This window comes from Streptomyces sp. XD-27 (assembly GCF_030553055.1).
Lineage (GTDB): Bacteria > Actinomycetota > Actinomycetes > Streptomycetales > Streptomycetaceae > Streptomyces.
Genome location: NZ_CP130713.1, coordinates 1,780,663 through 1,838,333, shown reverse-complemented (window position 1 = coordinate 1,838,333; position 57,671 = coordinate 1,780,663). Strand labels below are relative to the sequence as shown.

The 57,671-nt window shown below is 71.9% G+C and carries 48 protein-coding genes and 5 pseudogenes (1 of these 53 running past the window's edge); 39 read left to right on the top strand and 14 right to left on the bottom strand.

Annotated elements, in window-relative coordinates; genetic code table 11:
* The 8 genes from murG to Q3Y56_RS07785 all read left to right on the top strand — a co-directional run.
* Window positions 1-535, top strand: the end of a protein-coding gene (gene murG / locus Q3Y56_RS07820; protein ID WP_304461224.1) for an undecaprenyldiphospho-muramoylpentapeptide beta-N-acetylglucosaminyltransferase. Its footprint begins 560 nt before the window's first position; 535 of the gene's 1,095 nt are visible here — the last part of the coding sequence; the start codon falls outside the window, past its left edge; the stop codon is at window positions 533-535.
* Between the two features lie 111 nt (window positions 536-646).
* Entirely contained in the window at window positions 647-1,444 is a 798-nt protein-coding gene (locus Q3Y56_RS07815; RefSeq protein WP_304461223.1) for a cell division protein FtsQ/DivIB, read from the top strand.
* A gap of 284 nt (window positions 1,445-1,728) precedes the next feature.
* Window positions 1,729-2,961: a cell division protein FtsZ gene (gene ftsZ, locus Q3Y56_RS07810; RefSeq protein ID WP_304461222.1), complete on the top strand. Its 1,233-nt coding sequence runs from the start codon at window positions 1,729-1,731 to the stop codon at window positions 2,959-2,961.
* 10 nt (window positions 2,962-2,971) lie between these two features.
* Window positions 2,972-3,709, top strand: a complete 738-nt coding sequence (gene pgeF, locus Q3Y56_RS07805) for a peptidoglycan editing factor PgeF (protein WP_304461221.1) — start codon at window positions 2,972-2,974, stop codon at window positions 3,707-3,709.
* Complete coding sequence (locus Q3Y56_RS07800; RefSeq protein ID WP_304461220.1) at window positions 3,706-4,425, top strand: YggS family pyridoxal phosphate-dependent enzyme; 720 nt, start codon at window positions 3,706-3,708, stop codon at window positions 4,423-4,425. Before pgeF ends, Q3Y56_RS07800 begins: the two co-directional genes overlap by 4 nt.
* A gap of 122 nt (window positions 4,426-4,547) precedes the next feature.
* Entirely contained in the window at window positions 4,548-5,159 is a 612-nt protein-coding gene (locus Q3Y56_RS07795) for a cell division protein SepF (protein ID WP_304461219.1), read from the top strand.
* A gap of 74 nt (window positions 5,160-5,233) precedes the next feature.
* A complete protein-coding gene (locus Q3Y56_RS07790; protein WP_304461218.1) occupies window positions 5,234-5,521 on the top strand; it encodes a YggT family protein in 288 nt (95 codons plus the stop codon).
* A gap of 55 nt (window positions 5,522-5,576) precedes the next feature.
* The gene (locus tag Q3Y56_RS07785; protein WP_304461217.1) at window positions 5,577-6,731 is read left to right on the top strand and encodes a DivIVA domain-containing protein; all 1,155 of its coding nucleotides are present in this window, start codon (window positions 5,577-5,579) and stop codon (window positions 6,729-6,731) included.
* 174 nt (window positions 6,732-6,905) lie between these two features.
* Here Q3Y56_RS07785 and ileS read toward each other — a convergent pair whose 3' ends face one another.
* Window positions 6,906-10,049 (bottom strand): isoleucine--tRNA ligase, encoded by a 3,144-nt coding sequence (gene ileS / locus Q3Y56_RS07780; protein ID WP_304461216.1) that lies wholly within the window; start codon window positions 10,047-10,049, stop codon window positions 6,906-6,908.
* Window positions 10,050-10,570: 521 nt separating this feature from the next.
* Between ileS and Q3Y56_RS07775 the strand changes: the two genes are divergently transcribed.
* The 4 genes from Q3Y56_RS07775 (at window position 10,571) to Q3Y56_RS07760 (ending at window position 13,789) form a co-directional block, all read left to right on the top strand.
* Window positions 10,571-11,350, top strand: coding sequence for a TraR/DksA C4-type zinc finger protein (locus Q3Y56_RS07775; protein WP_304461215.1), 780 nt, complete (start codon window positions 10,571-10,573; stop codon window positions 11,348-11,350).
* A 78-nt stretch (window positions 11,351-11,428) separates the two neighbouring features.
* Window positions 11,429-12,085, top strand: a complete 657-nt coding sequence (lspA, locus tag Q3Y56_RS07770; protein WP_304461214.1) for a signal peptidase II — start codon at window positions 11,429-11,431, stop codon at window positions 12,083-12,085.
* Between the two features lie 87 nt (window positions 12,086-12,172).
* Complete coding sequence (locus Q3Y56_RS07765) at window positions 12,173-13,114, top strand: RluA family pseudouridine synthase (RefSeq protein ID WP_304461213.1); 942 nt, start codon at window positions 12,173-12,175, stop codon at window positions 13,112-13,114.
* Window positions 13,115-13,198: 84 nt separating this feature from the next.
* Window positions 13,199-13,789 carry a dienelactone hydrolase family protein gene (locus Q3Y56_RS07760; RefSeq protein ID WP_304465509.1) on the top strand — a complete coding sequence of 197 codons (591 nt, stop codon included), beginning with the start codon at window positions 13,199-13,201 and terminating at the stop codon, window positions 13,787-13,789.
* A gap of 81 nt (window positions 13,790-13,870) precedes the next feature.
* Here the strand turns inward: Q3Y56_RS07760 and Q3Y56_RS07755 are convergent, their stop codons facing one another.
* From Q3Y56_RS07755 to Q3Y56_RS07735, 5 genes are all read right to left on the bottom strand, one after another.
* Window positions 13,871-15,520, bottom strand: a complete 1,650-nt coding sequence (locus Q3Y56_RS07755) for an alkaline phosphatase (RefSeq protein ID WP_304461212.1) — start codon at window positions 15,518-15,520, stop codon at window positions 13,871-13,873.
* 166 nt (window positions 15,521-15,686) lie between these two features.
* Window positions 15,687-16,520 (bottom strand): thioredoxin domain-containing protein, encoded by an 834-nt coding sequence (locus Q3Y56_RS07750; RefSeq protein ID WP_304461211.1) that lies wholly within the window; start codon window positions 16,518-16,520, stop codon window positions 15,687-15,689.
* Between the two features lie 66 nt (window positions 16,521-16,586).
* Window positions 16,587-17,261, bottom strand: a complete 675-nt coding sequence (locus Q3Y56_RS07745) for a hypothetical protein (RefSeq protein WP_304461210.1) — start codon at window positions 17,259-17,261, stop codon at window positions 16,587-16,589.
* A gap of 82 nt (window positions 17,262-17,343) precedes the next feature.
* Window positions 17,344-18,438, bottom strand: a complete 1,095-nt coding sequence (locus tag Q3Y56_RS07740) for a thioredoxin domain-containing protein (RefSeq protein ID WP_304461209.1) — start codon at window positions 18,436-18,438, stop codon at window positions 17,344-17,346.
* Window positions 18,439-18,526: 88 nt separating this feature from the next.
* Window positions 18,527-19,867 (bottom strand): DUF2252 domain-containing protein, encoded by a 1,341-nt coding sequence (locus Q3Y56_RS07735; protein WP_369696720.1) that lies wholly within the window; start codon window positions 19,865-19,867, stop codon window positions 18,527-18,529.
* A gap of 159 nt (window positions 19,868-20,026) precedes the next feature.
* Here Q3Y56_RS07735 and dnaE point away from each other — a divergent pair, with 159 nt between their 5' ends.
* Entirely contained in the window at window positions 20,027-23,572 is a 3,546-nt protein-coding gene (dnaE, locus tag Q3Y56_RS07730) for a DNA polymerase III subunit alpha (protein WP_304461207.1), read from the top strand.
* Between the two features lie 56 nt (window positions 23,573-23,628).
* Here the strand turns inward: dnaE and Q3Y56_RS07725 are convergent, their stop codons facing one another.
* Window positions 23,629-23,802, bottom strand: coding sequence for a hypothetical protein (locus tag Q3Y56_RS07725; protein ID WP_304461206.1), 174 nt, complete (start codon window positions 23,800-23,802; stop codon window positions 23,629-23,631).
* 248 nt (window positions 23,803-24,050) lie between these two features.
* On the opposite strand from Q3Y56_RS07725, the gene Q3Y56_RS07720 reads away from it, so the two are divergent.
* The 4 genes from Q3Y56_RS07720 to Q3Y56_RS07705 all read left to right on the top strand — a co-directional run bounded on the left by Q3Y56_RS07720 (window position 24,051) and on the right by Q3Y56_RS07705 (window position 28,207).
* A complete protein-coding gene (locus tag Q3Y56_RS07720) occupies window positions 24,051-25,340 on the top strand; it encodes an NYN domain-containing protein (protein WP_304461205.1) in 1,290 nt (429 codons plus the stop codon).
* Window positions 25,341-25,516: 176 nt separating this feature from the next.
* Window positions 25,517-26,497 (top strand): ABC transporter ATP-binding protein, encoded by a 981-nt coding sequence (locus Q3Y56_RS07715; protein WP_304465508.1) that lies wholly within the window; start codon window positions 25,517-25,519, stop codon window positions 26,495-26,497.
* A 166-nt stretch (window positions 26,498-26,663) separates the two neighbouring features.
* Window positions 26,664-27,476 (top strand): ABC transporter permease, encoded by an 813-nt coding sequence (locus Q3Y56_RS07710; RefSeq protein WP_304465507.1) that lies wholly within the window; start codon window positions 26,664-26,666, stop codon window positions 27,474-27,476.
* 59 nt (window positions 27,477-27,535) lie between these two features.
* On the top strand, window positions 27,536-28,207 hold the full coding sequence (locus Q3Y56_RS07705; RefSeq protein WP_304461204.1) for a hypothetical protein: 672 nt from the start codon (window positions 27,536-27,538) through the stop codon (window positions 28,205-28,207).
* A gap of 48 nt (window positions 28,208-28,255) precedes the next feature.
* Here Q3Y56_RS07705 and ybaK read toward each other — a convergent pair whose 3' ends face one another.
* The 3 genes from ybaK to Q3Y56_RS07690 all read right to left on the bottom strand — a co-directional run bounded on the left by ybaK (window position 28,256) and on the right by Q3Y56_RS07690 (window position 31,289).
* Complete coding sequence (gene ybaK, locus Q3Y56_RS07700) at window positions 28,256-28,756, bottom strand: Cys-tRNA(Pro) deacylase (protein ID WP_304461203.1); 501 nt, start codon at window positions 28,754-28,756, stop codon at window positions 28,256-28,258.
* Window positions 28,757-28,798: 42 nt separating this feature from the next.
* The gene (locus Q3Y56_RS07695; RefSeq protein ID WP_304461202.1) at window positions 28,799-29,539 is read right to left on the bottom strand and encodes an LON peptidase substrate-binding domain-containing protein; all 741 of its coding nucleotides are present in this window, start codon (window positions 29,537-29,539) and stop codon (window positions 28,799-28,801) included.
* A 145-nt stretch (window positions 29,540-29,684) separates the two neighbouring features.
* A complete protein-coding gene (locus Q3Y56_RS07690; protein ID WP_304461201.1) occupies window positions 29,685-31,289 on the bottom strand; it encodes an oxidoreductase in 1,605 nt (534 codons plus the stop codon).
* 157 nt (window positions 31,290-31,446) lie between these two features.
* Here Q3Y56_RS07690 and hisD point away from each other — a divergent pair.
* The 8 genes and pseudogenes from hisD to hisF all read left to right on the top strand — a co-directional run bounded on the left by hisD (window position 31,447) and on the right by hisF (window position 37,269).
* Window positions 31,447-32,816, top strand: a pseudogene (hisD, locus tag Q3Y56_RS07685) (histidinol dehydrogenase).
* The gene (locus Q3Y56_RS07680) at window positions 32,813-33,919 is read left to right on the top strand and encodes a histidinol-phosphate transaminase (protein ID WP_304461200.1); all 1,107 of its coding nucleotides are present in this window, start codon (window positions 32,813-32,815) and stop codon (window positions 33,917-33,919) included. Before hisD ends, Q3Y56_RS07680 begins: the two are co-directional and overlap by 4 nt.
* Entirely contained in the window at window positions 33,916-34,509 is a 594-nt protein-coding gene (gene hisB, locus Q3Y56_RS07675; RefSeq protein WP_304461199.1) for an imidazoleglycerol-phosphate dehydratase HisB, read from the top strand. Before Q3Y56_RS07680 ends, hisB begins: the two co-directional genes overlap by 4 nt.
* Window positions 34,506-34,670, top strand: coding sequence for a hypothetical protein (locus Q3Y56_RS07670; RefSeq protein ID WP_304461198.1), 165 nt, complete (start codon window positions 34,506-34,508; stop codon window positions 34,668-34,670). Before hisB ends, Q3Y56_RS07670 begins: the two co-directional genes overlap by 4 nt.
* On the top strand, window positions 34,667-35,308 hold the full coding sequence (gene hisH / locus Q3Y56_RS07665) for an imidazole glycerol phosphate synthase subunit HisH (RefSeq protein WP_304461197.1): 642 nt from the start codon (window positions 34,667-34,669) through the stop codon (window positions 35,306-35,308). Before Q3Y56_RS07670 ends, hisH begins: the two co-directional genes overlap by 4 nt.
* An 82-nt stretch (window positions 35,309-35,390) precedes the next feature.
* Window positions 35,391-36,116, top strand: a complete 726-nt coding sequence (priA, locus tag Q3Y56_RS07660) for a bifunctional 1-(5-phosphoribosyl)-5-((5-phosphoribosylamino)methylideneamino)imidazole-4-carboxamide isomerase/phosphoribosylanthranilate isomerase PriA (RefSeq protein WP_304461196.1) — start codon at window positions 35,391-35,393, stop codon at window positions 36,114-36,116.
* Complete coding sequence (locus Q3Y56_RS07655) at window positions 36,113-36,514, top strand: RidA family protein (protein WP_304461195.1); 402 nt, start codon at window positions 36,113-36,115, stop codon at window positions 36,512-36,514. The genes priA and Q3Y56_RS07655 overlap by 4 nt, the downstream gene beginning before the upstream one ends.
* Complete coding sequence (hisF, locus tag Q3Y56_RS07650) at window positions 36,511-37,269, top strand: imidazole glycerol phosphate synthase subunit HisF (protein WP_304461194.1); 759 nt, start codon at window positions 36,511-36,513, stop codon at window positions 37,267-37,269. Before Q3Y56_RS07655 ends, hisF begins: the two co-directional genes overlap by 4 nt.
* A gap of 52 nt (window positions 37,270-37,321) precedes the next feature.
* Here hisF and Q3Y56_RS07645 read toward each other — a convergent pair whose 3' ends face one another.
* The 4 genes from Q3Y56_RS07645 to Q3Y56_RS07630 all read right to left on the bottom strand — a co-directional run bounded on the left by Q3Y56_RS07645 (window position 37,322) and on the right by Q3Y56_RS07630 (window position 40,795).
* A complete protein-coding gene (locus Q3Y56_RS07645; RefSeq protein WP_304461193.1) occupies window positions 37,322-37,954 on the bottom strand; it encodes a TIGR03085 family metal-binding protein in 633 nt (210 codons plus the stop codon).
* Window positions 37,955-38,063: 109 nt separating this feature from the next.
* Window positions 38,064-38,987 carry a triacylglycerol lipase gene (locus Q3Y56_RS07640; RefSeq protein WP_304461192.1) on the bottom strand — a complete coding sequence of 308 codons (924 nt, stop codon included), beginning with the start codon at window positions 38,985-38,987 and terminating at the stop codon, window positions 38,064-38,066.
* 181 nt (window positions 38,988-39,168) lie between these two features.
* Window positions 39,169-40,431 carry a CdaR family transcriptional regulator gene (locus Q3Y56_RS07635; protein ID WP_304461191.1) on the bottom strand — a complete coding sequence of 421 codons (1,263 nt, stop codon included), beginning with the start codon at window positions 40,429-40,431 and terminating at the stop codon, window positions 39,169-39,171.
* 4 nt (window positions 40,432-40,435) lie between these two features.
* The gene (locus tag Q3Y56_RS07630) at window positions 40,436-40,795 is read right to left on the bottom strand and encodes a hypothetical protein (protein ID WP_304461190.1); all 360 of its coding nucleotides are present in this window, start codon (window positions 40,793-40,795) and stop codon (window positions 40,436-40,438) included.
* A gap of 607 nt (window positions 40,796-41,402) precedes the next feature.
* Here Q3Y56_RS07630 and hisI point away from each other — a divergent pair.
* The 14 genes and pseudogenes from hisI to Q3Y56_RS07565 all read left to right on the top strand — a co-directional run bounded on the left by hisI (window position 41,403) and on the right by Q3Y56_RS07565 (window position 57,647).
* The gene (gene hisI, locus Q3Y56_RS07625; RefSeq protein WP_304461189.1) at window positions 41,403-41,777 is read left to right on the top strand and encodes a phosphoribosyl-AMP cyclohydrolase; all 375 of its coding nucleotides are present in this window, start codon (window positions 41,403-41,405) and stop codon (window positions 41,775-41,777) included.
* Window positions 41,778-41,843: 66 nt separating this feature from the next.
* Window positions 41,844-43,353, top strand: a pseudogene (locus Q3Y56_RS07620) (anthranilate synthase component I).
* A gap of 67 nt (window positions 43,354-43,420) precedes the next feature.
* The gene (locus Q3Y56_RS07615) at window positions 43,421-44,116 is read left to right on the top strand and encodes a TIGR02234 family membrane protein (protein WP_304461188.1); all 696 of its coding nucleotides are present in this window, start codon (window positions 43,421-43,423) and stop codon (window positions 44,114-44,116) included.
* 162 nt (window positions 44,117-44,278) lie between these two features.
* Window positions 44,279-44,515 carry an HGxxPAAW family protein gene (locus tag Q3Y56_RS07610; RefSeq protein ID WP_304461187.1) on the top strand — a complete coding sequence of 79 codons (237 nt, stop codon included), beginning with the start codon at window positions 44,279-44,281 and terminating at the stop codon, window positions 44,513-44,515.
* 71 nt (window positions 44,516-44,586) lie between these two features.
* Window positions 44,587-45,023: pseudogene (locus tag Q3Y56_RS07605) on the top strand (DUF2752 domain-containing protein).
* Between the two features lie 180 nt (window positions 45,024-45,203).
* Entirely contained in the window at window positions 45,204-46,013 is an 810-nt protein-coding gene (gene trpC, locus Q3Y56_RS07600; protein WP_304461186.1) for an indole-3-glycerol phosphate synthase TrpC, read from the top strand.
* A gap of 22 nt (window positions 46,014-46,035) precedes the next feature.
* A complete protein-coding gene (gene trpM / locus Q3Y56_RS33375; protein WP_369696849.1) occupies window positions 46,036-46,170 on the top strand; it encodes a tryptophan biosynthesis modulator TrpM in 135 nt (44 codons plus the stop codon).
* Between the two features lie 122 nt (window positions 46,171-46,292).
* A pseudogene (gene trpB / locus Q3Y56_RS07595) lies at window positions 46,293-47,516 on the top strand (tryptophan synthase subunit beta); the annotation flags it as partial.
* A gap of 13 nt (window positions 47,517-47,529) precedes the next feature.
* Window positions 47,530-48,351: a tryptophan synthase subunit alpha gene (trpA, locus tag Q3Y56_RS07590; RefSeq protein ID WP_304461185.1), complete on the top strand. Its 822-nt coding sequence runs from the start codon at window positions 47,530-47,532 to the stop codon at window positions 48,349-48,351.
* Window positions 48,352-48,514: 163 nt separating this feature from the next.
* Entirely contained in the window at window positions 48,515-49,288 is a 774-nt protein-coding gene (locus Q3Y56_RS07585; protein ID WP_304461184.1) for a thioredoxin domain-containing protein, read from the top strand.
* 72 nt (window positions 49,289-49,360) lie between these two features.
* Entirely contained in the window at window positions 49,361-50,353 is a 993-nt protein-coding gene (lgt, locus tag Q3Y56_RS07580) for a prolipoprotein diacylglyceryl transferase (protein WP_304461183.1), read from the top strand.
* A gap of 254 nt (window positions 50,354-50,607) precedes the next feature.
* Window positions 50,608-51,338: pseudogene (locus Q3Y56_RS07575) on the top strand (VIT1/CCC1 transporter family protein).
* A 299-nt stretch (window positions 51,339-51,637) separates the two neighbouring features.
* On the top strand, window positions 51,638-56,194 hold the full coding sequence (gltB, locus tag Q3Y56_RS07570; protein WP_304461182.1) for a glutamate synthase large subunit: 4,557 nt from the start codon (window positions 51,638-51,640) through the stop codon (window positions 56,192-56,194).
* The gene (locus Q3Y56_RS07565) at window positions 56,187-57,647 is read left to right on the top strand and encodes a glutamate synthase subunit beta (RefSeq protein ID WP_304461181.1); all 1,461 of its coding nucleotides are present in this window, start codon (window positions 56,187-56,189) and stop codon (window positions 57,645-57,647) included. The genes gltB and Q3Y56_RS07565 overlap by 8 nt, the downstream gene beginning before the upstream one ends.
* Window positions 57,648-57,671 lie beyond the last annotated feature (24 nt).

The following is a 57,671-nucleotide window of genomic DNA, read 5'->3' as shown; positions in this document are numbered from 1 at the left end:
GACGCTGCTGGTCTCCGGCGGCTCGCAGGGCGCCCGCCGGCTGAACGAGGTGGTCCAGACCGTCGCCCCGTTCCTGCAGCGCGCCGGGATCCAGATCCTGCACGCGGTCGGCCCGAAGAACGAACTGCCGCGCGCGGACAACATGCCCGGAATGCCGCCGTACATCCCGGTATCGTATGTGGACCGTATGGACCTCGCGTACGCCGCGGCGGACATGATGCTCTGCCGCGCGGGCGCGATGACCGTCGCCGAACTCTCCGCCGTCGGGCTGCCGGCCGCCTACGTTCCGCTGCCGATCGGCAACGGCGAGCAGCGGCTCAACGCCCAGCCGGTGGTCAAGGCCGGCGGCGGCCTGCTGGTCGACGACGCCGAGCTCACGCCCGAGTGGGTCCAGGGCAACGTGCTCCCGGTGCTCTCCGACCCGCACCGGCTGTACGAGATGTCGCGGCGCGCCGCCGAGTTCGGCCGCCGGGACGCCGACGAACTGCTCGTCGGCATGGTGTACGAGGCGATCGCCGCACGCCGCCAGGGGTGAGCGGGCGGGTACGTCGCCACGGACGCCGCGCGGCGGAAGCCGCACAGTGACGCTGCGCACCGCCCCGGGGGCTCGCCCCCGGGGCGGTGCCGCCGGAAGGAGACGCGGAGCGTGGCCGGACCGACGACCGCCCAGCGCGGTGCCCGAAAGACGGCGCCGTCCCGCCCGCCCCGACGCGTGCCGCGGCTCAGGCTGCGCCTCCCCGGCCGCCGCACCGTGCTGCTGACCCTGGTGACCGCCGTCCTGCTGGGCGGGACAGGTGCGTGGGTGCTCTACGGTTCGGCCTGGCTGCGGGCCGAGCGGGTGAATGTGCGCGGCGCCGACGTCCTGACACCCGATGAGGTGGAGAAGGCCGCGGCCGTACCGATGGACTCCCCGCTCATCTCGGTGGACACCGGCGCCATCGAACGCAGGGTGCGTGCGCGGCTGCCGAGGATCGCCGATGTCCACGCGTCCCGTTCATGGCCGCACACCATCCGTCTCGAAGTGGTCGAACGGAAGCCGGAAGTGGCCCTGCGAACGGACGGAAAGTTCGTCGAAGTGGACGTGGACGGCGTGCGGTTCGCCGCGGTCGAGCAAGCCCCGAAAGGGGTTCCCCTGCTCGAAATGGACGTCGCCCCATCGCCGAGTTCCCGCCGTTTCGGCACCGACCGGCTGCGCCGGGAAGGCGCCCGGGTCGCGGCGGCCCTTCCCGCGCCGGTCCACCGCGACACCCGCGTCATCCGCGTGCGCTCCTTCGATTCCATTACGGTGGAGTTGACGGGTGGTCGTACGGTGATGTGGGGCAGCGGCGAACGAGGCGGGCAGAAGGCGGCCGCGCTCACCGCGCTGCTGAAAGCGGTGCCCGGCGCGGGGCACTTCGACGTCAGTGCGCCGGGTGCCCCGGCGGTGTCCGGTCAGTTGACGTAGCCGTATCGGACATTCGGCCAGGTCCGGCACCCTGGTTGGCTACCCTCAGGGGTGATCACATAGGGTGAAAAGAAAAACGGGAGGTTCGGCGTGTTCATTGAACACGCACCACTTGTCGACTTAGTGTCCTGTTCCGAAGAACCCAGAGGACAGCGGCACTAGTAACCCTAAACTTCACCGTTAGGGTTGGGGTCGGCCAAGAGGACCACCCCATTCGGCATCCGTCGGCGCACCGCAGCAACTGCGGGGTGGCGACACGTAAATCGAGGCGAGAGGCCTTCGACGTGGCAGCACCGCAGAACTACCTCGCAGTCATCAAGGTCGTCGGCATCGGCGGCGGTGGCGTGAACGCCATCAACCGGATGATCGAGGTCGGGCTCAAGGGCGTCGAGTTCATCGCGATCAACACCGATGCGCAGGCCCTGCTGATGAGTGACGCCGACGTCAAGCTCGACGTCGGCCGTGAGCTCACCCGCGGCCTCGGCGCCGGCGCCAACCCCGATGTCGGCCGCAAGGCCGCCGAGGACCACCGCGAGGAGATCGAGGAGGTCCTCAAGGGGGCCGACATGGTCTTCGTCACCGCGGGCGAGGGCGGGGGCACCGGCACGGGCGGCGCACCCGTCGTCGCCAACATCGCCCGCTCGCTGGGCGCCCTGACGATCGGCGTGGTCACCCGCCCGTTCACCTTCGAGGGGCGCCGCCGGGCGAACCAGGCGGAGGACGGCATCGCGCAGCTGCGCGACGAGGTCGACACGCTCATCGTGATCCCGAACGACCGACTGCTGTCGATCTCGGACCGCCAGGTCAGCGTGCTCGACGCGTTCAAGTCCGCGGACCAGGTGCTGCTCTCGGGTGTCCAGGGCATCACCGACCTGATCACCACGCCGGGTCTGATCAACCTGGACTTCGCGGACGTCAAGTCCGTGATGTCCGAGGCCGGCTCGGCGCTCATGGGTATCGGCTCGGCGCGCGGCGACGACCGCGCGGTGGCCGCGGCCGAGATGGCGATCTCCTCGCCGCTGCTGGAGGCGTCCATCGACGGCGCCCGCGGCGTGCTGCTGTCCATCTCCGGTGGCTCCGACCTCGGTCTGTTCGAGATCAACGAGGCCGCTCAGCTGGTCAGCGAGGCCGCCCACCCCGAGGCGAACATCATCTTCGGCGCCGTGATCGACGACGCGCTCGGCGACGAGGTCCGGGTCACGGTCATCGCGGCCGGGTTCGACGGCGGTCAGCCGCCGGCCAAGAACCGCGAGAACCGCGACAAGGTGCTGGGCGCGTACAGCAGCCGGGACGACTCCGCCGGCACCGCCGGCCGCGCGTCCGTCCCCGCCGAGCCCAGCCGCCCGTCCTTCGGCGGACTGGGCAGCGTCACCCAGCGCGACGAGGAGCCGAACCCCGAGCCCGCCGCGGCCGCGGAGGTGCCCCCGCCCCCGGTGAGCTCCCCGCAGGTCCCGCCGGCCCGTCCGTACCAGGACAGCACGGCCGAGGAGCTGGACGTTCCGGACTTCCTGAAGTAAGCCCCCGGAAGTGATAGGACAACAGCACGACGCGAGCGGCGCGCACTTCGCCTTCACCGACCGGTGGGGCGGGGTGAGCGCCGCTCCGTATGACACGCTCAACCTCGGCGGCGCGGTCGGCGACGACCCGGCGGCCGTCCGCGTCAACCGCGAGCGGGCCGCCCGGGCCCTCGGCCTCGAACCCGGGGCGGTGGTCTGGATGAACCAGGTGCACGGCCGGGACGTCGCCGTGGTCGACGGACCCTGGACCGGCGACGAGGTACCCGCCGTGGACGCGGTGGTGACGACGCGGCGCGGGCTCGCCCTCGCCGTCCTCACGGCCGACTGCACCCCGGTGCTGCTGGCCGACCCGGTCGCGGGCGTCGTCGGGGCCGCGCACGCGGGACGGCCCGGCCTGGTCGCCGGAGTGGTTCCGGCGACGGTCGAGGCGATGCTGGCGCTGGGCGCCGAACCCGGGCGGATCCTGGCGCACACCGGCCCCTCGGTCTGCGGACGCTGCTACGAGGTCCCGGAGGCGATGCGGGACGCGGTCGCCGACGTGGTGCCGGAAGCGTGGTCGGAGACCAGCTGGGGAACCGCGGCGGTCGACGTGGCCGCGGGGGTAACCGCCCAACTTGCCCGTTTTGGCGTGGGAATCGGTGGACATTCTCACATCTGCACGCTGGAATCGGCAGATCACTTCTCGTACCGGCGCGACCGCACGACAGGGCGGCTCGCGAGCTATGTCTGGTTGGACGCGGAGCTGTGACGGATCGCAAGACCGAACTGGCCGGAAACCTGGCCCGAGTGGAGGACCGGATCTCGGCCGCCTGTGCCGCGGCCGGCCGCCCCCGGCAGGACGTGACCCTGATCGTGGTCACCAAGACCTATCCCGCGAGCGACGTCCGGCTGCTCGCGGATCTGGGCGTGCGGCAGGTGGCCGAGAACCGCGACCAGGACGCGGCCCCGAAGGCGGCCGAGTGCGCGGATCTGCCGCTGAGTTGGCACTTTGTCGGCCAACTGCAGACGAATAAGGTACGTTCCGTGGCGAGTTATGCCGATGTGGTGCAGTCCATCGACCGGAAGCGACTGGTCGACGCCCTGTCCACGGCGGCGGTCCGCGGTGGCCGGGAGCTGGGCTGCCTCATCCAGGTCGCGTTCGACGCCGAGTCGGGCGAGCGGTCGGGTCGGGGCGGCGTCGCGCCGGACGGCGTGGCGGAGTTGGCCGACGCCCTCGCCCAGGCGCAAGGGCTGCGCCTGCAGGGGCTGATGACGGTCGCGCCGCTCGCCGGCCCGTACGCGGGCAGACCCAGGGCCGCGTTCGACCGGCTGATGGAAATCTCATCCAGCCTGCGCGCGGCCCATCCTGCTGCCACCATGGTCTCCGCCGGAATGAGCACGGACCTTGAGGACGCGGTGGCGGCCGGAGCGACACATGTGCGCGTCGGTACGGCGGTACTCGGAGTCCGACCTCGGCTCCGGTAACGTCGCCAAGAAGTCGGACCACAGCAGAAAATATGGTCAATTCCCGCCAAGGCGGGCAGGCCGCGTGGATCCACGGCACCCGGTGACGGAGCCGATCCACCACAGAGCGGAGGACGCAGAGAATGGCCGGCGCGATGCGCAAGATGGCGGTCTACCTCGGCCTCGTGGAGGACGATGGGTACGACGGCCGGGGGTTCGACCCCGACGACGAGTTCGAGCCCGAGCCGGAGCCCGAACGGGACCGCAGGCGGCATCAAACCACCCCCGAAGCCCGGCCGGAGAGGGACGAACCGGTACGAGTCGTCCACCCGCCGGCACAGCGCGAACCCGCTCCGCTCGTAGCGGAAAGCGGACGACCCGCCCGAATCGCCCCCGTGGCGTCCATCACACCTGAACGCCAGAACCTGGAGAAGAACGCACCGGTGATCATGCCCAAAGTTGTGTCCGAGCGGGAGCCTTACCGCATCACGACACTGCACCCCCGGACCTACAACGAGGCCCGTACCATCGGGGAACACTTCCGTGAGGGCACTCCGGTGATCATGAATCTGACGGAGATGGACGACACCGACGCGAAGCGACTTGTCGACTTTGCCGCCGGTCTCGTCTTCGGCCTCCACGGGAGTATTGAACGGGTGACTCAGAAGGTGTTCCTGTTGTCGCCTGCTAACGTCGATGTCACGGCGGAGGACAAGGCCCGTATCGCAGAGGGCGGGTTCTTCAATCAGAGCTGAGACGCAACACCGGTAGCACCGAGTCAGACAGCGGCCGCGAGGCCGGGTACGAACAGGGGAGAGGGACCCGCGGGATGGACATCGCACTTCAGGTGATCTACATCGCGCTGTACTGCTTCCTGATCGTGCTCATCTTCCGGTTGGTCATGGACTACGTCTTCCAGTTCGCCCGCTCGTGGCAACCCGGTAAGGCGATGGTGGTCGTCCTTGAGGCCACCTACACTGTCACCGATCCGCCACTCAAGCTTCTGCGGCGGTTCATCCCGCCGCTGCGTCTCGGGGGCGTGGCGCTCGACCTGTCCTTCTTCGTGCTGATGATCATTGTCTATGTCCTGATCAACTTCGTGGGTGCTGCGAGGTAGGCGTGGACGATGCGGTCTTGCCGATTGCCGATGACTACGTTGAGGTGAAGAAGAGATGCCGTTGACCCCCGAGGACGTGCGGAACAAGCAGTTCACGACCGTCCGCCTCCGAGAAGGCTATGACGAGGACGAGGTCGATGCCTTCCTCGATGAGGTCGAAGCCGAACTGACTCGGCTGCTGCGGGAGAACGAGGATCTGCGGGCCAAGCTGGCCGCCGCGACCCGGGCCGCCGCGCAGAACCAGCAGCAAGGCATGCGTAAACCTCCCGAGCAACAGGAGCGGCCGGGCGCCCCGGTGCCCGCCGCCATATCGGGCCCGCAGCCGGTGCCGCCGCAGCAGCAGCAGATGGGCGGTCCGCCCCAGCTGCCGGGTGGTGCACCTCAGCTGCCTGCCGGTCCTGGCGGCCACGGCCCGCAGGGACCGCACGGTCCGGGCCCGATGGGCGGCCCGATGGGCCCCGGCCCGATGGGGCAGAACGGTCCTATGGGTCAGGGTGGACCTATGGGGCAGAACGGTCCCATGGGTCAGGGTGGCCCGATGGGCCAGGGCGGTCCGATGGGCGGCCCCGGTGGCCCCGGCCCGCAGCTGCCGCAGCAGGGTCCTGGCGGTGACAGCGCCGCCCGTGTGCTCTCGCTCGCGCAGCAGACCGCTGACCAGGCGATCGCGGAGGCCCGCTCCGAGGCCAACAAGATCGTCGGCGAGGCCCGCAGCCGCGCCGAGGGCCTGGAGCGCGACGCGCGCGCCAAGGCGGACGCGCTGGAGCGGGATGCCCAGGAGAAGCACCGTGTGGCGATGGGCTCCCTGGAGTCCGCGCGCGCCACGCTGGAGCGCAAGGTCGAGGACCTGCGCGGCTTCGAGCGCGAGTACCGTACGCGTCTGAAGTCGTACCTGGAGAGCCAGCTGCGCCAGCTGGAGAACCAGGCCGACGACTCGCTGGCCCCGCCGCGCACCCCGGCGACCGCCTCGCTGCCGCCGTCCCCGTCGATGGCCTCCGCGGGCGCGAGCCCCATGGGCGGCCACACGATGGGCGGCAACCAGTCCATGGGCGGCCACACGCAGGGCGGCAACGGCCCGTCCTACGGCGGCCAGCAGCAGATGTCCCCGGCGATGACGCAGCCGATGGCACCGGTGCGGCCGCAGGGCCCGCAGCCGATGCAGCAGGCGCCGAGCCCGATGCGCGGTTTCCTGATCGACGAGGACGACAACTGATCGCTTGCGATCGCTGAACGGTTGATCAAACGGGCCGGGCCCCTGGGATGATCCCAGGGGCCCGGCCCATTGCCGTGCGCGCCGTCGGCGCACCAACCGGGGCACGCGAAGCGCCCGGTCGCCGCCCCTGTGGGGAGCGGCGACCGGGCGCTGTTGATCGGGTGGGCGGGTGGGTTACGCCTTGCGGAGGCGGAAGATCAGGCCCAGCGCCTCGTCGGTGAACTCCTCACCGTAAGAGTCGTCCGCCTCGCCCGCCGCCAGGTCCAGCGCCAGCACCTCGTCCGCGATCAGCGTGCTGTGCTCGGACAGCGCCGCCTCCGTCTCGGCCTCGGCCGCGCGCCAGCGCAGCGCGATGCGGTCGGCGACGTCCAGGCCGCTGTTCTTGCGCGCCTCCTGGATCAACCGGATCGCGTCGCGGGCCACGCCCGCGCGCCGCAGCTCCGGTGTGATCTCCAGATCGAGAGCCACCGTCGCGCCCGCGTCGGAGGCCACCGACCAGCCCTCACGCGGGGTCTCGGTGATGATGACCTCCTCCGGGGAGAGGCCGACCGTCTCGCCGTCGATCACCACCGAGGCCGTGCCCTCACGGAGCGCGACCGACAGGGCGGCGGCGTCCGCCTCGGCGATCGCCTTGGCCACAGCCTGGACGCCCTTGCCGAACCGCTTGCCCAAGGCACGGAAGTTGGCCTTCGCCGTGGTGTCCACGAGCGAGCCGCCGACCTCACTCAACGAGGCCAGCGAGGTGACGTTGAGCTCCTCGGTGATCTGCGTGTGCAGCTCGGGGGAGAGCGCCTCGAAGCCGGCCACCGCGACCAGAGCCCGCGACAGCGGCTGCCGGGTCTTCACACCGGACTCGGCGCGGGTCGCGCGGCCGAGCTCGACCAGCCGGCGCACCAGCAGCATCTGCTGCGACAGCACCGGGTCGATCAGCTTCTCGTCGGCGGTCGGCCAGGTCGACAGATGCACCGACTCCGGCGCGTCCGGGGCGACCGGGACGACCAGGTCCTGCCAGACCCGCTCGGTGATGAACGGGACGATCGGCGCCATGAGCCGGGTCACGGTCTCGACGGACTCGTGCAGCGTGCGCAGCGCCGCCGCGTCGCCCTGCCAGAAGCGGCGGCGGGAGCGGCGGACGTACCAGTTGGACAGGTCGTCCACGAAGGCGGACAGCAGCTTCCCCGCGCGCTGGGTGTCGTAGGCCTCCATGGCCTTGGTGACCTGGTCGACCAGCGTGTTCAGCTCGCCGAGCAGCCAGCGGTCCAGCAGGGGCCGGTCGGCCGGGGCCGGGTCGGCCTCGCTCGGTGCCCAGCCGGAGGTCCGCGCGTACAGCGCCTGGAAGGCCACCGTGTTCCAGTAGGTCAGCAGCGTCTTGCGGACGACCTCCTGGATCGTGCCGTGCCCCACCCGGCGTGCCGCCCACGGCGAGCCGCCGGCCGCCATGAACCAGCGGACCGCGTCCGCGCCGTGCTGGTCCATGAGCGGGATCGGCTCGAGGGTGTTCCCCAGGTGCTTGGACATCTTCCGGCCGTCCTCGGCGAGGATGTGGCCCAGGCAGACCACGTTCTCGTAGGACGACTTGTCGAAGACCAGGGTGCCGACGGCCATCAGCGTGTAGAACCAGCCGCGGGTCTGGTCGATCGCCTCCGAGATGAACTGCGCCGGGTAGCGCTTCTCGAAGATCTCCTTGTTGCGGTACGGGTAGCCCCACTGCGCGAACGGCATCGAGCCCGAGTCGTACCAGGCGTCGATCACCTCGGGGACGCGCACGGCCTCCAGGGCGCAGCCCTCGGCGGTGCAGGTGAAGGTCACCGCGTCGATGAAGGGGCGGTGTGGGTCGAGCCCCGACTGGTCGCTGCCGGTCAGCTCCGTCAGCTCGGCGCGCGAGCCGACGCAGGTCAGGTGGTTCTCCGCGCAGCGCCAGATCGGCAGCGGGGTGCCCCAGTAGCGGTTGCGCGACAGCGCCCAGTCGATGTTGTTGTTCAGCCAGTCGCCGAACCGGCCGTGCTTGACCGACTCCGGGTACCAGTTGGTCTTCTCGTTCTCGCGCAGCAGCGCGTCCTTGACCGCGGTGGTGCGGACGTACCAGGACGGCTGGGCGTAGTAGAGCAGCGCGGTGTGGCAGCGCCAGCAGTGCGGGTAGCTGTGCTCGTACGGCACGTGCCGGAACAGCAGGTCCCGGGCGTCGAGGTCGGCGGTGAGCGCCTCGTCCGCCTTCTTGAAGAACTGGCCGCCGACCAGCTCGATGCCCTCTTCGAAGGTGCCGTCGGGGCGGACCGGGTTGACCACCGGCAGGCCGTAGGAGCGGCAGATCTTGAGGTCGTCCTCGCCGAAGGCGGGCGCCTGGTGGACCAGACCGGTGCCGTCCTCGGTCGTCACGTAGTCCGCGTTGACCACGAAGTGGGCGCCGTCGATCGCGACGAGGGAGAACGGGCGCTGGTAGGCCCAGCGCTCCATCTCGCGGCCGGTGAAGGTCTGCCCCGTGGGCTCCCAGCCCTCGCCGAGGGCCTTCTCCAGCAGCGGCTGGGCGACGACGAGCTTCTCCTCGCCGTTCGTGGCGACCACGTAGGTGACGTCCGGGTGCACGGCGACGGCCGTGTTGGACACCAGCGTCCACGGGGTCGTCGTCCACACCAGCAGCGCCGCCTCGCCCGCCAGCGGGCCGGAGGTCAGCGGGAAGCGGACGAAGACCGACGGGTCCACGACCGTCTCGTAGCCCTGCGCCAGCTCGTGGTCGGACAGGCCGGTGCCGCAGCGCGGGCACCAGGGGGCGACCCGGTGGTCCTGGACCAGCAGCCCCTTGTTGAAGATCTCCTTCAGCGACCACCACACGGAGTCGATGTACTCCGGGTTCATGGTCCGGTACGCGTTGTCAAGGTCCACCCAGTAGCCCATACGGGTGGTGAGCTCGGCGAACGCGTCGGTGTGCCGGGTCACCGACTCCCGGCACTTCGCGTTGAACTCCGCGATGCCGTAGGCCTCGATGTCCTTCTTGCCGCTGAAGCCGAGCTCCTTCTCGACGGCGAGCTCGACCGGCAGGCCGTGGCAGTCCCAGCCGGCCTTGCGGTCGACGTGGTAGCCCTGCATCGTGCGGAAGCGCGGGAAGACGTCCTTGAAGACGCGGGCCTCGATGTGGTGGGCGCCCGGCATGCCGTTGGCGGTGGGCGGGCCTTCGTAGAAGACCCACTCGGGCCGTCCCTCGGACTGCTCCAGGCTGCGGGCGAAGAGCTTGCTCTCGCGCCAGAAGTCGAGCACGGCGTGCTCGAGGGCGGGCAGGTCGACCTGGGCTGGCACCTGGCGATACTGCGGCTGCGGACTCATCGGGGTCGTCCTCCGGCGGACACGTCGTTTGTCGTTCCGTCGGAGGGACGAGAGCTGCGCGCTCCCGCGGTACCACCCTCCTTGACCGCGAGCGGTCACGCTCCCGATCCCCTCATTAGGGTCGCGATGCCGGTTCTACCGGCCCTGAGCGGTCCGTGGGCGGAGCCCACTGTCCAAGGCTTTCTTCCGGCGGCTCCGGGGTGATCTTTCACATCGCGCTCGCCCCCGGGCTCGCACCGTCCCCGGGTCGCTCATGGCTGCGTACGACGCTACGCGTCCCCATCCACGCCTTTCGCTCCGCCCAGTGTACGGGGCGGTGCCGACAGCGGCCGACCGCTTTTCCGCCGCCGGCGCCGACCGGATTACCGGGCCCGGGGTGGGGCACAACGGATGAGACCGGCTTCCCGTACGAGGAAGCCGGGCGAGTCGGGCGGCGTGCCCCGTTGCCGCGTGCTCGGAGCCGATTTATCGTTCCGGCACGATTTGCGCGCAAGATCACAATATGTGAAGGGGTCCTGGCCATGGTGGCTAAGAAGACCGCGTCGGCCGAGGAGGCCGCGAAGAAGACCACCAAGAAGGCCACCACGAAGACCACTGCGAAGGCCGCCGGGAAGAAGACCGCGACGAAGGCCGTTGCGAGGGCTCCCGAGGAGAAGGCCACGAAGAAGGCGGCGACGAAGGCCGCGGAGAAGGCCGCCCCGGCGAGGAACTCCACAGCCAAGGCCGCCCCGGCGAAGAAGACCACGGCCAAGAAGGCCACAGCCAAGACGGCCGCATCCGCCAAGAAGGCGGTGCCCGCGAAGAAGACGGGAGCCAGGACAGTGGCGCTGAAGAAGACCCCGGACGAATCGGCGGGCGCGGACCGCGACACCGCGGTCCCCAAGGCCCGCGCCGGAGCCGCGGGGCCCGGCGAGCTCGCGGTGCGCCCCGGTGAGGAGCCCTGGTCGGCCGAGGAGGTCGCCGAGGCCCGTGCCGAGCTGAACCAGGACGCCGAGCGGCTGCGCGGGGAGATCCGCGCCTCCGAGGCCGCGGTCGCCGGGCTGATGCGCGACTCGGGCGACGGCGCGGGCGACGACCAGGCCGACACCGGTGCCAAGAACATCACGCGCGAGCACGAGCTGGCGCTGGCCGGCAGCGCCCGCGAACGGCTTCTGCAGACCGAACGCGCCCTGGCGCGGCTGGACGCCGGGACGTACGGGCTCTGCGAGAGCTGCGGCAGGCCCATCGGCAAGGCCCGGATGCAGGCGTTCCCGCGTGCCACCCTGTGTGTGGAGTGCAAGCAGCGCCAGGAGCGCCGCTGACCACTCGTACGGGTGTGCCGTACCCTCGTCCTCAGCCAGGCGGCGGCCTGGCACGGACGCGGACGTTGAGGGACTCACGTGACAGAGGCGGAGCAGGCCATCGGTACGCCAGACCCCGAGCAGAGGGACAAGACCGACGAGGCCGAGGCGGCGGGTGACGCCGAGCGGACCGCCCCGAGCGCGGGCGACGCCGAGCGGACCGTCCCCAGCGCGGGTGACCCGGGCGCGGGCGTCCCGGCCGCGGACAGGGGCCGGCGGCGCATCGCGGTGCTGCTCGCCGTGGCCGCCTTCGCCTACGTGCTCGACCTCGCCAGCAAGCTGTTCGTCGTCGCGGAGCTGGAGCACCACGCGCCCGTCAAGGTGGTCGGCGAGTGGCTCCAGCTCGAGGTGATCCGCAACCCGGGCGCGGCGTTCGGTTTCGGTGAGGCGATGACCATCGTCTTCACGGTGATCGCCACCGCGGTGATCGTGGTGATCGCGCGGCTCGCCCGCAAGCTGTACAGCGTGCCCTGGGCCATCGCGCTGGGCCTGCTGCTCGGCGGCGCGCTGGGCAACCTCACCGACCGCGTCTTCCGCGCCCCCGGCGGCCTGCAGGGCGCGGTGGTGGACTTCATCGCGCCCGCGCACTTCGCCGTCTTCAACCTCGCCGACTCGGCGATCGTCTGCGGTGGTTTCCTGATCGTGATCCTGTCCTTCCGCGGCCTCGACCCCGACGGAACCGTCCACCAGGACTGAGCGGGGCGAGGCGTCCGCGCCGCCCGCCGGTTCCCGTGCCTGTGGACGGAGGTCCGGACGGATTCCGCGTTGCGGCATACTCGACGGGTGAGCACGATTCCCGAGATCCGTACCCTGCCCGTGCCCGAGGGCCTCGAAGGCGAGCGCGTCGACGCCGCGATAGCCCGTATGTTCGGCTTCTCGCGGACGAAGGCTGCCGAGCTCGCCGCATCCGGAAAGGTCCAGGTCGACGGCAGCGTCGCCGGAAAGTCCGACCGGGTCACCGGCGGCGCCTGGCTCGAGGTCGAGATGCCGCAGGCCGCGCCGCCCGTGCAGGTCGTCGCCGAGCCCGTCGAGGGCATGGAGATCGTGCACGACGACGACGACATCGTGGTGATCGTCAAGCCGGTCGGGGTCGCCGCGCACCCCAGCCCCGGCTGGACCGGCCCCACCGTGATCGGCGGACTGGCCGCCGCGGGCTACCGGATCTCCACCTCCGGCGCCGCCGAGCGGCAGGGCATCGTGCACCGGCTGGACGTCGGTACCTCGGGCCTGATGGTCGTCGCCAAGTCGGAGCGCGCGTACACCCTGCTCAAGCAGCAGTTCCGGGAGCGTACGGTCGACAAGCGCTACCACGCGCTGGTCCAGGGCCACCCCGACCCGCTGAGCGGCACCATCGACGCGCCGATCGGCCGCCACCCCACCCACGACTACAAGTGGGCGGTCACCTCGGAGGGCAAGCCCAGCGTCACGCACTACGACCTCGTGGAGGCGTTCCGCGCCGCCAGCCTCCTCGACATCAAGCTGGAGACCGGCCGTACCCACCAGATCCGCGTCCACATGGCAGCGCACCGGCATCCGTGTGTGGGCGACATGACCTACGGCGCCGACCCCACCCTCGCCAAGCGGCTGCGGGTCTCCCGCCAGTGGCTGCACGCGGTGCGCCTGGGCTTCGAGCACCCGGCAGACGGCCGCTGGGTGGAGTTCGAGAGCGCCTACCCCGACGATCTGCAGGGCGCGCTGGACGCCGTGCGGGCGGAGAGCGCGTAGGCCGCGCGGCGCGTCCGGCCGCGCCCGTTGTCGCAGGTACCTGGCACGATGGGATCACTGCTCCATCGACAGGAAGTGACAGCTGTGGCGGCCTCCGCGAACACCGCGACGATCGTTCTGTTCCATTCCGCGTACGGGCTGCGCCCGGCCGTCCACGCGGCGGCCGACCGGCTGCGCGCCGCCGGGCACGAGGTGCACGTGCCGGACCTCTACGAGGGGCGCACGGCGGAAACCGTCGAGGACGGCATGGCCATCAAGGAGGAGATCGGCCAGGAGGAGCTGCTGAAGCGGGCGATCACGGCCGCGGCGCCGCTGTCCGACCGCGGCGTGGTGTACGCGGGCTTCTCACTCGGCGGCTCGATCGCGCAGAACCTCGCGCTGGGCGACGAGAAGGCGCGCGGCCTGCTGCTTCTGCACGGGACCTCCGACCTCGCGGAGGACGCCGAGACCGACGGCCTCCCGGTCCAGCTGCACGTCGCCGACCCCGACCCGTTCGAGCCGCACGACTGGCTGAACGCCTGGTATCTGCGGATGGGGCGTGCCGGGGCGGACGTGGAGGTCTACCGCTACCCGGGCGCCGGGCACCTCTTCACCGACCCGGACCTGCCGGACTACGACGAGGAGGCCGCCGAGGCCACCTGGCAGGTGGCACTCGGCTTCCTCGCCGACCTGTAGCGCGCCCGCGCCACGGCACGGCCGGTCCGTTCTCACGGCCGGTCCGTTCCGCGAGACCGGCCGCACGGGCCGGCCCGCATGTCACCGTACGGGCTGGTCCACGCGCTCCACGCGCTGCGTGCCCGACCGCGTGCGATACGAGCGCGCCCAGGCGGAGGTGGCACCGGGGTCGGTCTTGTCCGACACCGTGAAGTAGTCCATCTGTGTCCGCTCGGCGGTGATGTCGAGCACGCCGTAGCCGTGCCCGTCCATGTCCAGCCACTTCACATGGCGGTTGGCGGCCTTGATGGCGAGCTCCGCGACGCTGGAGAGCGTGTCGGGCGCCACGTGCAGCAGGTCGTCGATGTTGTCCGAGGTCACCGAGGTGACGACGAACTCCGTCGCGGCCGACCGGGACAGCGGGTACGTGGCGGCCTTCACCGGCACGTCGTTGGCCCACGCCATGTGGATGTCACCAGTGAGGAAGACGGTGTTGTCGATGCCCCGCTCGGTGAGGTGGGCGAGCAGCTCGCGCCGGTCGTCGGTGTACCCGTCCCACTGGTCGACGTTGATCGCCAGCCCTTCCTTGGGGAGACCCAGCAGCTCGGCGAGCGGGCCGAGCAGATGGGCGGGCACGGAGCCGAAGGCGACCGGCGAGATCATCACCGACGTGCCCACCAGCTGCCACCTGGCGTCCGATCCGGCCAGCCCCGCCTTGAGCCAGTCGAGCTGGGCGCGTCCGGTGATCGTCCGGTCCGGGTCGTCCACCTCGCCGCTGCCTATGGACGCCGGCTCGGACCGGAACGAGCGCAGGTCCAGCAGGTGCAGATCGGCCAGCGAGCCGAACCGCAGCCGTCGGTAGGTGGTGCCCTCGATGGAGGGGCGCACCGGCATCCACTCGAAGTACGCCTGCTTGGCGGCGGCCACCCGCTGGGCCCAGTCGCCCTCGGCGCCCGCCGTGTGGTTCTCGGCGCCGCCCGTCCAGGCGTCGTTCGCGAACTCGTGGTCGTCCCAGATCGCGATGACCGGGTGCGTCTGGTGCAGCGCCTGCAGATCGGCGTCCGTCTTGTAACGGCCGTGCCGGGTGCGGTAGTCGGCGAGCGTGGTGATCTCGTGCGCGGGGGAGTGCTGCCGGACGGTGTACTTCGGCTTCGGGTACATGCCCGTGGCGTACTCGTAGATGTAGTCGCCGAGGTGCAGTACCGCGTCCAGGTCGCGGCGCGCGGCCAGGTGGCGGTAGGCGGAGAAGTACCCGGCCTCCCAGTTGGCGCAGGAGACCACGCCGAACCGGACGGCGGCCGCGGCCGCGTCACGCGCGGGTGCGGTACGGGTGCGTCCCACCGGCGAGTGCGTGCCGCCCGCGGTGAACCGGAAGAAGTAGTCGGCGGCGGGCCGCAGTCCGCGCACGTCCGCCTTGACGGTGTGGTCCGAGGCGGCGGACGCCCGCACGGTGCCGCGCGCCACGACCCGCCCGAACGCCTGGTCCTCGGCGACCTCCCAGGCGACGTCGACCTGCGGCCCCTTCCCGGAGCCGGGCTCGGCACCGGGCTCCGGGGTCACCCGGGTCCACAGCAGGACGCCGTCGGGGAGCGGGTCCCCGGAGGCGACCCCGTGCAGGAAGGCGGGGCCGGAGCTGTCGGCGCGGGCGGTGGCGGCGCCGGTGGTGAGGGGCAGAACGGCAGCGGCGGCGGCGACGGCCGTGACGGCACTGCGGCGCGAAATGCGCGATCTGGAGGAGTCGTGGGAGGTCACGGCCGCAGACCTTACTGACAAGTAAGGCAGATGAACAGGTTCACGGGCGGGCGAACTCCAAGAGTTCACCGTCCCGTTGCCTGGCATGCACGGAGCCCCGCCGTGTCCAAGTGGACGACGGCGGGGCTCCGTTGTTCCTCGTCTGGGGCGTCTCGAGCGCGGGGCGCTACTTCTTGGCGCCGATCCCCGCGCTCTTGAGCACGGTCTCGAGTTCCTCCGCGTCGCCCGGGGTGGCCAGCCTCTTACCGTTGTGGACCAGGGAGGGGGTGGAGTCGACCTTGTTCTTCTCCATCAGCTTGCCCATCTCCAGGCCCCACTTGTCGTAGGTGCCGTTCTTCACGTCCTTCTCGAAGGCCTTGTTGCCCTTCAGCGCCTTGACCTCCTGGGCGATCTCGATCAGACGCTCGTCGTCGGAGAAGGCGTCGTCCCGTTCGGCCGGGTGGTTCTCCGCGGAGTACAGGGCCGTCTTGAACTCGAGGAACGCTTCGGGGCTGACGTTCAGAGCGGCACCGAGGGCGCTGACCGCGTTCTTCGAGCCGCTGCCGCCGGCCATGCCGTCGATGAAGTTCGCCATGATGAACCGCACCTTGTACCGGCCGTCCTCCGCGCCCTTGACGACGGCATCTCCGGTTCCGCGCTGCTCGAACATGGCACAGCCCGTGCACCGCGGGTCCTCGTAGAGGTCGATGGTCTCCTTGGCCGTCTTGCCACCGATGACGATGGTGAGGCCCTTCTCGCCTTCGGTGTTGGCCGGAGCCTTGTAGGGGGTCTTCGCGGCCGCGGCCCGCCAGTCCTTGTCGCTCACCTTGACGTTCTTGCTGCCGCTGTTCATGTTGCTGAGCGCGACGCCGATGCCGCCCGCGATCGCCAGAGCCGCCACGACCGAGCCGGCCACCGTCAACTGGCGCCGCATCCTGTCCTTCTTGGCCTGGCGCTCGCGCTCGGCGCGCAGCCGCTCACGCGCCGCCTGCTTGTTGGCCTGGCTGTTCCGGTTGCTCATGGTCTTCTTCTCCGTCGGAAAGTGGTTCGGTGAGGGGTTAACGCTGTACTCGGCCGGCCGGATACGTCAGATGGCCGGAGCCGGGCACGGCGGACCTCGCCGTACGACGGAGTGCACCAGGAGGGGGAGGACGCGGGCCGTCCGGGCGCGCCGGATGAAGCGCACGGAGGGACGGCGGGGTGCGACGGTGGCGGAGACCGCCGCCACCGCCACCAGCAGCGGCCGGAACGTGAACGCGGCGACCGCGCCCAGCAGGCGGGCCAGTGCCGCCTCGCCGCGCCGCAGCCAGGCCGCGGCGAGCAGGCCGATCGCGACGTGGGCCGCCAGGAGCAGCCACGGCGACACGCCCATGACCGCGCTGGGTACCGCGGTGGGGTCGGGGACGTGGGCGAGCGGCCCGCCGACGTTGCCGCCCGCGCAGGCGAGATCGACGCCGACCGAGCGCAGCGGCCCGGTGACCGGCCCGCCCGTCGGCCCGTAACAGGCGTGCTGGCCGGTGGTGAAGGCCGTGTCGGCGGTCAGCTCCAGCGGCACCAGGAGCGCGGCGATCGGGCCGAAGCCGCGCTCCCGGCCCGCCAGGGCGTAGGCGATCACGAAGACGGCGGCGCACATCCCGGCGACGACGGTCACCGGGAGCGGCATTCCGGACAGCAGGACGTGCGACGCGGCGGACAGCGTCACGCACAGCGCGGTGAAGAGCGCCGCGCGTGCCGCCCGCAGGTGAGTCGCAGAGATGTCCATCGGCGCAGAGTGTGCCACGAGAATCTGTAGGCGTCGCGTCAAGATTCGGCATCCGGCGCGGCGCCCGCCGCCGTCCTCGTGGTCACAGCCGCTCGCCCACCGCCTTGTCGAACTCCTCGGCGGTCATCGGAGGGAGTCCGCTGCCGCCGGTGAGCCGGGTGCCGTCGAGCTTGAGCGTGGGGGTGCCCGTGACGTCCTTGGCCGTCGTGAACGCGTCGCCCATCTTCTGGGCCCATACGTCGTAGGTGCCGCCTCGCACGTTCTTCTCGAACTTCGCGAAGACGGCCTTGTCCTTCGCCAACGCGGGCACCGTCCTGGCCACTTTGAGCAGATAGGCGTCGTCGCCGAAGGAGTCCGTGTGCCCCTGGGGGTAGTACTGGGCGGAGTACAGCGCCTGCTTGAAGGAGAGGAAGGCGTCGGGGCTGACGTCCAGGGCGGCCCCGAGCGCGCTGACCGCGTTCTTCGAGCCGCTGCCGCCGAAGCTGTCGTCCAGGAACGTGGCCAGGTGGAACGACGCCTTGTACCGGCCGCTCTTGATGTCCTTGATCACCGTCGCGCCGACGTTCTGCTCGAATATCGAGCAGGGTGGGCAGCGCGGGTCCTGGTACAGGTCCAGGGTGTGCTGGGCGCTCGGCTTGCCGATGACGACCGTCGTGCCGTCCGCGCCCGAGCTGTGGGCGGGCTTGACCAGCTCGCCCTTGCTGCCGGTGCCGCCGGTGTCCCCGGTGCCCTCGGAGTCCCCGGTGCTCCCGGTGTCCCCGGTGGTGGCACTCGGCGAAGCGGGCGCGGTGGGTGTGCCGCCCCCGGGCTTGCTTCCGTCGCCCGCCGTGTTGCTCTTGTCCTTGTCGTCCCCCGTGGTGAAGAGCGCGACAGCTCCCGCCACCACGGCCAGGGCCGCCACCGCGGCGGCGATGGCCCCGATCCGCTTCCGCCGCCCGCCGGCGTCCGGCGCCGGGGGATGGGGCTGCTGCGGCGGGTACGGCTGCCACCCGGCCTGGTGCGGATACGGCTGCGGGGGCAGCGGCGGCTGGTGCGGAGGCTGCGGATGTCCGGGCGGCTGCGGCGGCGGGGCCAGCGGCTGCCCCGCCCCCAGCGTCGGCGCGCTGTTCAACTCCGGGCCCGGCACCCCGTACCCCTGCTGGTCCTCCGGCCCCTGGCCGGCCTGCGGCCCGCTCACTGTGCCTCCTCGTTCGCTTCTCCGCCCGCGAGCCGCAGAGGTGCGGCCATCGCTGTCGTCTGCGGCCCGGCGGGCTCGCGTGCGTCGCTCACAGTCCCGGGATTCGGCCGTTGCGGAACAGGTCCACGAAGACCTGGTGGTCGGCCCGCGCCCGCGCCCCGTAGGAGTGCGCGAAGTCCACCAGCAGCTCACCGAAGCCGTCCTCGTCGGCGGCGATCACGGCGTCGATCGCCCGCTCGGTGGAGAAGGGCACCAGCGAGTGGCCGCTGGTGTCGTCGGCGGCCGCGTGCATGGTGGCGGTGGCCCGCCCCAGGTCGGCGACGACCGCGGCGATCTCGGCGGGGTCGTCCAGATCGGACCAGTCCAGGTCCACCGCGTACGGCGAGACCTCGGCGACCAGCTGGCCCCGGCCGTCCAGCTCGGTCCAGCCCAGCCACGGGTCCGCGTGCGCCTGGAGGGCGCGCTGCGAGATGACCGTGCGGTGGCCCTCGTGCTGGAAGTACGCGCGCACCTCGTCGTCGGTGATGTGCCGGGAGACCGCCGGGGTCTGCCCCTGCTTCATGTAGATCACGACGTCGTTCTCCAGCGCGTCGCTGTTGCCCTCCAGCAGGATGTTGTACGAGGGCAGGCCCGCGCTGCCTATGCCGATACCGCGGCGGCCCACGACGTCCTTGACCCGGTAGGAGTCCGGGCGGGACAGGCTGGACTCGGGAAGCGTCTCCAGATAGCCGTCGAAGGCGGCCAGGACCTTGTAGCGGGTCGCGGCGTCCAGCTCGATGGATCCGCCGCCGGAGGAGAAGAACCGCTCGTGGTCGCGGATCTCCGTCATGGTCTCCAGCAGCCCGAAGCGGGTCAGGGACCGGGCGCTGTGCAGCGCGCCGAGCAGCGCGCCGTCGGCGGTGTCCAGGGTGAAGGGCGGCACCTCGTCGTGCTTGGCGCCGGCGGCCAGCGCGTGGATGCGCTCGCGGTAGGCGGCGGCGTACGTCCGCACCAGCTCGGTGATCTTCTCGTCGCTGAGCGCCTTGGTGTAGCCGATCAGCGCGACGGAGGCCGCGAACCGCTTGAGGTCCCAGGTGAACGGCCCGACGTACGCCTCGTCGAAGTCGTTCACGTTGAAGATCAGGCGGCCCGTGGCGTCCATGTAGGTGCCGAAGTTCTCCGCGTGGAGATCACCGTGGATCCACACCCGGCTGGTGCGCTCGTCCAGGTAGGGGCCGGTGTCCTTCGCCCCGGCCCGCTCCAGGTCGGAGTAGAACAGGCAGGCCGTGCCCCGGTAGAAGGCGAAGGCGGAGGCGGCCATCTTCCGGAACTTCACCCGGAACGCCGACGGGTCGGCGGCGAGCAGTTCCCCGAAAGCGGTGTCGAAGACGGAGAGGATCTCCTCTCCCCGCTGGTCGACGTCCTTCGTCCGGACGTGCAGGTCCGACATCGCGCATGGCCTCCTGAGGTACGAGTGCGGGGGACGGGTGTTCCCCCGCTGACAACGGGCGAGGCTACCTCCGAGTGCCCGAGCGCTGTCAGTGCGGAGAGGTAGTCTTCGAAGCTGTCTCCCCAACTGTCATCGAGCGTTCGCCGGAGGACTTCCGTCGTGGCAAAGAAGCCGTTCACGCACCTGCACGTGCACACCCAGTACTCGCTGCTGGACGGTGCGGCGCGGCTCAAGGACATGTTCAACGCGTGCAACGACATGGGCATGACCCACATCGCCATGACGGACCACGGCAACCTGCACGGCGCGTACGACTTCTTCCAGCAGGCCACGAAGGCCGGTGTGACGCCGATCATCGGCATCGAGGCGTACGTGGCGCCCGAGTCCCGGCGGTACAAGCGCAAGGTCCAGTGGGGCCAGCCGCACCAGAAGCGCGATGACGTCTCGGGTTCGGGTGGTTACACCCACAAGACGATCTGGGCGGCGAACAAGACGGGACTGCACAACCTCTTCCGGCTCTCCTCCGACGCGTACGCCGAGGGCTGGCTGCAGAAGTGGCCCCGTATGGACAAGGAGACGATCTCCCAGTGGTCGGAGGGCCTGATCGCCTCCACCGGCTGCCCGTCCGGCGAGGTGCAGACCCGGCTGCGGCTCGGCCAGTTCGACGAGGCCCTCAAGGCCGCCTCCGAGTACCAGGACATCTTCGGCAAGGAGCGGTATTTCCTGGAGCTGATGGACCACGGCATCGAGATCGAGCGCCGGGTCCGGGACGGGCTGCTGGAGATCGGCAAGAAGCTGGAGATCCCGCCGCTGGTCACCAATGACTCGCACTACACGTACGCGCACGAGGCGAGCGCCCACGACGCCCTGCTGTGCATCCAGACCGGCAAGAACCTGTCCGACCCGGACCGCTTCAAGTTCGACGGCACCGGCTACTACCTCAAGTCGACGGACGAGATGTACGCCGTCGACTCCTCGGACGCCTGGCAGGCGGGGTGCGCCAACACCTGGCTGGTCGCCGAGCAGGTGGACACCGCCGGCTGGTTCGACAAGCGCGACCTGATGCCCCGCTTCGACGTCCCCGAGGGCTACACCGAGGTCACCTGGTTCCAGGAGGAGGTCAAGCGGGGCATGGCCCGGCGGTACCCGGGCGGGGTGCCGGAGGACCGCCAGCGGCAGGCTGACTACGAGATGGACGTCATCATCCAGATGGGGTTCCCGGGGTACTTCCTCGTCGTCGCCGACTTCATCATGTGGGCCAAGGACAACGGCATCGCGGTGGGCCCCGGCCGAGGCTCCGCGGCCGGTTCGATCGTGGCGTACGCCATGGGCATCACCGACCTCGACCCGATCGAGCACGGCCTGATCTTCGAGCGGTTCCTCAACCCCGAGCGCGTCTCCATGCCCGACGTCGACATCGACTTCGACGAGCGCAGGCGCGGCGAGGTCATCCGGTACGTGACCGAGAAGTACGGCGCCGACAAGGTCGCCATGATCGGCACGTACGGCACCATCAAGGCCAAGAACGCGATCAAGGACTCCGCCCGCGTCCTGGGCTACCCGTACGCCATGGGCGACCGGATCACCAAGGCGATGCCCGCCGACGTCCTGGGCAAGGGCATCCCGCTCTCCGGCATCACCGACGAGAAGCACCCCCGCTACAGCGAGGCGGGCGAGGTCCGGGGGATGTACGAGAACGAGCCGGACGTGAAGAAGGTCATCGACACCGCGCGCGGCGTCGAGGGCCTGGTCCGGCAGATGGGTGTGCACGCGGCCGGCGTGATCATGTCGAGTGAGACGATCACCGACCACATCCCCGTCTGGGTGCGGCACTCCGACGGCGTCACCATCACGCAGTGGGACTACCCCACCTGTGAGTCGCTCGGCCTGCTGAAGATGGACTTCCTCGGCCTGCGCAACCTCACGATCATGGACGACGCCGTCAAGATGGTGAAGGCCAACAAGGGCGTCGAGCTGGAGCTGCTCTCCGTCCCGCTGGACGACCCCAAGACGTACCAGATGCTCTGCCGCGGTGACACGCTCGGCGTCTTCCAGTTCGACGGCGGCCCGATGCGCTCCCTGCTGCGCCAGATGCAGCCCGACAACTTCGAGGACATCTCCGCCGTCTCGGCCCTCTACCGGCCGGGCCCGATGGGCATGAACTCGCACACGAACTACGCGGAGCGCAAGAACGGCCGCCAGGAGATCACGCCGATCCACCCCGAGCTCGAGGAGCCCCTCAAGGAGACCCTCGGCCTCACCTACGGCCTCATCGTGTACCAGGAGCAGGTGCAGAAGGCCGCCCAGATCATCGCGGGGTACTCGCTCGGCGAGGCCGACATCCTGCGCCGCGTGATGGGCAAGAAGAAGCCCGAGGAACTGGCGAAGAACTTCGGCATCTTCCAGGCGGGCGCCCGCAAGAACGGCTACTCGGACGCGGCGATCCAGGCCCTGTGGGACGTCCTGGTCCCCTTCGCCGGATACGCGTTCAACAAGGCGCACTCCTCCGCGTACGGACTGGTCACCTACTGGACCGCGTACCTCAAGGCGAACTACCCCGCGGAGTACATGGCGGCGCTGCTGACCTCCGTGCGCGACGACAAGGACAAGTCGGCGGTCTATCTGAACGAGTGCCGCCGTATGGGCATCAAGGTGCTCCCGCCGAACGTCAACGAGTCCGAGGCGAACTTCACGGCGCAGGGCGACGACGTGATCCTCTTCGGTCTCACGGCGGTCCGCAACGTCGGCCAGAACGTGGTGGACTCGATCATCCGCTGCCGCAAGGCGAAGGGGAAGTACAACTCCTTCCCCGACTACCTCGACAAGGTCGACGCGGTCGTCTGCAACAAGCGCACCACCGAGTCGCTGATCAAGGCGGGCGCGTTCGACGAGATGGGGCACACCCGCAAGGGCCTCACGGCGCACTACGAGCCCATGATCGACAACGTGGTCGCGGTGAAGCGCAAGGAGGCCGAGGGGCAGTTCGACCTCTTCGGCGGCATGGGCGACGACGCAGGCGGGGACGACGGCCCGGGCTTCGGCCTCGACGTGGAGTTCTCCGACGTCGAGTGGGACAAGTCGTATCTGCTCGCGCAGGAGCGCGAGATGCTCGGCCTCTACGTCTCCGACCACCCGCTGTTCGGCATCGAGCACGTCCTCAACGACAAGAGCGACGCCGCCATCGCGCAGCTGACCGGCGGTGAGCACGCCGACGGCGCCATCGTGACCATCGGCGGCATCATCTCCGGCCTCCAGCGCAAGATGACCAAGCAGGGCAACGCCTGGGCGATCGCCACCGTCGAGGACCTGGCCGGCTCCATCGACTGCATGTTCTTCCCGGCCACGTACCAGCTGGTCTCCACCCAACTGGTCGAGGACGTCGTGGTCTTCGTCAAGGGCCGCCTGGACAAGCGGGAGGACGTGCCGCGGCTGGTCGCGATGGAGCTGATGGTCCCGGACCTGTCCGAGGCGTCCGCCAACGCCCCCGTGACGATCACCATCCCGACGGTCAAGGTCACCCCGCCGCTGGTCGAGAAGCTCGGCGAGGTGCTCAGCCACCACCGCGGATCGACCGAGGTGCGCATCCGGCTGCAAGGCGCGCGCAAGACCACGGTGCTGCGGCTGGACCGGCACCGGGTCACCCAGGATCCGGCGCTGTTCGGTGATCTGAAGGCGCTGCTCGGCCCGTCCTGTCTGGCGGGGTGAGCAGGAAGGGGCGCGCCCGGGTCGGGCGCGCCCCTTCAAGCGTTCGGTGAGGCCGATCAGTTGTGGCCGAACTTCTTCTGCCGTCCCTTGCGGCCGCCCATGTCCATCGGCGACGGCAGCGACGGGTCCCGTGGCTCCGGCGCCGAGGCCCGGCCCTCCCGCTCCGCGCCCCGCTCGGCGGCACTGCGGGCGGTCCGCTCCTTGCGTTCGCGGTTCTTGTTCTTGGCCATGGCTGTTCTGCCTCCCGTTGAGGTCGGTTCCCCGGAAGACACAGTGACACGACAGAACGTAACGTGCATTTCGGGCAATTACCGTGAGTGAGAGGCTCGCATGACGGGTAGGCCGTATCCGCCACGCCGTTGATCCAGTTCGGACAGGTAACTCCCCTGCGGTCGGGCAGACTCGAAGCGAAGCCGAAAGCACCGGGTCCGCGGTGCCGGGGGGAGCGCACGTCCGGACGTCAGGGAAGAGGTGGAACGTGGACCGCTGCGTCGTCCTGGTGGACGCCGGTTATCTGCTGGGCGCCGCCGCGAGCCTGCTCGCCGGAGAACCCGCCCGGTCCCGCATCTCCGTCGAGCACGCGACCCTCATCCAAGGGCTGCGGGAGCGCGCCGAAGCGGAGACCGAACGCCCGCTGCTGCGGATCTACTGGTTCGACGGCGCGCCCGACCGGGTGCCCCAGCCCGAACACCGGCGGCTGCGCGTCATGCCGCGGGTCACCGTCCGGCTGGGCGCCCTGACCCGAAGCGACGGACGCTGGGCGCAGAAGGGCGTGGACGCCGCCATGCACGCGGAACTCACCGAACTGGCCCGCAACCGCGCCTGCTCCGACATCGTGCTCGTCACCGGCGACGGCGACCTGCTGCCCGGCCTGATGGACGCCAAGGAGCACGGCGTCGCCATCCATCTGTGGGCCGTCCAGGCCGCCGACGGCGACTTCAACCAGTCGGAGGACCTCGTCGCCGAGGCCGACGAGCGCCGTGTGCTGGACCGCGCCTGGATCACCTGCGCGGTGCGCGCCAAGGAGTACCCCGCGCCCTGCGCCTCCGCGCCCGGCACCCGGCCCGAGATCGCCGCGATCCTCGCCGCCCCGCTGCCGGAGACGGCCGCCGCCGCGGTGCCCGGGGACCAGGGCCCCGCCCACAACGGCACCGTCCGCCCCGTCGACCCCCCGCGCACGGCGGAACCCGGGACCGCCGCCCCCGAGCGCACCGGCGACGGGGGCGACGCCGCCGACGCCTCCGACGCGGCCGCGGCGGCCGCGGCCCGCGGCGTACCGACGCCCAAGGACCTGGCCGGACTGGGCCGCGGCCCCGCCGGGCAGTCCGGACCGCACCCCGCCCCCACCGCCACGCTGCGCTGGTCCTCCGACCGAGGATGGGTGGACCGCGGCGCCGGCGCGGGCGAGCCGCCCGAGACCGCCGCGCTGCCCATGCTCGCCCAGCTCACCACGGCCGAGCAGCGCTGGGCCGACCGCGAGGAGGACATCACCGCGGTCAGCGGCGACCCCTTCGAGGTCGGCCAGGTCTTCGCCCGGCGCTGGACCGAGCGGCTCTCCGACGCCGGCCCGCTGCACCAGCTGTCGACGGAGTACCCGCGCATCCCGCACCGCATCGACGGCGAGCTGCTGCGGTACGCCGCCCGCTTCGGCCTGCTCGCGCACAAGGACGACCAGATCGACGAGCACGACCGGTACGCGATCCGGGCGGGGTTCTGGCGCGAGATCGACGGCCGCACGGCCACGGAGCGGGCTCCCGCGGGGGAGTAGGGGCGCCGCCGACGGCTCGCAGCCCGGCCCGTCGGCCGCGGGAGCCAGGGGGTGGCGCCGGGAGGAGGCGCGGCGGGTGCGCCGAACCCGTGCCCCGAGGCCGAGCGGCGGCGTAAGGGCGCGTACCCTCATAGCTCGTGAGGACGGGCGCGAAACAGGCGACAGGTGACGGCGCGGTGTGCAACGTGCGCGGCCTGGTCAAGACCTATCCGGCCGCCCGGTCCCGGCGCGGCGTCCCGGCCGCGCCCGCCGTGCGGGCCAGCGACGGCATCGACCTCACCGTGGGCCGCGGCGAGATCTTCGGGCTGCTCGGCCCCAACGGCGCCGGCAAGACCACCCTCGTACGGCAGCTCACCGGCCTGCTCCGGCCCGACGAGGGCAGCGTCGAGGTCCTCGGCCACGACCTGGTCCGCCACCCCGAGCGCGCCGCCCGCCTCGTGGGCTACCTCGGCCAGGAGTCCACCGCCCTCGACGAGCTGACCGTCGCGCTCGCCGCCGAGACCACCGCCCGGCTGCGCGGCCTCGACAGCCGCGCCGCCCGCGCCGAGCGCGACGCCGTGCTGGACGAGCTGGGGCTGACCGAACTCGCGGGCCGCCCGCTCAAGCGGCTGTCCGGCGGGCAGCGGCGGCTGGCCTGCGTGGCCGCGGCCCTGGTCGGAGAGCGGCCGCTGCTGGTGCTGGACGAGCCGACCGCCGGCATGGACCCGGTCGCGCGCCGCGCCGTGTGGTCCGCCGTCGACCGGCGGCGCGCCGAGCGGGGCACCACGGTGCTGCTCGTCACCCACAACGTCATCGAGGCCGAGACCGTCCTGGACCGGGTCGCGGTCCTGGAACGCGGCAAGGTCATCGCCTGCGACACACCGGCCGGGCTCAAGGCGCTGGTCGCCGACGAGGTACGGGTCGAACTGGTCTGGCGCGACCAGCCGCCGCTGCACGTGCCCGAGGTCGCCGCCCTCTCCGGCAGCGCGCGGGCCGCCGGGCGGCGCTGGCTGCTGCGGCTCGCCCCGGAGGAGGCGCGCGCCGCCGTCGCCGCCGTGACCGGCGGCCCGGCCTTCGCCGCCCTGGACGATTTCACCCTCACCACGCCCAGCCTGGAAGATGTCTACCTGGCACTGGGCGGCCGCACGGAAGGGACGGAGGGGCTGGTGAAGGCGTGAGCCGCCACCGGACGACCCGCTCCCCGGACGATCCGACGGCAACGCCTCGCCGGGCGCCCCGTCGGCGTCGTACCGGCGCGGCGGCCGCAGTGGCCGCGACCTCCCCCGAACGCCGTCCGGGGGGAGCCCCATCGAAGAGGAGCCGCGCAACGTGACTGCCGTGTCTCTGGAGGCCGCCGCGCCGCGCGGCGACACCCGGACCAGGTCCGAGGACGCCGCCGCGCCCGCCCCGCTCGCGGCCCGCGCGCGGCTGCTGCCCGCCCTCGGCGCCGTCTACCGGGCACAGCTGTCCCGGGCCCGGGTGGCCCGGATCCCGTTGCTGTTCGTGGCCACCTTCCAGTCCATCGGGATCATGGTCCTGATGCGGGGCGTGGTGGACGGCGGCAGCGAGGCACGGGCCGTGGTCGCCGGGTCCAGCGTGCTGGTCGTGGCGTTCGTGGCACTGAACCTCCTGGCGCAGTACTTCGGCCAGCTGCGGGCCAGCGGCGGTCTCGACCACTACGCGACGCTGCCGGTGCCCCCCGCCGCCGTGGTGCTCGGCGCCGCCGCCGCGTACGCCTCCTTCACCGTGCCCGGCACGATCGCCACCGCTGTGACCGGCAGCGTGCTCTTCGGGCTCCCGCTGGGGCACCTGTGGGTCCTGGCGGCGGTGATCCCGCTCTCCGGGGCCGCGCTCGCCGGGCTCGGCGCCGCCCTCGGGCTCCTCGCCCCGCGCCAGGAGCTGGCGACCCTCTGCGGCCAGCTGGGCATGTCCGCCGCGCTGCTGCTCGGGGTGCTGCCCGCCGACCGGATGCCGCCCGCGGTGTCGTACGCCCGCGATCTGCTGCCGTCCACGTACGGTGTGGAGGCACTGGCCCGGTCCTTCGACGCCCAGCCCGACTGGCTCGTGGTCGGTGCCGATCTGGGAGTGTGCGCGGCGGTCGGGGTCGTCTCGCTGGCGGCCGCGACCTGGGCCTACCGCCGGGCGGCGGTGCGGTGACGCATCCCAGTGGCCCTCCTGCCGACCTGCCCGCGCCGCCCACCTGGCACGATGACGGGGTGACCGCACCGTTGACGCCGCACGACAAGCCCACGCCCGGACCGCAGCCGTCCGGCCCCGAGCCGTCCGGAGGCTCCGCCCACCCTGCCGAGCCGGCGGCCGGCACCGGGGACCGGAGCCGCAGCGCCGAGCTGCTGGAGGCCGTACTCGTGGCACTGGTCGTCACGGTCTCGGGAGTGCTGCTGGGCCTGCTGTGGCTGTGGCTGGCTCCGCGCGTCCCGGCCGTCTGGGACGGCCAGAGCCGCGTCTGGCTGAGGGACTCCGAGGCCGAGGACGCGATCGGCGCCGACGGCATCTTCATCCTGCTCGCGCTCGGCATGGGCGTGCTGTCCGCGATCGCCGTCTTCCTGTTCCGGCGGCGCGGCGGCGTGCCGCTGGTGCTCGGCCTCGCGGTGGGCGGTCTGCTCGGCTCGTTGCTCGCCTGGCGGCTGGGGGTGTTCCTCGGCCCCGAGACCGACGTGGAGAAGCACGCCCGCGAGGTCGGCGCGGGGGTCACGTTCGACAAGCCGCTGGCGCTGGGCGCCAAGGGCGCGCTGCTGGCCTGGTCGGTGGCCGCGATGGCCGCGCATCTGGCGCTCACCGGTCTGTTCGGCCCGCGGGACCCGGAGCCGGAGGCAGCGGAGTCCAGCCCGTCCGGAGGGACCTCCCGGACGGAGCCCGGGGCAGACTGAGGACCGGGGTCTGGGACGGAGTCCCAGGAAAAAGGGGGAGTGGCCGGGTCAGAAGCGCGCGATCGGCGCGACCACCGCGCCGGTGAGCGCCGCGAGATCCGCCGGGGCCAGCTCGACCTCCAGACCTCGGCGCCCCGCCGAGACGCACACCGTCGGATGGCCGGACGCGGACGCGTCCAGCGCGGTGGGCAGCCGCTTGCGCTGGCCGAGCGGGGAGATTCCGCCCCGTACGTAGCCGGTGGTGCGCTCGGCCGCGGCCGGGTCCGCCATCACCGCGCGCTTGCCGCCCACCGCCGCCGCCAGCGCCTTCAGGTCCAGCTGGGCCGACACCGGCACGATGGCGACCGTCAGCGCGTCGTCCACCGAGGCGACCAGGGTCTTGAAGACCCGCGCCGGATCGACGCCCAGCGCCTCGGCGGCCTCCGTCCCGTACGACGGCGCCGCCGGATCGTGCTCGTAGGCGTGCACGGTGAAGGCGGTACCGGCGGCGGTGAGGGCCACCGTCGCGGGGGTGCCGCCCCCGGACTGCTTCTTGGACTTCCTGGCCATGGCGCCGTCCGGTGTCAGTCGGTGTCGGTCGGTGTCGGTCGGTCAGTTGGGGCTCGTCGGGTGCTGCGTGTGCTCGGTGAGCGGCAGCGACGGGAGCTTACCGATCACCGCGGTCTCCGTGCGCAGCAGTTTCAGCTCGTCCGCCAGCCGGGAGGCGGTGTCCGGTGCCTGGAGCAGCCGCTGCTTCGTGGGGTTGTCCAGCATGGCGGCCGCCGCCACCAGATAGGACAGCACCGACGGCTCACCCGGCAGTTCCTGCTCGGCGGTCAGGGTCCGCTCCCGGGCCCCGGCCAGCCGCTTCTGGTACGTGCGGAAGGCCCGCAGTACGCCCGCCGCCAGGGCTCCGGCGCCGTCGCCCTCCTCCTCCGGCAACTCCTCGACCTCGGCGGTCAGGTAGGGGCCGGAGGAATCCACGGACAGCAGCCGGAAGCGGGTCGTGCCGGTGGCCAGCACCTCGAACGTGCCGTCCTCGCGCGGGCGGATCGTCGCCGCGTCCGCCACGCACCCCACGTCGTGGAAGGCGCGCATCGGGTCGGCGCCGAAGCCCGCGGTCGGACCCTGCTCCGGCATCGTGGTGGGGTCCGGCAGGCCGGGCGCGGTCCGCGCGACCTCGCGTCCGTCCCGGATGGCGATCACACCGAAGCGGCGCGGCGTGTCCTCGGGCAGCGCCGACAGATCGCGCATCAGGGCGCGGTACCGCGCCTCGAAGACGTTCAGCGGCAGCACCAGGCCCGGGAACAGCACGGTGTTCAGTGGGAAGAGCGGCAGACGGGGGGAGGTCACGGCCGCTCATCGTAGTGCCCATTCCGCCGACCGGGGGTCCTGACCGGCATGTGAACCCCGCAGGCCCGGCCAGCGCGGCCCCCGCTGCGGGCGCCGGACCGGTCGGCCTCCCGCCGCGGGCGCCGGGCCCGCCAAGGCCTCGCCGCTACTGGCGGCGCAGCAGTCGTGACGCGCCCGCCGCCACCGTCGTGGCCAGGATCCAGCCGAGCATGATCAGGATCGCCGCCGCCCACTGGGCCACGCCGTCCGGCCGCCAGTGGCTGTCCTGGCCGAGGTCGATGACCGGCACCAGCAGATCCAGCGTGTAGAGGAACGCGTTCCAGTGCGGCGCCTCGCCGGGCTTCAGCGCCTGGGGCGGCCGCTGGGTGAAGAAGACCGTGCCGACCGCCCACAGCACCGCCATCCACACCGCGGCACGCCCCGGCCGGTACCCGTACGCCACCGTCCAGTCCTGGAGATACCCCCACGTCTTGGCGCCGACCGGCAGCGTCTCGCGCCGCCGCCGCTGCTTGGCGAGCAGCACCTCGCGGGCGTCCGCGTCCTCCCCGCTGGTGCGCAGGGCGGTCGCCAGCATCTCGTAGGGATCGGGGGAGTACTCCGGCGTCGCCGCGGCCACCCACTCCAGCCGCCGCGACAGCGGGAAGTGGCCGCGCGGGATGAGGTGCTCGTAGGCGAACCCCGCCATCGCCAGACCCCCCGGGCCCGGCCAGCTCACCGACTTGTCGACCAGGTTGACCACCTTGGCGCCGGACAGGATCACCCGGCCCTTCTCCGGACGCTCCCCGAGGAAGCGCAGCTCGGGCGTCTGGACCCGGCGCAGCGACACCTCCTGGTCGTTCTCCAGGATGAAACGGGCCTGCTCGAAGTCGATGGCGTCGCCGAACCGCCCGTCGTCCAGCCGCACCCCGCCCTCGCACTCGAAGCGCTGGATGCGGGTGCCACGGGTGGGCGTGCTGGAGGAGATGCCGTACGGCGGGGTCGTGCCGTTGGAGAACGGCGAGCCGCTGACCCCGGCGGCCGTCAGATACAGGGTGCGCTCCACCGTCAGCTGCGGGGCGTTCAGCGCCCGCCCTCCGTAGGGATTGCGCAGCCGGCTGCCGCGCAGGCTCAAGGAGACGCCGATCTGCGCACCGCGCATGCTCACCTCGCCGTACGACTCGATCATCTCGGCCTGGAAGTCCTGGGCGACGGTCAGCCCGTCGGCGGTGATGGACCGGCCGCGCCGGTCCCGGCGCACCACCAGCTGGTTGAGCAGTAAGTCCGTGCCGATGTGGGCGTCGGTGAGCCGGATGCCGTTCTCCACCACGCAGCGCGGCAGATGCAGATCGCCCTCGGTGTGCACCCGGGCCGCCTCGATGCGGGGCACCGCGCAGCCCACCAGCCGCAGCGTGGAGAAGCGCGCCTCGGGCAGCAGCAGCTCCTGCTCGAACCGGCAGTTGCGCATCTCCACATACGGGTCTATCGCGCCGCCCGCGAGATCCAGCGTGCCGGTGATGTGCACCCCGTTGAGCTTGAGCGCGGCCACCCGGCCGGGCTGCGGCGGCGGGCCGTCGAGCAGCAGCAGGGCGACGACGCGGGCGCGCACACTGCGCTCCGGACCCCATGCGTGCGGGCCCGCCGGATCGTTCCGCTGCGGGTGCGGGGTACGCAGATCGAGGGTGCTGCCGTTGCGGAACGCCTGCCACATCCCCCATTCGGGGGTCGTCAGATCGAGTCCTTCGGGCGGATCACCGTCGTGCGGCTCGGTCACAGCCGTGTCCCCTCCCGTCCTCCGTACGCCCCGCACGGATCCCCATTCCCGCTGAGTAACCGGTTGAACGCCAGCGGTCAGGATCAACTTAAGGGGTGCGTATCACTGAGTGATACGGGGGACCGGGCTCCGGAACCGGTCTGAGACAATTGACCGCGTGATCTCCCGAATCGATCTGCGCGGCGCTGCCCGTCCCGAGGGTTCTCCCGACGGCGGCATCGATCGCGACCTGCTGCCCCGTGCCGAGCTCGACGTCGAGGCCGCCCTGGAGAAGGTGCGGCCGATCTGCGACGACGTGCATCATCGCGGCACCGCGGCACTGATCGACTACGCGGAGCGCTTCGACGGCGTGAAGATCGACCGGGTACGGGTGCCCGCCGAGGCGCTCCAGCGCGCCCTGGAGGAGCTGGACCCGGCCGTCCGCGCCGCCCTGGAGGAGTCCATCCGCCGGGCCCGCACCGTCCACCGCGAGCAGCGCCGCACCGACACCACGGTCACCGTCGTGCCCGGCGGCACGGTCACCGAGCGCTGGGTCCCGGTGGAGCGCGTCGGTCTGTACGTGCCGGGCGGCAACGCCGTCTACCCGTCCTCCGTCGTGATGAACGTGGTGCCCGCCCAGGAGGCGGGCGTCGACTCGCTGGCGGTCTCCTCGCCGCCGCAGAAGACTGTGTCTTCGGGGGGCGACCCCCGGACCCCGAATGGGCCGCCGGACTGCCGCACCCCACCATCCTCGCCGCCTGCGCCCTGCTGGGCGTGGACGAGGTGTACGCGGCCGGCGGCGCCCAGGCCATCGCCATGTTCGCGTACGGCACCGACGAGTGCCGCCCCGTCCAACTGGTCACCGGGCCGGGCAACATCTGGGTCGCCGCCGCCAAGCGGCTGCTCAAGGGCCGGATCGGCATCGACGCCGAGGCCGGCCCGACCGAGATCGCGATCCTCGCGGACGACACCGCCGACGCGGCCCATGTCGCCGCCGACCTGATCAGCCAGGCCGAGCACGACACCCTCGCCGCCGCCGTCCTCGTCACGCCCTCCGTGGCGCTCGCCGAGGCCGTCGAAGCCGAGCTCAAGACCCAGGTCGCGGTCACCAGGCACCGCGAGCGGATCACCGAGGCGCTGGCCGGGCGGCAGTCCGGCATCGTCCTGGTCGACGACCTCGACCAGGGCCTGGCCGTCGTCGACGCCTACGCCGCCGAGCACCTGGAGATCCAGACCGAGAACGCCGCCCAGGTCGCCGCCCGGGTACGCAACGCGGGCGCGGTCTTCGTCGGCCCGTACGCCCCGGTGTCGCTCGGCGACTACTGCGCCGGCTCCAACCACGTCCTGCCGACCGGCGGCTGCGCCTGCCACTCCTCCGGCCTGTCGGTCCAGTCCTTCCTGCGCGGCATCCACGTCGTGGACTACAGCCGCGACGCCCTGGCCGAGGTCACCCACCACGTGGTGACGCTGGCCGAGGCCGAGGACCTGCCCGCCCACGGGGCGGCCCTCACCGCGAGGTTCGACGGGAAGGTTCCGCACAGCCAGTGACCCGTATCGACGATCTCCCCATCAGGGACGAGCTGCGCGGCAAGTCCCCGTACGGCGCCCCCCAGCTCGACGTGCCCGTACGCCTGAACACCAACGAGAACCCCTACCCGCTGCCCGAGCCGCTGGTCGCCCGGATCGCGGAGCGGGTCGCCGAGGCGGCCCGGCACCTCAACCGCTACCCGGACCGGGACGCGGTCGAGCTCCGCACCGAGCTGGCGAAGTACCTCAGCCGCACCGCCGGGCACCAGGTCGGCATGGCCAACGTGTGGGCGGCCAACGGCTCCAACGAAGTCATCCAGCAACTGCTGCAGACCTTCGCCGGGCCCGGCCGCACCGCGATCGGCTTCGAGCCCTCGTACTCGATGCACGCGCTGATCTCGCGCGGCACCGGAACCGGCTGGATCTCCGGGCCGCGCACCGAGGACTTCCGGATCGACGTGGACGCGGCGTGCGCGGCCATCACCGAACACCGCCCCGACGTCGTCTTCATCACCTCGCCGAACAACCCCACCGGCACCGCCGTCGAGGCGGACACCGTGCTGGCGCTGTACGAGGCGGCGCAGGCGGCCAAGCCGTCGATGGTGGTGGTGGACGAGGCGTACGGCGAGTTCAGCCACCGGCCGTCGCTGCTGCCGCTGCTCGCGGGCCGGCCGCACCTGGTCGTCTCGCGCACCATGTCCAAGGCGTTCGGCGCGGCCGGGCTGCGGCTGGGCTACCTGGCCGCCGACCCCGCGGTCGTCGACGCCGTCCAGCTGGTGCGGCTGCCGTACCACCTGTCCGCCGTCACCCAGGCCACCGCGCTCGCCGCGCTGGAGCACACCGACACGCTGCTCGGCTACGTCGAACAGCTCAAGGCCGAGCGCGACCGGCTGGTCACCGAGCTGCGCGCGATCGGCTGCGAGGTCACCGACTCCGACGCCAACTTCGTGCAGTTCGGGCGCTTCCCCGACGCCCACGCCGCCTGGCGGCGGATCCTCGACCACGGCGTCCTGGTCCGTGACAACGGCGTACCGGGCCGGCTGCGGGTGACCGCCGGGACCCCCGCCGAGAACGACGCGTTCCTCCATGCGGTACGCGCGGTTGTGAAGGAGATGAGCGTATGACCCGCGTGGGCCGCGTGGAGCGCACCACCAAGGAGACGTCCGTCCTGGTCGAGATCGACCTCGACGGCTCCGGCCAGGTCGACGTGTCGACCGGGGTCGGCTTCTACGACCACATGCTCGACCAGCTCGGCCGCCACGGTCTGTTCGACCTCACCGTCAAGACCGACGGCGACCTGCACATCGACACCCACCACACCATCGAGGACACCGCCCTCGCGCTCGGCGCCGCCTTCAAGCAGGCCCTCGGAGACAAGGTCGGGATTTATCGTTTCGGCAACTGCACCGTGCCGCTGGACGAGTCCCTCGCCCAGGTGACGGTCGACCTCTCGGGCCGCCCGTACCTGGTGCACACCGAGCCCGAGAACATGGCGCCGATGATCGGCACCTACGACACCACCATGACCCGGCACATACTGGAGTCGTTCGTCGCCCAGGCGCAGATCGCGCTGCACGTGCACGTTCCGTACGGGCGCAACGCCCACCACATCGTCGAGTGCCAGTTCAAGGCCCTCGCCCGCGCACTGCGCTACGCCAGCGAACGCGACCCGCGTGCGGCCGGCATCATCCCGTCCACGAAGGGTGCCCTATGAGCGGCATGGCGACCGCCTTCATCGTCCTCGGCCTGTTCCTGCTCGGCGGCGTGATCTCCTTCGCCAAGCAGGGCATGTCCAAGAGCCTCATCACGCTCCTGAGCATCGGCGCCGGCATGTCCCTGATCGCCGGGATCATGCGGCTGGAGGTGTGGAGTTGAGCGCGCGCAAGAAGGTCGTGGTCTTCGACTACGGCTTCGGCAACGTCCGCTCCGCCGAGCGGGCCCTGGCCCACGTCGGCGCGGACGTGGAGATCACCCGCGACTACGACACGGCCATGACCGCCGACGGGCTGCTGGTGCCCGGCGTCGGGGCCTTCGCTGCCTGCATGCGCGGCCTGCGCGAGGCCCGCGGCGACTGGCTGGTCGGCCGCCGGCTGGCCGGCGGCCGACCTGTGATGGGCATCTGCGTCGGCATGCAGATCCTCTTCGCCCGCGGCATCGAGCACGGCGAGGAGGCCGAGGGCCTGGACGAGTGGCCGGGCACCGTCGAGCCGCTGCGTGCGCCCGTCGTCCCGCACATGGGCTGGAACACCGTCACGGCGCCCGAGGACTCGCAGCTCTTCGCGGGCGCGGATGCCGAGGACCGCTACTACTTCGTGCACTCCTACGCGGTACGTGCATGGGAGCTGGAGACCGCCAACCCGGCCCTCCGGCCTCCGAAGGTCACCTGGGCCACGCACGGCGAGCCGTTCGTGGCGGCCGTCGAGAACGGCCCGCTGTGGGCCACCCAGTTCCACCCCGAGAAGTCCGGCGACGCCGGCGCCCGGCTGCTGAGCAACTGGCTCGGCACCCTGTAGCCGCGCGGGGCCGCGCCCGGCGGCCCCGTACGGCAGGTGCTCCTCCCTCTTCCGCCCCAGACCTCCACTAGGACCGCCCGAGATGAGCAAGCTCGAACTCCTCCCCGCCGTCGACGTCCGCGACGGCCAGGCCGTCCGCCTGGTGCACGGCGAGTCCGGCACCGAGACCTCCTACGGTTCGCCGCTGGAGGCCGCCCTGGCCTGGCAGCGCGCGGGCGCCGAGTGGCTGCATCTGGTCGACCTCGACGCGGCGTTCGGCACCGGCGACAACCGCGACCTGATCGCCGAGGTCGCCCGGGCCATGGACATCAAGGTCGAACTCTCCGGCGGCATCCGCGACGACGACTCCCTCGCCGCCGCGCTCGCCACCGGCTGCACCCGCGTGAACCTGGGTACCGCCGCCCTGGAGACCCCCGAGTGGGTGGCCAAGGTCATCGCGAGCCACGGCGACAAGATCGCGGTGGGCCTCGACGTCCGCGGCACCACGCTGCGCGGCCGCGGCTGGACCCGCGACGGCGGCGACCTGTACGAGACCCTGGCCCGGCTCGACTCCGAGGGCTGCGCCCGCTACGTCGTCACCGACATCGCCAAGGACGGCACCCTCCAGGGCCCCAACCTCCAGCTGCTGCGGGACGTCTGCGCGGTGACCGACAAGCCGGTGGTCGCCTCCGGCGGCGTTTCGTCGCTTGAGGACCTGCGGGCGCTTGCGACTCTGGTGCCGGAGGGTGTCGAAGGTGCCATCGTGGGCAAGGCCCTCTACGCGAAGGCGTTCACCCTCGAAGAGGCCTTGGAGGCTGTGTCCCGATGACCGAAGCCGTGCGGCGTGTGCAGACCGACAGCCCCTGGGACGAGACGATCGGCTCCGCGCGCGCCGTCGCGGCGGGCGACCGGGTCCTGGTCGCGGGCACCATGCCGTTCGTCGGCACGGTGCTCCAGGGCGAGGGGGACCCGTACGAGCAGGCGCTGGCGGCCTTCGGGAGCGCGCTGGAGGCGCTCAAGGAGTTCGGCCTCGGCGCCGAGGCCGTCATCCGTACCCGTATGTACCTCACCCATCTGCGCGATGTCGACGCGGTGGGCCGCGCCCACAAGGAGCTGTTCGGCGCCGTGCGTCCGGCCGCGACCATGGTCGTGGTCTCCCGGTTCGTCGACTCCCGCGTGCTGGTGGAAGTCGAAGTAGAAGCATTCAGAGGAGCAGACACCTCATGACCCTGGCGGTCCGAGTCATCCCCTGCCTGGACGTGGACAACGGCCGGGTCGTCAAGGGCGTCAACTTCCAGAACCTGCGGGACGCCGGCGACCCCGTCGAGATGGCCAGGATCTACGGCGCGGAGGGCGCCGACGAACTGACCTTCCTCGACATCACCGCCTCCTCCGGCAACCGCGAGACCACCTACGACGTGGTGCGGCGCACCGCCGAGCAGGTCTTCATCCCGCTCACCGTCGGCGGCGGCGTGCGCACCGCCGAGGACGTCGACAAGCTGCTGCGCGCCGGTGCCGACAAGGTCGGCGTCAACACCGCCGCCATCGCCCGCCCGGACCTGATCCGGGAGATCGCCGAGCGCTTCGGCCGCCAGGTCCTGGTCCTGTCGGTGGACGCCCGGCGCACGGCGGACGGTTGGTTCGAGGTCACCACGCACGGCGGCCGCCGGGGCACCGGGATGGACGCGGTCGAGTGGGCCCATCGCGCGGCCGAGCTGGGCGCCGGCGAGATCCTGCTGAACTCGATGGACGCCGACGGCACCAAGGACGGCTACGACACCGAGATGATCGCGGCTGTACGGAAGCACGTCACGGTGCCCGTGATCGCCAGCGGCGGGGCGGGCCGGCTGGACCACTTCCCGCCGGCCATCGCGGCGGGCGCGGACGCGGTCCTGGCCGCGTCGGTCTTCCACTTCGGCGACCTGCGGATCGGCGAGGTGAAGGAGACCCTGCGCCAGGCGGGCCACCCGGTGCGGCTCTGACGGGTCGGGGCCTTTGACGGCGGGCAGTCGGGGCGAAGCCCGGGGGAGGGCCCTAGATCCCCAGCTTCGCCCCGTGCAGCCGGGCCACGGCCTCCTTGTCCCCGTCCAGCTCGACCCTCGCCGCGTCCTGGCGGCCGTACAGGAAGACCACCAGCTCGCCGGGCTCGCCGGTGACGGTGACGACCGGGGTGCCCCGGTGGGCGACGGCGGTCCGGCCGTCCGGGCGGCGCAGGACCAGGCCGACCGGGGACCTGCGGCCGAAGACGCGGGCCAGGCGTTCGACGCGGGTCCACAGGGCGTCGGCCAGGACGGGGTCGACGGGGCGGGGCGTCCAGTCGGGCTGGGCGCGGCGGACGTCCTCGCCGTGGACGTAGAACTCCAGCGTGTTCGCCGCCTCGTCGACCGGCTTGAGGGCGAACGGCGACATCCGCGGCGGGCCGGTGCGGATGAGCTGGATCAGCTCCTCGTACGGCTTCGCGGCGAACTCGGCCTGCACCCGCTCCAGGCGCGCCTCCAACTGCTTGATCACCAGGCCCGCGGCCGCGTCGGGTCGGCGGTCGCGGACCACGAGGTGGGCGGCCAGGTCGCGGGTGGTCCAGCCGTCGCACAGGGTCGGGGCCTGGGGACCCGAGCTCTCCAAGAGGTCGGCCAGGAGGAGACGTTCGCGCTTGGCGTGAGTCGACATGACGTCAGCGTACGACCGTACGGAGCCGCCCTGCCACGGCGCCGCGCGGACGGCGGACGGGCCCCCTCCCATGGCGGAGCGGGCCCGGTGCCGGTCGCGGTGGTGCGGGTCAGACGGCTGGTCCGTAGTCGGTGCAGGTGGGCTTGAAGGCCGGGTCGTCCGGACCCAGGGCGTTGAGGACGTTCTGCATCACGGGGCTGTCGAGGAAGACTCCGACGTGGCCGGCCGGGTCGCCGGGGCACTGGTCCTGGATCGTGATGTTGCGGACGTCGCCACCGCGCAGGAACCCGTTCGTATACGGCGTGACCACCAGGTCGCGGTTGGTCGCGATCACCCGGTAGCGGACGCCGGGCACGGTGTCGCCGTCGGCCCACAGCTCCTTCTGGAACGTGGAGTTCACCTCCATCTGGTGCAGCCCGGGCAGGCCGCTCCAGTCGAAGAGGTTGTTGACGAAGCCGAGGATGCCCATCGCCTCGCCGAGGTTGACCAGGCCGTCCAGCGTGGTGCCGTGGTTGATGGGCGCCACTCCGACGAGGGTGTCCACCTTCGCCGCGCCGCCCAGCCGCTTGAGGTAGTAGTGCGGCATCATGCCGCCCTGGGAATGGCCCACGATGTCGACCTTCTTCGCGCCGGTGGCGGCCAGCACCCGGTCGACGAACGCGCTCATGGTGCGGGCCGAGCCGGCTATGTCGTCCAGGCCGCCGACACGGCCGAGCGAGAGATGGTTCATTCCGTAGTTGAAGGCGAAGACGCAGTAGCCCTCGTTGGCCAGCATGGGGGCGAGCTTGACCCAGTTGGCGCCGGCGTTCGCGAAGGTGCCGTGGGCCAGCACCACCGGCTCCGGGTGCTCCGCACTGGGCTTGCAGTCCCAGTCGTTGGCCCCGGCCACGGAGTCCGGGCTGAAGAGGTAGTTGTGGACGGCGGTGCCGAGGCCACCGACCGGATGCCGCTCGTCGTCGGCCTGGGCGGGGGCGGCGCCGATGATCGCGGCGGCGGCGAGGGACAGGGCGATGCCGATGGAGGCGAGTCTCATGGAACACTCCGGCTTCCAGGAGCAAAAAGATGGGGGGAGTCGCCCGCCCGGCGCCGGTCGTGGATCGCGCGGCGCCGTTGACGGGCTGTTAACTGAATGTAAAAAGACGTGGACCGGGCCGGAAGGAGGCCGCGTCAAAACTTCCGGCCGGTCCGTTGTTATCCGGCACAACCGCCGGGCGTCATCCGGCGCGACCGCCCATGACCGCCCGGTGGGCGACGAGCGCGGCCCGGATCGTCGGCAGGTCGGCGGGACGGCTGGTGTCCAGACCCGTCAGCGCCGCCACCTTGCGCAGCCGGTAGTCCACGGTGTTCGGATGCACCTGGAGCTGGGCGGCGGTCTGCCGCCGGTCGATGGGGCCCGCCATGAACGCCCCCAGGGTGTCCAGCAGTTCCGGCTTCCCCGACAACGGCTCCAGCAGCGCGGCCAGTTGGTCCCTCGCCGGGCCGGGGCGGGTGAGCTGGTACTCCAGCGCCACGTCGCCGAGCCGGTACACCCCGGGCGGGCGGCCGAACGTCATGGCCACCTCGCGCACCTCGGCGGACAGGGCGGCGGCGTCCGCGACGTCCTCGGGCCGTGCCGCGACCACCCCCGCCGTGATGTCGGCGCCGCACATCCGGCTCATGTAGCCCACCACCGCGTCCAGCCACTTCCAGTCCGCCGCGTCCAGCGCGTCCGCGGGCGTGTCACGCGGCACCAGCGCCACGCCGCCGTCGACGGAGAGCATGGACAGCACCGCGCCGAGCGCCGGATCCACATGCCGCTCCAGCTCCACCCGCAGCCGCCGCGCCTTCCGCCGGGCCGCGACCATCGTGTCGACGCCGGGCGCCAGTTCGTCCGGGTGCGCGCCGACCGCCAGGGACAGCACGAGATAGCAGGCCGGGAGCCGGACCCCCGCCCGGCCCGCCGCCTGAAGCGCGGGCGCCCCCTCCAGCAGCGCCGACAGCAGCCCCTGGCGCGCCGCGTACTCCTCGCCGAACGCGGCCTGGCGCTCCTGCGCGTAGCCCGTGGAGGCCGTCGCCGTCATCCGCTGCAGGTACTGGAGCAGCAGCCGGTGGGCCGCCAGCACCGCCGGCAGGTCGCCCGGCCCCGCCTCGGGCGCCACCGCGTCCCAGCAGACCCGCGCCCCCAGGTGGTAGGCGCTGATGACCGCCGCCAGCGGTACGCCGTCCTCGGCGCGCCGGGCCGCCGACTCGCGCAAGGCCGCCAGATGCTCGGGGCCCGGCAGCTCCCCGGTGCTCAGGACCCCGACGAAGGTGCGGATGCTCTGCTCGACGACCCGGGCGATCTCGCCGCGTAACTGCTCCGTGGGCAGGGTGCCGTAAACGGGCAGCTCCTCGACCAGCTCCTCGAGCACCGTGGCCGCCAGCTGCCGCAGGGAACGGGTGAGGCGCTGCTCCAGCGGTACGCCGCCGAACGAGATCGCGGTGCGCCGGCCTGTCATCAGGTCAGCCCGGCAGCCGCTTGGACAGCTTCGGGCCGTCGACCGAGCCGCTCAGCGTGAGCGAGCAGGTCACCTTGTCCGAACCCTGGTACGTGTAGGTGTCCCGGGCCGGGAAGAGCGCGTAGTAGTAGTACGTCCGGCCGTCGGATATCCGCTTCATCCGCGTCGCCGCGTCCGTCGCGCACAACGCCAGCGCCTTGTCCTGGATCTCCTTGTCCGTGGCGAAGGTGCCGGTCAGCGTCTCGTTGGCGATCACCTCGCCGTCGTGCGGACCGCTGCACGACCGCTTCGTCACCGTCGACACGCTGCTGTCGAGGCCGGGGTGGTCGAAGCACTCGCCCGGCTTGAGGACGACGTACGGCACCACGCTCGACGGCGACGAGGGCGAAGCGGAGGACGAGGGGTCCGGCTCCTCGGAGGAACCACCCGGGCCCAGCGGGGCCCCTTGCCCGGGTCCTCGGTCCCGGACGGCTCCGCGGCCGAGGCGGACGGCGAGGGGGAACCGGACGTGCTCTGCCCCGCCGACGGGCTCTCCTTGGCGCGCACCTTCTTGTCGTCGTCGCCACCACCACCGAGGCCCACACCGCCAGGCCGATCGCCACCGCGGCCGCCACCGCGCCGCCGACGATCGCCGCGACCTTCCCTCCCGAGGGGCCGCGCGGGGGCGGCGGCGGAGCGCCGTACGGACCGAACCCTCCCGGCGCCCCGGGAGTGCCCGGCGGCGTCGGCGCCCCGAACGCCCCCGGCGCCCCGAAACCGCCCGGCTGGACGGGAGGCCCGAACCCCTGCTGCTGGGGGCCGCCCCGGCGGCGCCCGGCGGAGGTCCGAAGCCGCCACCGTCGTGGTGCGGCTCTGGCTGGTTCGGCGGAGTCGGAAACGTCATGCCCGAAGCATGCCCCATGCCGCTGACACCCCGTCCAGCGGGCGGACAACCGGCCCGGGCGGCCCCGCACCCGAGGCAGAATGGCCCCATGACCGGCCCCGACCGCCCCGCCCGCCCGTCGTCCCTCGACCCGGACATCGCCGCCCGCCTCAAGCGCAGCGCCGACGGCCTCGTCCCCGCCATCGCCCAGCAGTACGACACCGGCGAGGTGCTGATGCTCGGTTGGATGGACGACGAGGCACTCCACCGCACCCTCACCACCGGCCGCTGCACCTACTGGAGCCGCAGCCGCCAGGAGTACTGGGTCAAGGGCGACACCTCCGGCCACGTCCAGCACGTCAAGTCCGTCGCGCTGGACTGCGACGCCGACACCCTCCTGGTCCAGGTCGACCAGGTCGGCGCGGCTTGCCACACCGGCGACCGCACCTGCTTCGATTCCGGCCTGCTGCCCCTTCGGCAGTAGGCTCCGCAGCGATCACGACCACGATCACGACCGCTATGGCCACGGCGACGACCACGGGGCAGCACCATGGATCTTGAGACCTTCCGCAAGCTGGCGGCCGACCGCCGCGTCATCCCGGTCAGCCGCAGGCTGCTCGCCGACGGCGACACCCCGGTCGGCCTCTACCGCAAGCTCGCCGCCGAACGCCCCGGCACCTTCCTCCTGGAATCCGCCGAGAACGGCCGATCGTGGTCGCGCTACTCCTTCATCGGCGTCCGCAGCTCCGCCACCCTCACCGCACGCGACGGCCAGACCCACTGGCTGGGCGAACCGCCCGTCGGACTGCCCACCGACGGCGACCCGCTCGCCGCGCTGCGCGCCACCGTCGAGACCCTGCACACCCCGCGCGACCTCGCCTCCGGAATGCCCCCTTCACCGGCGGCATGGTCGGCTACCTCGGCTACGACATCGTCCGGCGGCTGGAGAAGATCGGCGACAGCTGCCGCGACGACCTGCGGCTGCCCGAGCTGACCATGCTGCTCACCTCGGACCTCGCCGTCTTCGACCACTGGGACGGCACCGTCCTGCTGATCGCCAACGCCATCAACCACAACGACCTGGAGACGGGCGTCGACGAGGCGTACGCGGACGCGGTCGCGCGGCTCGACGCCATGACCGCCGACCTGGCCCGCCCCGTCCCCACCGAGCCGACCGCCCTGCCGCCGTCCGAACTCCCCGACTACACCGCCCTGTGGGGCGGTCCGGACTACAGGGCCGCCGTCGAGGACATCAAGGAGCGCATCCGCGCGGGCGAGGCCTTCCAGGTCGTGCCCTCGCAGCGCTTCGAGACGCCCTGCACCGCCGGCGCCCTCGACGTGTACCGCGTGCTGCGGGCCACCAACCCCAGCCCGTACATGTACCTGTTCCGCTTCCCCGCCGCGGACGGCACCGCCTTCGACGTCGTCGGCTCCAGCCCGAGGCCCTGGTCAAGGTCGAGGAGGGCCGCGCGATGGTGCACCCCATCGCCGGGACCCGCCCGCGCGGCGCCACCCCGCAGGAGGACGCCGCCCTCGCCGACGAACTGCTCGCCGACCCCAAGGAGCGCGCCGAGCACCTCATGCTCGTCGACCTCGGCCGCAACGACCTGGGACGGGTCTGCGAGCCCGGCAGCGTCGAGGTCGTCGACTTCATGTCCATCGAGCGCTACAGCCACGTCATGCACATCGTCTCGACCGTGACGGGCAAGCTCGCCGAGGACCGGACCGCCTTCGACGTCCTCACCGCCTGCTTCCCGGCCGGCACGCTCTCCGGCGCGCCGAAGCCGCGCGCCATGCAGATCATCGAGGAGCTGGAACCCAGCCGCCGCGGGCTGTACGGCGGCTGCGTGGGCTATCTGGACTTCGCCGGCGACTCGGACACCGCCATCGCGATCCGCACCGCGCTGCTGCGCGACGGCACCGCGTACGTGCAGGCGGGGGCGGGCGTCGTCGCCGACTCCGACCCGGCCGCCGAGGACGCGGAGTGCCGCAACAAGGCCGCGGCGGTGCTGCGCGCCGTCCACACCGCCAACCGCCTTGGGGGCACCTCCCAGCGTTAGCTGGGGGATGCTGAGGGGCCGAGCCCCAGGGTCGGCACTGTCGGACCCGTGAGGGATAGTGGTACGCGTGAGTGCAGCAGCCGTACCCCAGCCCCAGGCCCAACGCGGGCCCGCCGCCGCCAAGGCCGAGCGCGGCGGACGACGCAGCCTCGCCGTCGCCCTGCTGTCGGGCGCGGCCGGAGCCGCGCTGGTCCTCCTGGCCACCAGCCGCACCTGGGCCGAGGGCACCGCGGCCGTTGCCCAGGGCACGCTCCCGCAGCACGCCGACGGCGAGGACGTCACCGGGCTGCCCGGTGCGCTCGCGGTCGTCGGACTCGCCGCGCTCGTCGCCGTCTTCGCGGTGCGCCGCACCGGCCGTGCCCTGGTCTCCGCGCTCCTCGCGCTCTGCGGAGCGGGGATCGTCGCCAGCTCGCTGGTGGGCGCCTCCGACACCGCGGCGCTGGAGGAGAAGGCGTCCAAGGCCACCGGCCTGGCGGACGGCACCATCCACGACGTGGCGCACACGGCCTGGCCGTGGGTGGCCCTGGCGGGCGGCGCGCTGTTGCTGCTCGCCGGCGTGCTCGCACTGGGCTACGGCCGCCACTGGCCCGCCATGTCCGGGCGGTACGAGCGCACGGGCCCGGACGGCGCCCCGGCCCGCGGCCGCGCCCGGCGCACCCGCCCGGCCCCCGACCCGGACCGCCCCGAGGAGCTGTGGAAGGCCCTGGACCGGGGCGAGGACCCGACCGGACAGGACGGCGGCCGGGCACCCGCCGACGGCTGACCGGACACGCACCCCGTGACCGGACCCCCGCGGAAGGATTGACGACGCGTCGGTGGAGAATGGGCACGGAGCGTATCCCCCGCGCCCCACGCCCCGGAACCGGTACCCGGGGGACCTCCCGGACGCACGTCCCAGGGAGCAGTAGAGCAACGAGGAGTACACATGGCGGGTAACAACCACGGTCACACCCCGGCGGCCTGGACCGGCGTGATCATCGCCTTCATCGGCTTCTGCGTCTCCGGTGCGTTCACCGTGCTGGCCAACCCGGTCGGCTTCTGGGCGGGACTCGTGGTCGTCGCCCTCGGCGGCGTGGTGGGCATGGTGATGCGCTCGATGGGTATGGGCCAGCCGCAGAAGCGCACGATCCAGCAGCCGCAGAGCCAGCAGCAGCTGACCTGACCGGCGCTCCGGCCCCCGGACACGGCGCGGCCAGGGTCCGTACGGCGTAGCTCCGGCGGGCCCGAGGACGTATCCGGGTGCAGGCTGGCGGTGTGACCGCGAGACCCGCACCCGCCGCACGCCGGCTGGCCGCGCCGCTGGGCGCGCTCGCCGCGGTGGCCGCGGCCTTCGCGTTCGTCGGCGCGGTGGACCCGGGGAGCCGGGCCACTACCCGGCCTGCCCGCTGCTGCGGCACACCGGCGTGCTGTGCCCCGGCTGCGGCGGGCTGCGCGGCGCCCACGCCCTCGCCCACGCTGACCCGGTCGCCGCGCTCGGCGCCAATGCCCTCGCGTTCGCCGGGTATCTCGCGTTCGCGGTCCACTGGACGCGGTGGCTGCTGCGGTCCGCCCGCGGACGCCCCGCCCCGGAGCTCCGGCTGCGCGCCGCGCACGGCTGGGCGCTGGCCGGGCTGGCACTGGCCTTCACGATCGTCCGGAACCTGCCCTTCGGAGCGCCGCTCGCCCCCTGACGCGTGGCGCGACGGGCCTTCCGGGAGCCCGGTGAACGTCCAGTCGGTGGACTGATGCGTCAACCGGATGCGAGACCTCGGCCCCGGCCGGATACCATCACAAGTGCAGGTGAAGCGGCTCGCCCGCGACACCGGCACCGACCACAAGCTCCATCCCCGTCCAGAAGGGGGGCCGCTCGCGTGAGTGTGCTCGACGAGATCATCGACGGAGTCCGTGCCGACCTCGCGGAGCGGCAGGCACGCGTCACCCTCGACGAGCTCAAGGAGCGGGCCGCCAAGGCGCCCCAGGCCAAGGACGGCGTCGCCGCCCTCAAGGGCGACAGCGTCAAGGTGATCTGCGAGGTCAAGCGCTCCAGCCCGTCCAAGGGCGCGCTCGCCGCGATCGCCGACCCGGCCGGCCTCGCCGCGGACTACGAGGCGGGCGGCGCGGCCGTCATCAGCGTGCTGACCGAACAGCGTCGCTTCGGCGGATCGCTGGCGGACCTGGAGGCGGTGCGCGCCAAGGTCGACATCCCCGTCCTGCGCAAGGACTTCATCGTCACCTCCTACCAGCTGTGGGAGGCCCGGGCGTACGGCGCCGACCTGGCGCTGCTCATCGTCGCCGCCCTCGACCAGGAGGCGCTGGTCTCCCTCATCGAGCGGGCCGAGTCGATCGGGCTGACCCCGCTGGTCGAGGTGCACGACGAGGAGGAGGTCGAGCGGGCGGTCGACGCGGGCGCGAAGATCATCGGGGTCAACGCGCGCAACCTCAAGACACTCGAAGTGGACCGGAACACGTTCGCGCAGGTCGCGCCGGAGATTCCGGACCACATCGTGAAGGTCGCGGAGTCCGGCGTGCGCGGCCCGCACGACCTGATCGCGTACGCCAACGAGGGCGCGGACGCGGTGCTGGTCGGCGAGTCCCTGGTGACCGGCCGCGACCCCAAGGGCGCGGTGTCCGACCTGGTGGCGGCGGGCGCCCACCCGGCGCTGCGGCACGGCCGGAACTGACCGGCATGGGGCGTACGCGCGTCTGGCCCGGGGCTGCCGGCCCCGGGGCTGCCGCGCGCCCGCACGGCGCGTCCGCGGACGCCGCGTGCGGTACCACATCGGGTGCGAGCCCGGGCAGGTCAACGGGCGTCGATGGCGTGGGACGGCCGCGCACTGAGTGTGCGCCGTCACGCGGTCGGCCGCGGCGCGTAGCGCCCGCGGCGGTCCGCGGTGGCAGCGTTGCTGCCACACGTTCCCACCCACCCTTGTTGGGGGCGCCGCCCCGAGGAGTAACGTCGCATGTCGTCTGACTTCTTCATCCCGGACCCGGAGGGTCTGGTTCCCAGCGCCGAGGGATACTTCGGCGCGTTCGGCGGCAAGTTCATCCCGGAGGCGCTCGTCGCCGCCGTGGACGAGGTCGCCGCGGAGTACGCCAAGGCCAAGGCGGACCCCGCCTTCGCCGCCGAACTGGAAGACCTGCTGGTCAACTACACGGGGCGGCCGAGCGCCCTGACCGAGGTGCCGCGGTTCGCCCGGCACGCCGGCGGAGCCCGGATCTTCCTCAAGCGCGAGGACCTCAACCACACCGGCTCACACAAGATCAACAACGTGCTGGGGCAGGCCCTGCTCACCAAGCGCATGGGCAAGACCCGCGTCATCGCGGAGACCGGCGCCGGCCAGCACGGCGTCGCCACCGCCACCGCGTGCGCCCTCTTCGGCCTCGACTGCACCATCTACATGGGCGAGGTCGACACCGAGCGGCAGGCGCTCAACGTCGCCCGGATGCGCATGCTCGGCGCCGAGGTCGTCGCCGTGAAGTCCGGCAGCCGCACCCTCAAGGACGCCATCAACGAGGCGTTCCGCGACTGGGTCGCCAACGTCGACCACACGCACTACCTCTTCGGCACGGTCGCCGGACCCCACCCCTTCCCCGCGATGGTGCGCGACTTCCACCGCGTCATCGGCGTCGAGGCACGCCACCAGATCACGCACCGCGCCGGGCGGCTCCCGGACGCCGCCCTCGCCTGCGTCGGCGGCGGCTCCAACGCCATCGGGCTCTTCCACGCCTTCCTCAACGACGACTCCGTCCGCCTGATCGGCTGCGAGCCGGCCGGGCACGGCGTCGAGACCGGGGAGCACGCGGCCACCCTGAGCCAGGGCGAGCCGGGCATCCTGCACGGCTCGCGCTCCTACGTCCTCCAGGACGAGGACGGCCAGATCACCGAGCCGTACTCCATCTCCGCAGGGCTCGACTACCCGGGCGTCGGCCCGGAGCACGCCTATCTGAAGGACACCGGCCGCGGCGAGTACCGCGCGATCACCGACGACGCGGCCATGCAGGCACTGCGCCTGCTCTCCCGCACCGAGGGCATCATCCCGGCGATCGAGAGCGCACACGCGCTCGCCGGCGCCCTGGAGGTCGGGCGCGAGCTGGGAGAGGGAGCGCTGCTGCTGGTCAACCTCTCCGGACGCGGCGACAAGGACATGGACACAGCGGCCCGCTACTTCGGGCTGTACGACTCCGCGGAGGGGCCGAGTGAGCGGCAACATCGCACTGCTGAACGACGCCCTCGCCACGGCGAAGTCCGAGGGCCGCGCCGCGCTCGTCGGCTACCTGCCCGCCGGCTTCCCGACCGTCGACGACGGCGTACGGGCCATCTCGGCCATGGTCGAGGGCGGCTGCGACATCGTCGAGGTCGGCCTGCCCCACAGCGACCCGGTGCTGGACGGGCCGATCATCCAGACCGCCGACGACATCGCGCTGCGCGGCGGCCTGAAGATCGTGGACGTGATCCGTACGGTCCGCGAGGTGCACGCGGCCACCGGCGCTCCGGTGCTGTGCATGACGTACTGGAACCCGGTCGACCGCTACGGCCCCGAGCGGTTCGCCGCCGATCTGGCGGCGGCGGGCGGCGCGGGCTGCATCCTGCCCGACCTGCCGGTGGAGGAGGCCGAGGTCTGGCTCAAGGCCGCCGAGCGGCACGGTCTGGCGACCGTGTTCGTGGTCGCGCCGAGCAGCCGGGACGAGCGGCTCGCCAAGATCACGGCGGCGGGCAGCGGCTTCGTCTACGCGGCCTCGCTGATGGGCGTCACCGGCACCCGGGAGTCGGTCGGCAAGGAGGCCCAGGACCTGGTGCGCCGCACCAGGGGCACCACCGAGCTGCCGGTCTGCGTCGGCCTCGGGGTGTCGAACGCGACGCAGGCGGCGGAGGTCGCCGGCTTCGCCGACGGCGTGATCGTCGGATCGGCGTTCGTCAAGCGGCTGCTCGACGCGCCGGACGTGGAGACCGGGCTGGTGCGGGTGCGGACGCTGGCGGGCGAACTGGCCGCGGGCGTCCGAGGCCGCCCGTCGTCCTGACGCGACCGTCCAGCTCGACGGCGCTGACGCGGTGGCCCCGGCCGTCCTGACACGACACGCCGGACCGCTCCCGGTTGACCCCGGAAGAGTGGCCGCCCCGCGGCCGAACGGGCGAAAGCGGGCGGAGGAGCGCAGCGGCGCTCCTCCGCCTCGTTGTCGGGGCGTGAGTCAGCGAAACGGTGATGGACGGGACAGCGCCCGCGCGCGGATGCGGGCGCAGCGGCGGCAGGACGAGGCGCGGGACAGGCGCCGGCGCCAGCTGATGGTGGCCTTGATCGCGGTGGCCGTGCTCGGCCTCGCCGCCGGAATCGGGGTGCTGGTCGCGGGCGGCGACGGCGGCGACGGGAACGGCGGACCGGTCACCGCGCCCTCCGCCGCGGTCGGCAAGGACGACCTCGTGATCCAAACCGGCCGGGCGAACGCCCCGGCCACCCTCACCGTCTACGAGGACTTCCGCTGCCCGGCCTGCAAGCAGTTCGAGGGCGGCCTCGGCCGAACCATCCGGGACCTGGAGGGCAAGGGCCGGATGAAGACCGACTACCACCTGGTCACGATCATCGACGGAAACCTGGGCGGCAGCGGATCGCTCAACGCCGCGAACGCCGCGGCCTGCGCCCAGGACGCCGGCAAGTACGCCCCGTACCACGACGTGCTCTTCACCAACCAGCCCGAGGAGACGGACGACGCCTACGGGAAGAAGGACCGGCTGATCGAGCTGGCCCGGCAGGTCAAGGGGCTGGACACCGCCACGTTCCGGCGCTGCGTGGACGGCGGCACCCACGACGGGTGGGTGCGGAAGTCCGCCAAGGAGTTCGCCGGATCCGGGTTCACCGGTACCCCGACGGTCCTGCTCGACGGGAAGAAGGTCTACGGCGACCCGAAGAACCCGCTCACTCCGGACCGGCTGGGGCAGCTCGTCGACGAGGCCCAGCGGTGACACGCGTTATGCAGCTGTTGCACCGGGCGGGTTGCCGGACTTCCCGCCCGGCAAGGTAGCGTCGACCCTGTCATGGACCTCGCTTACATCCCCAGCCCGTCGACCGGCGTGATCGATCTCGGCCCGATCCCGCTGCGCGGCTACGCGTTCTGCATCATCATCGGCGTCTTCGTGGCCGTCTGGCTCGGCGGTCGCCGCTGGGTGGCGCGCGGCGGCCAGGCCGGCACGGTGGCTGACATCGCCGTCTGGGCGGTGCCCTTCGGCCTGATCGGCGGACGGCTCTACCACGTCATCACCGACTACGAGCTGTACTTCGGCGAAGGCCGTGACTGGGTCGACGCCTTCAAGATCTGGGAAGGCGGCCTCGGCATCTGGGGCGCCATCGCGCTCGGCGCGCTGGGCGCGTGGATCGGCTGCCGCCGCCGGGGCATCCCCCTGCCGGCGTACGCGGACGCGATCGCGCCCGGGATCGCCTTCGCCCAGGCCATCGGCCGCTGGGGCAACTGGTTCAACCAGGAGCTGTACGGCAAGGCCACCGACGTCCCCTGGGCGCTGAAGATCGACGCGGACCCCGACGCCGGGGTCGTCGGCGGGACGTACCACCCGACGTTCCTGTACGAGTCGCTGTGGTGCGTCGGCGTGGCGCTGCTGGTCATCTGGGCGGACCGCCGCTTCAAACTGGGCCACGGCCGGGCGTTCGCGCTGTACGTCGCGGCGTACACCGTCGGCCGCTTCTGGGTCGAGTACCTGCGGGTGGACGACGCCCACCACGTCCTGGGCATGCGCCTGAACAACTGGACCTCGATCGTGGTCTTCCTCGCAGCCGTGGCGTACATGGTCATCTCCGCGAGGCGGGCGCCTGGCCGGGAGACGGTGGTCGAGCCGGTCGCGGCGGACGCGGATGTCGCCGTCGAGGCGGTCGACTCGGCTGACCGCGACCCGGTGACGAAGGGCTCCCCGGAGCCCGCCCACGACGACGCGGCGGAAGCCGCGCCGGACGATGCCGCGGCGGACGGCGGCAAGGCGGACGACACCGAGGCCCCGGAGCCCACGAAGAAGCCCTGAGGCGCGGCAGGCCGGGGGCGGCGGAGCCCCCGGGTTCGCGAAGGGGCGGGGCAGGCCGGGGAAGGGCAGCCTCGCCTCGCCCGCAGCACCCGGCGGCGCGCGCACCCTCGTACGTTTGGCCAAGCGCCCAGCGTTTCCGCAGGTCAGCGAGGTAAGTTCGGCCTTCCTTGCTGGCGCGCGCCACGAAATCGTGCGTACCTTCGACTCGGGGGAGCGGGCAACAGGCCCGTCCCAGGGGGAAGGGAGCACCCGGCATGGCCGTCATCGAGACCTCCGCGCCGCTGCACATCGCGCACCGCGACAACCACACGCACCGCGACGTCAGCGGTGGCTGGCTGCGCCCCGCGGTGTTCGGGGCGATGGACGGACTGGTCTCCAACCTCGCCCTCATGACCGGCGTCGCCGGCGGCTCCGTCTCCGCGCAGACCGTCGTGATCACCGGCATGGCCGGGCTCGCGGCCGGTGCCTTCTCCATGGCGGCGGGGGAGTACACCTCGGTCGCCTCCCAGCGCGAGCTGGTGCTGGCCGAGCTGGAGGTCGAGCGCCGCGAGCTGCGCAAGCACCCCAAGGACGAGCTGCTGGAGCTGGCCGCGCTGTACGAGTCGCGGGGGTCGAGCCCGCCCTGGCCCGCAAGGTCGCGGAGCAGTTGTCGAAGGACCCGGAGCAGGCGCTGGAGATACACGCCCGTGAAGAGCTCGGGGTGGACCCGGACGACCTGCCGTCGCCGCTGGTCGCGGCGGTGTCCTCGTTCGGCTCGTTCGCGCTGGGCGCGCTGCTGCCGGTGCTGCCGTATCTGCTGGGCGCCACGGCGCTGTGGCCGGCCGTCGTGCTGGCGCTGCTCGGACTCTTCGCCTGCGGCGCGGTGGTGTCGCGGGTGACGGCCCGCACCTGGTGGTACAGCGGGCTGCGGCAGCTGGCGCTGGGTGGGGCGGCCGCGGGTGTGACGTACGCCCTGGGCGCCTTGTTCGGTACGGCTCTAGGCTGACCCGCCCTCCGTACCAGCCGGTAACGAGTTGAGCGCCGCCGTTACCCAGCGGTTTCAGATCCTTAACCGGCGGGCATAAGGACCGGGCGCATGGGCAGCGTCGCCCATTCCGCTTCCGGGAGCCGGCGGCCGTTTCGCCCCTTCCCGCCCCGCTTGCCCTCCGTACGGGCTGTCCGCATGCTGAAACGGGGAATCCGCTTCTCGAGAAGCGGGGCATCATGTAACCTGCACGAAAATTCGCAGAGGGCCAACGTCGTCCCTCGGCACTCGCAAATGCCATGACGACGACGGGAGAGCCGATGCGTGCTGCGTCCACTGCGTCTTACCCCGCCCGCCAGGGGATGTACGACCCGCGCAACGAGCATGACGCCTGTGGCGTGGGCTTCGTGGCGACGCTCACCGGTGAGGCCGCACACGCACTTGTCGAGCAGGCCCTGACGGTCCTGCGGAACCTGGAACACCGCGGCGCCACCGGCTCCGAGCCCGACTCCGGCGACGGCGCTGGCATCCTCGTCCAGGTTCCGGACGCCTTCCTGCGGGAGAGCACCGACTTCCCGCTCCCGGAGCCCGGGGCGTACGCCGTCGGCATCGCCTTCCTCCCGGACGACGCGGACGAGCGCACCGCCGCCACCACGCACATCGAGCGGATCGCCGCCGAGGAGAACCTCACCGTCCTCGGCTGGCGCGAGGTGCCGGTCACCCCCGAACTGCTCGGCAACGGCGCCCGCGCCACGATGCCCGCCTTCGCCCAGCTTTTCGTCTCGGATGGTGAGAACACCGGGCTGGCCCTGGACCGCAAGGCGTTCGCGCTGCGCAAGCGCGCCGAGCGCGAGGCGGGCGTCTACTTCCCGTCGCTGTCCGCCCGGACCATCGTCTACAAGGGCATGCTGACGACCGGGCAGCTGGAGCCGTTCTTCCCGGACCTGTCCGACCGCCGCTTCGCCTCCGCCGTCGCGCTGGTGCACTCGCGGTTCTCCACCAACACCTTCCCGAGCTGGCCGCTGGCCCACCCGTACCGCTTCGTCGCCCACAACGGCGAGATCAACACGGTCAAGGGCAACCGCAACTGGATGCGGGCCCGGGAGTCGCAGCTGGCCGGCGAGCTCTTCGGGGACGAGAACCTCGCGCGGCTCTTCCCCGTCTGCACCCCCGACGCCTCCGACTCCGCCTCCTTCGACGAGGTGCTGGAGCTGCTCCACCTCGGCGGCCGCTCGCTGCCGCACGCGGTGCTGATGATGGTCCCCGAGGCGTGGGAGAACCACGCCTCCATGGACCCGGCCCGGCGCGCCTTCTACCAGTACCACTCCACGATGATGGAGCCCTGGGACGGCCCGGCCTGCGTCACCTTCACCGACGGCACCCAGGTCGGCGCGGTCCTGGACCGCAACGGTCTGCGCCCCGGCCGCTACTGGGTCACCGACGACGGCCTCGTCGTCCTCGGCTCCGAGGTCGGCGTCCTCGACATCGACCCGGCCAAGGTCGTCCGCAAGGGCCGCCTCCAGCCCGGCAAGATGTTCCTGGTCGACACCGCCGAGCACCGCATCATCGAGGACGACGAGATCAAGGCCGCCCTCGCCGCCGAGCACCCGTACGGCGAGTGGCTGGAGGGCGGTCTCGTCGACCTGACCGACCTGCCGGACCGCGAGCACATCGTGCACACCCACGCCTCGGTCACCCGCCGCCAGCAGACCTTCGGCTACACCGAGGAGGAGCTGCGCGTCATCCTGGCGCCGATGGCCAAGACCGGCGCCGAGCCGATCGGCTCCATGGGCACCGACGCCCCGATCGCGGCGCTGTCCGCCCGGCCGCGGCTGCTCTTCGACTACTTCACCCAGCTGTTCGCGCAGGTCACCAACCCGCCGCTGGACGCCATCCGGGAGGAGCTGGTCACCTCGCTGATCTCCTCCCTCGGCCCGCAGGGCAACCTGCTGGACCCGACACCGGCCTCCTGCCGCAGCGTCACCCTGCCGTTCCCCGTCATCGACAACGACGAGCTGGCCAAGCTCATCCACATCAACGCCGACGGCGACATGCCGGGCTGGAAGGCCGCGACCCTGTCCGGTCTGTACCGGGTCGGCGGGGGCGGCGAGGCCCTGGCCGCGCGGCTGGCGGAGATCTGCGCCGAGGCCGACGCCGCCATCGAGGACGGCGCCCGGCTGATCGTGCTCTCCGACCGGCACTCCGACGCCGAGCACGCGCCGATCCCCTCCCTGCTGCTCACCTCCGCCGTCCACCACCACCTCATCCGCACCAAGCAGCGCACCCACGTCGGGCTGCTGGTGGAGGCCGGCGACGTCCGCGAGGTGCACCACGTCGCGCTGCTCATCGGGTACGGCGCCGCCGCCGTCAACCCCTACCTGGCCATGGAGTCCGTGGAGGACCTGGTCCGCGCGGGCACCTTCCTGCCGGACATCGAGCCGGAGCAGGCGATCCGCAACCTCATCTACGCCCTCGGCAAGGGCGTGCTCAAGGTGATGTCCAAGATGGGCATCTCCACCGTCGCCTCCTACCGCGGCGCACAGGTCTTCGAGGCCATCGGCCTGGACGAGGACTTCGTCGACGCCTACTTCCACGGCACCGCCACCAAGATCGGCGGCGCCGGTCTCGACGTCGTCGCGCGGGAGGTCGCCGAGCGGCACGCCAAGGCGTACCCGGTCACCGGCATCCCCTCCGCGCACCGCGCGCTGGAGATCGGCGGCGAGTACCAGTGGCGCCGCGAGGGCGAACCGCACCTGTTCGACCCGGACACCGTCTTCCGGCTTCAGCACGCGACCCGTTCGCGCCGCTACGACATCTTCAAGAAGTACACGGAGCGGGTGAACGAGCAGTCCGAGCGGCTGATGACGCTCCGCGGCCTGTTCTCCCTCAAGACGGACCGGCCCTCGATCCCCATCGACGAGGTCGAGCCGGTCTCCGAGATCGTCAGGCGCTTCTCCACCGGCGCCATGTCCTACGGATCGATCTCGCGCGAGGCGCACGAGACGCTCGCCATCGCCATGAACCAGCTGGGCGGAAAGTCCAACACCGGCGAGGGCGGCGAGGACCCGGAGCGGCTGTACGACCCGGCCCGCCGGTCCTCGATCAAGCAGGTCGCCTCCGGCCGCTTCGGCGTGACCAGCGAGTACCTGGTCAACTCCGACGACATCCAGATCAAGATGGCGCAGGGCGCCAAGCCCGGCGAGGGCGGCCAGCTGCCCGGCCACAAGGTCTACCCGTGGGTCGCCAAGACCCGGCACTCCACGCCCGGTGTCGGCCTGATCTCCCCGCCGCCGCACCACGACATCTACTCCATCGAGGACCTCGCCCAGCTCATCCACGATCTGAAGAACGCCAACCCGGCGGCGCGGATCCACGTGAAGCTGGTCTCCGAGGTCGGCGTCGGCACGGTCGCCGCGGGCGTCTCCAAGGCGCACGCGGACGTCGTCCTGATCTCCGGCCACGACGGCGGCACGGGCGCCTCGCCGCTGACGTCGCTGAAGCACGCGGGCGGCCCGTGGGAGCTGGGCCTGGCCGAGACCCAGCAGACGCTGCTGCTCAACGGCCTGCGCGACCGCATCGTCGTGCAGACCGACGGCCAGCTGAAGACCGGCCGCGACGTCGTCATCGCCGCGCTGCTCGGCGCCGAGGAGTTCGGCTTCGCCACCGCGCCGCTGGTCGTCTCCGGCTGCGTGATGATGCGCGTGTGCCACCTGGACACCTGCCCGGTCGGCATCGCCACCCAGAACCCGGTGCTGCGCGAGCGGTTCAGCGGCAAGGCCGAGTTCGTCGTGAACTTCTTCGAGTTCATCGCCGAGGAGGTCCGCGAGCTGCTGGCCGAGCTGGGCTTCCGTACGCTCCAGGAGGCCGTCGGCCACGCCGAGCTGCTCGACACCCACCGGGCCGTGGACCACTGGAAGGCGCAGGGCCTGGACCTGGCCCCGCTGCTGTACGTCCCGGACCTGCCGGCCGGTGCCGTACGGCACCAGGTCGTCGCCCAGGACCACGGCCTGGAGAAGGCCCTCGACAACGAGCTGATCGAGCTGGCCGCCGACGCGCTGGCCGCCGAGACCGCCGAGGCCGCCCAGCCGGTGCGCGCCCAGGTCGCGATCCGCAACATCAACCGGACCGTCGGCACCATGCTCGGCCACGAGGTGACGAAGAGGTTCGGCGGCGCCGGCCTGCCGGACGACACCATCGACATCACCTTCACCGGCTCCGCGGGCCAGTCGTTCGGCGCGTTCGTGCCGCGCGGCGTCACCCTGCGGCTGGAGGGCGACGCCAACGACTACGTCGGCAAGGGCCTGTCCGGCGGCCGGGTCGTCGTCCGCCCGGACCGGGGCGCCGACCACCTCGCCGAGTACTCCACCATCGCGGGCAACACCCTCGCGTACGGCGCGACCGGCGGCGAGATGTTCCTGCGCGGACGTGTCGGCGAGCGGTTCTGCGTCCGCAACTCCGGCGCCACCGTCGTCTCCGAGGGCGTGGGCGACCACGGCTGCGAGTACATGACCGGCGGCCGCGCCGTGGTGCTGGGGGAGACGGGCCGCAACTTCGCGGCCGGCATGTCCGGCGGCGTCGCGTACGTCATCGACCTCGACCGGGACAACGTCAACAAGGACCTGGTGTCCGCCATCGAGCCGCTCGACGGCGACGACCAGCGGTGGCTGCACGACGTCGTGCGCCGCCACCAGGAGGAGACCGGCTCCACCGTCGCCGCGGCCCTCCTCGCCGACTGGGGCACCGCGCTCACCCGCTTCAGCAAGGTCATGCCGACCACGTACAAGGCCGTGCTCGCCGCCAAGGACGCCGCCGAGCGGGCCGGACTGACCGAGTCCGAGACCCACGAGAAGATGATGGAGGCGGCGATCAATGGCTGACCCCAAGGGCTTCCTGACCACTGACCGCGAGGTCGCCAAGACCCGCCCCGTCGGCGAGCGCGTCAAGGACTGGAACGAGGTCTACGTCCCCGGCTCCCTGCTGCCGATCATCAGCAAGCAGGCCGGGCGCTGCATGGACTGCGGCATCCCGTTCTGCCACAACGGCTGTCCGCTGGGGAACCTCATCCCCGAGTGGAACGACTACGCCTACCGCGAGGACTGGGCCGAGGCCAGCGAGCGGCTGCACGCCACCAACAACTTCCCGGAGTTCACCGGGCGGCTGTGCCCCGCGCCGTGCGAGTCCGCCTGCGTGCTGGGCATCAACCAGCCCGCCGTCACCATCAAGAACGTCGAGGTCTCGATCATCGACAAGGCGTGGGACTCCGGCAACGTCACCCCGCAGCCGCCCGAGCGGCTGTCCGGCAAGACCGTCGCCGTGATCGGCTCGGGCCCGGCCGGGCTCGCCGCCGCCCAGCAGCTGACCCGGGCCGGGCACACGGTTGCCGTCTACGAGCGCGCCGACCGCATCGGCGGCCTGCTGCGGTACGGCATCCCAGAGTTCAAGATGGAGAAGCGCCACATCAACCGCCGTATCGAGCAGATGCGGGCGGAAGGCACCAAGTTCCGCACCGGTGTGGAGATCGGCCGCGACATCGACGCCGCCAAGCTGCGCAAGCGCTACGACGCCGTCGTCATCGCGGCCGGCGCCACCACCGCGCGCGACCTGCCGGTGCCCGGGCGCGAACTCAAGGGCATCCACCAGGCGATGGAGTACCTGCCGCTCGCCAACAAGGTGCAGGAGGGCGACTTCGTCGCCCCGCCGATCACCGCCGAGGGCAAGCACGTCGTGGTCATCGGCGGCGGCGACACCGGCGCGGACTGCGTCGGCACCGCCCACCGGCAGGGCGCGGCCTCCGTCACCCAGCTGGAGATCATGCCCCGGCCGGGGGAGGAGCGCAGCGCGGGTCAGCCCTGGCCGACCTTCCCGATGCTGTACAAGGTCACCTCCGCGCACGAGGAGGGCGGCGAGCGCGTCTACTCCGTCTCCACCACCCACTTCGAGGGCGACGAGGACGGCAACGTGCAGTGGCTGCACCTGGTCGAGGTCGAGTTCGTGGACGGCAAGCTGAACCAGAAGCCGGGCACCGAGCGGAGGATCCCGGCCCAGCTGGTGACGCTGGCCATGGGCTTCACCGGCACCGACCAGGAGAACGGCCTGGTCCGGCAGTTCGGCCTGGAGCTGGACGAGCGCGGCAACATCGCCCGCGACGCGGACTTCGCCACCAACGTCGACGGGGTCTTCGTCGCCGGTGACGCGGGCCGCGGCCAGTCGCTGATCGTGTGGGCCATCGCCGAGGGCCGCTCCGCGGCGCGCGGCGTGGACCGCTACCTGGCGGGCAGCAGCGCGCTGCCCGCGCCGATCCGCCCGACGGACCGCTCCCTGACGGTCTGACACCTCCTCACACAACTCCACAAG

Bases quoted from the DNA above. Each gene is read 5' to 3' on its own strand.
- Q3Y56_RS07670 (WP_304461198.1), top strand. From the start codon at position 34,506: ATGAGCGGCATGGCGACCGCCTTCATCGTCCTCGGCCTGTTCCTGCTC.
- Q3Y56_RS07640 (WP_304461192.1), bottom strand. From the start codon at position 38,987: ATGAGACTCGCCTCCATCGGCATCGCCCTGTCCCTCGCCGCCGCCGCG.
- Q3Y56_RS07725 (WP_304461206.1), bottom strand. From the start codon at position 23,802: ATGGCCAAGAACAAGAACCGCGAACGCAAGGAGCGGACCGCCCGCAGT.
- Q3Y56_RS07610 (WP_304461187.1), top strand. From the start codon at position 44,279: ATGGCGGGTAACAACCACGGTCACACCCCGGCGGCCTGGACCGGCGTG.
- hisB (WP_304461199.1), top strand. From the start codon at position 33,916: ATGACCCGCGTGGGCCGCGTGGAGCGCACCACCAAGGAGACGTCCGTC.
- Q3Y56_RS07790 (WP_304461218.1), top strand. From the start codon at position 5,234: ATGGACATCGCACTTCAGGTGATCTACATCGCGCTGTACTGCTTCCTG.
- priA (WP_304461196.1), top strand. From the start codon at position 35,391: ATGAGCAAGCTCGAACTCCTCCCCGCCGTCGACGTCCGCGACGGCCAG.
- Q3Y56_RS07750 (WP_304461211.1), bottom strand. From the start codon at position 16,520: ATGAGCAACCGGAACAGCCAGGCCAACAAGCAGGCGGCGCGTGAGCGG.
- Q3Y56_RS07745 (WP_304461210.1), bottom strand. From the start codon at position 17,261: ATGGACATCTCTGCGACTCACCTGCGGGCGGCACGCGCGGCGCTCTTC.
- Q3Y56_RS07735 (WP_369696720.1), bottom strand. From the start codon at position 19,867: ATGTCGGACCTGCACGTCCGGACGAAGGACGTCGACCAGCGGGGAGAG.
- ileS (WP_304461216.1), bottom strand. From the start codon at position 10,049: ATGAGTCCGCAGCCGCAGTATCGCCAGGTGCCAGCCCAGGTCGACCTG.
- Q3Y56_RS07655 (WP_304461195.1), top strand. From the start codon at position 36,113: ATGACCGAAGCCGTGCGGCGTGTGCAGACCGACAGCCCCTGGGACGAG.
- hisI (WP_304461189.1), top strand. From the start codon at position 41,403: ATGACCGGCCCCGACCGCCCCGCCCGCCCGTCGTCCCTCGACCCGGAC.
- Q3Y56_RS07635 (WP_304461191.1), bottom strand. From the start codon at position 40,431: ATGACAGGCCGGCGCACCGCGATCTCGTTCGGCGGCGTACCGCTGGAG.
- Q3Y56_RS07775 (WP_304461215.1), top strand. From the start codon at position 10,571: ATGGTGGCTAAGAAGACCGCGTCGGCCGAGGAGGCCGCGAAGAAGACC.
- hisF (WP_304461194.1), top strand. From the start codon at position 36,511: ATGACCCTGGCGGTCCGAGTCATCCCCTGCCTGGACGTGGACAACGGC.
- Q3Y56_RS07785 (WP_304461217.1), top strand. From the start codon at position 5,577: ATGCCGTTGACCCCCGAGGACGTGCGGAACAAGCAGTTCACGACCGTC.
- ybaK (WP_304461203.1), bottom strand. From the start codon at position 28,756: ATGGCCAGGAAGTCCAAGAAGCAGTCCGGGGGCGGCACCCCCGCGACG.
- gltB (WP_304461182.1), top strand. From the start codon at position 51,638: ATGCGTGCTGCGTCCACTGCGTCTTACCCCGCCCGCCAGGGGATGTAC.
- Q3Y56_RS07795 (WP_304461219.1), top strand. From the start codon at position 4,548: ATGGCCGGCGCGATGCGCAAGATGGCGGTCTACCTCGGCCTCGTGGAG.
- Q3Y56_RS07645 (WP_304461193.1), bottom strand. From the start codon at position 37,954: ATGTCGACTCACGCCAAGCGCGAACGTCTCCTCCTGGCCGACCTCTTG.
- lgt (WP_304461183.1), top strand. From the start codon at position 49,361: ATGGACCTCGCTTACATCCCCAGCCCGTCGACCGGCGTGATCGATCTC.
- Q3Y56_RS07565 (WP_304461181.1), top strand. From the start codon at position 56,187: ATGGCTGACCCCAAGGGCTTCCTGACCACTGACCGCGAGGTCGCCAAG.